53 protein-coding genes and 1 other RNA gene (2 of these 54 cut by a window edge) are annotated in these 57,671 nt (G+C 67.9%); 41 read left to right on the forward strand and 13 right to left on the reverse strand.

Annotated features, from left to right (window positions below; genetic code table 11):
- The 11 genes from DBV35_RS05995 to DBV35_RS06045 form a co-directional block, all read left to right on the forward strand.
- Positions 1–1,072 carry the 3' portion of a glutamate-5-semialdehyde dehydrogenase gene (locus DBV35_RS05995; RefSeq protein WP_108659289.1) on the forward strand. Its footprint begins 212 nt before the window's first position, so 1,072 of the gene's 1,284 nt are visible here — the last part of the coding sequence; its start codon lies beyond the left edge, outside the window; the stop codon is at positions 1,070–1,072.
- Positions 1,069–1,716, forward strand: coding sequence for a nicotinate-nucleotide adenylyltransferase (locus DBV35_RS06000; RefSeq protein WP_245943852.1), 648 nt, complete (start codon positions 1,069–1,071; stop codon positions 1,714–1,716). Before DBV35_RS05995 ends, DBV35_RS06000 begins: the two co-directional genes overlap by 4 nt.
- A gap of 110 nt (positions 1,717–1,826) precedes the next feature.
- Positions 1,827–2,228: a ribosome silencing factor gene (rsfS, locus tag DBV35_RS06005; RefSeq protein ID WP_108659290.1), complete on the forward strand. Its 402-nt coding sequence runs from the start codon at positions 1,827–1,829 to the stop codon at positions 2,226–2,228.
- Positions 2,186–2,695 carry a 23S rRNA (pseudouridine(1915)-N(3))-methyltransferase RlmH gene (locus tag DBV35_RS06010; RefSeq protein ID WP_205648482.1) on the forward strand — a complete coding sequence of 170 codons (510 nt, stop codon included), beginning with the start codon at positions 2,186–2,188 and terminating at the stop codon, positions 2,693–2,695. Before rsfS ends, DBV35_RS06010 begins: the two co-directional genes overlap by 43 nt.
- 44 nt (positions 2,696–2,739) lie before the next feature.
- Positions 2,740–4,008, forward strand: a complete 1,269-nt coding sequence (locus tag DBV35_RS06015) for a murein hydrolase activator EnvC family protein (RefSeq protein WP_157961595.1) — start codon at positions 2,740–2,742, stop codon at positions 4,006–4,008.
- The gene (locus DBV35_RS06020; protein WP_108659292.1) at positions 4,005–5,345 is read left to right on the forward strand and encodes a S41 family peptidase; all 1,341 of its coding nucleotides are present in this window, start codon (positions 4,005–4,007) and stop codon (positions 5,343–5,345) included. The genes DBV35_RS06015 and DBV35_RS06020 overlap by 4 nt, the downstream gene beginning before the upstream one ends.
- Before the next feature lie 290 nt (positions 5,346–5,635).
- A complete protein-coding gene (locus tag DBV35_RS06025) occupies positions 5,636–6,001 on the forward strand; it encodes a DUF423 domain-containing protein (RefSeq protein WP_108659293.1) in 366 nt (121 codons plus the stop codon).
- A gap of 1,248 nt (positions 6,002–7,249) precedes the next feature.
- Positions 7,250–7,720: a helix-turn-helix domain-containing protein gene (locus DBV35_RS06030; RefSeq protein ID WP_245943853.1), complete on the forward strand. Its 471-nt coding sequence runs from the start codon at positions 7,250–7,252 to the stop codon at positions 7,718–7,720.
- 174 nt (positions 7,721–7,894) lie between these two features.
- The gene (gene fumC / locus DBV35_RS06035) at positions 7,895–9,283 is read left to right on the forward strand and encodes a class II fumarate hydratase (protein ID WP_108659294.1); all 1,389 of its coding nucleotides are present in this window, start codon (positions 7,895–7,897) and stop codon (positions 9,281–9,283) included.
- Between the two features lie 3 nt (positions 9,284–9,286).
- Positions 9,287–9,469 carry a DUF4169 family protein gene (locus DBV35_RS06040; RefSeq protein WP_108659295.1) on the forward strand — a complete coding sequence of 61 codons (183 nt, stop codon included), beginning with the start codon at positions 9,287–9,289 and terminating at the stop codon, positions 9,467–9,469.
- Entirely contained in the window at positions 9,429–9,677 is a 249-nt protein-coding gene (locus DBV35_RS06045) for a ribbon-helix-helix domain-containing protein (protein WP_108659296.1), read from the forward strand. The genes DBV35_RS06040 and DBV35_RS06045 overlap by 41 nt, the downstream gene beginning before the upstream one ends.
- An 83-nt stretch (positions 9,678–9,760) precedes the next feature.
- On the opposite strand, the gene DBV35_RS06050 is transcribed toward DBV35_RS06045, so the two are convergent.
- Positions 9,761–13,546 (reverse strand): AsmA family protein, encoded by a 3,786-nt coding sequence (locus DBV35_RS06050; RefSeq protein WP_108659297.1) that lies wholly within the window; start codon positions 13,544–13,546, stop codon positions 9,761–9,763.
- Positions 13,547–13,663: 117 nt separating this feature from the next.
- Positions 13,664–15,064, reverse strand: a complete 1,401-nt coding sequence (locus DBV35_RS30130; RefSeq protein ID WP_205648483.1) for an FAD-binding oxidoreductase — start codon at positions 15,062–15,064, stop codon at positions 13,664–13,666.
- An 84-nt stretch (positions 15,065–15,148) separates the two neighbouring features.
- On the opposite strand from DBV35_RS30130, the gene DBV35_RS30135 reads away from it, so the two are divergent.
- Positions 15,149–15,643, forward strand: a complete 495-nt coding sequence (locus tag DBV35_RS30135; RefSeq protein WP_157961598.1) for a thioesterase family protein — start codon at positions 15,149–15,151, stop codon at positions 15,641–15,643.
- On the forward strand, positions 15,643–17,427 hold the full coding sequence (locus DBV35_RS06060) for a chloride channel protein (protein ID WP_245943854.1): 1,785 nt from the start codon (positions 15,643–15,645) through the stop codon (positions 17,425–17,427). Before DBV35_RS30135 ends, DBV35_RS06060 begins: the two co-directional genes overlap by 1 nt.
- An 18-nt stretch (positions 17,428–17,445) precedes the next feature.
- On the opposite strand, the gene DBV35_RS06065 is transcribed toward DBV35_RS06060, so the two are convergent.
- On the reverse strand, positions 17,446–19,251 hold the full coding sequence (locus DBV35_RS06065; RefSeq protein ID WP_108659298.1) for an aminopeptidase P family protein: 1,806 nt from the start codon (positions 19,249–19,251) through the stop codon (positions 17,446–17,448).
- A 253-nt stretch (positions 19,252–19,504) separates the two neighbouring features.
- Between DBV35_RS06065 and DBV35_RS06070 the strand changes: the two genes are divergently transcribed.
- Positions 19,505–19,726, forward strand: a complete 222-nt coding sequence (locus DBV35_RS06070; RefSeq protein ID WP_108659299.1) for a hypothetical protein — start codon at positions 19,505–19,507, stop codon at positions 19,724–19,726.
- Between the two features lie 80 nt (positions 19,727–19,806).
- Here DBV35_RS06070 and DBV35_RS06075 read toward each other — a convergent pair whose 3' ends face one another.
- From DBV35_RS06075 to groES, 3 genes are all read right to left on the reverse strand, one after another.
- Entirely contained in the window at positions 19,807–20,736 is a 930-nt protein-coding gene (locus DBV35_RS06075) for a 50S ribosomal protein L11 methyltransferase (protein WP_108659300.1), read from the reverse strand.
- Between the two features lie 195 nt (positions 20,737–20,931).
- A complete protein-coding gene (gene groL, locus DBV35_RS06080) occupies positions 20,932–22,575 on the reverse strand; it encodes a chaperonin GroEL (protein ID WP_108659301.1) in 1,644 nt (547 codons plus the stop codon).
- Positions 22,576–22,619: 44 nt separating this feature from the next.
- On the reverse strand, positions 22,620–22,928 hold the full coding sequence (gene groES, locus DBV35_RS06085; RefSeq protein ID WP_108659302.1) for a co-chaperone GroES: 309 nt from the start codon (positions 22,926–22,928) through the stop codon (positions 22,620–22,622).
- Positions 22,929–23,349: 421 nt separating this feature from the next.
- Between groES and DBV35_RS06090 the strand changes: the two genes are divergently transcribed.
- Complete coding sequence (locus DBV35_RS06090; RefSeq protein ID WP_108659303.1) at positions 23,350–23,562, forward strand: ParD-like family protein; 213 nt, start codon at positions 23,350–23,352, stop codon at positions 23,560–23,562.
- The gene (gene map, locus DBV35_RS06095) at positions 23,559–24,398 is read left to right on the forward strand and encodes a type I methionyl aminopeptidase (RefSeq protein ID WP_108659304.1); all 840 of its coding nucleotides are present in this window, start codon (positions 23,559–23,561) and stop codon (positions 24,396–24,398) included. Before DBV35_RS06090 ends, map (DBV35_RS06095) begins: the two co-directional genes overlap by 4 nt.
- A 32-nt stretch (positions 24,399–24,430) precedes the next feature.
- Here the strand turns inward: map (DBV35_RS06095) and DBV35_RS06100 are convergent, their stop codons facing one another.
- The 3 genes from DBV35_RS06100 to ssrA form a co-directional block, all read right to left on the reverse strand.
- Positions 24,431–25,279 carry an MBL fold metallo-hydrolase gene (locus DBV35_RS06100; RefSeq protein WP_108659305.1) on the reverse strand — a complete coding sequence of 283 codons (849 nt, stop codon included), beginning with the start codon at positions 25,277–25,279 and terminating at the stop codon, positions 24,431–24,433.
- Positions 25,280–25,510: 231 nt separating this feature from the next.
- The gene (locus DBV35_RS06105; protein WP_108660583.1) at positions 25,511–26,047 is read right to left on the reverse strand and encodes an SspB family protein; all 537 of its coding nucleotides are present in this window, start codon (positions 26,045–26,047) and stop codon (positions 25,511–25,513) included.
- A gap of 251 nt (positions 26,048–26,298) precedes the next feature.
- Positions 26,299–26,655, reverse strand: a transfer-messenger RNA (tmRNA) gene (gene ssrA / locus DBV35_RS06110).
- Between the two features lie 387 nt (positions 26,656–27,042).
- Between ssrA and DBV35_RS06120 the strand changes: the two genes are divergently transcribed.
- From DBV35_RS06120 to DBV35_RS06160, 9 genes are all read left to right on the forward strand, one after another.
- Positions 27,043–27,834, forward strand: a complete 792-nt coding sequence (locus DBV35_RS06120; protein WP_108659306.1) for a thymidylate synthase — start codon at positions 27,043–27,045, stop codon at positions 27,832–27,834.
- 7 nt (positions 27,835–27,841) lie between these two features.
- Positions 27,842–28,330: a dihydrofolate reductase gene (locus tag DBV35_RS06125; protein ID WP_108659307.1), complete on the forward strand. Its 489-nt coding sequence runs from the start codon at positions 27,842–27,844 to the stop codon at positions 28,328–28,330.
- Positions 28,331–28,473: 143 nt separating this feature from the next.
- Entirely contained in the window at positions 28,474–29,673 is a 1,200-nt protein-coding gene (hflK, locus tag DBV35_RS06130; RefSeq protein ID WP_108660584.1) for an FtsH protease activity modulator HflK, read from the forward strand.
- On the forward strand, positions 29,673–31,043 hold the full coding sequence (hflC, locus tag DBV35_RS31380) for a protease modulator HflC (protein WP_170134881.1): 1,371 nt from the start codon (positions 29,673–29,675) through the stop codon (positions 31,041–31,043). Before hflK ends, hflC begins: the two co-directional genes overlap by 1 nt.
- Positions 31,040–31,228: a DUF2065 domain-containing protein gene (locus tag DBV35_RS06140; protein ID WP_108659308.1), complete on the forward strand. Its 189-nt coding sequence runs from the start codon at positions 31,040–31,042 to the stop codon at positions 31,226–31,228. Before hflC ends, DBV35_RS06140 begins: the two co-directional genes overlap by 4 nt.
- Positions 31,229–31,249: 21 nt before the next feature.
- Complete coding sequence (locus tag DBV35_RS06145; RefSeq protein ID WP_108660585.1) at positions 31,250–32,758, forward strand: Do family serine endopeptidase; 1,509 nt, start codon at positions 31,250–31,252, stop codon at positions 32,756–32,758.
- A gap of 112 nt (positions 32,759–32,870) precedes the next feature.
- Positions 32,871–33,347 (forward strand): hypothetical protein, encoded by a 477-nt coding sequence (locus DBV35_RS06150; RefSeq protein ID WP_157961599.1) that lies wholly within the window; start codon positions 32,871–32,873, stop codon positions 33,345–33,347.
- Between the two features lie 14 nt (positions 33,348–33,361).
- Positions 33,362–33,796: a secondary thiamine-phosphate synthase enzyme YjbQ gene (locus DBV35_RS06155; RefSeq protein ID WP_245943855.1), complete on the forward strand. Its 435-nt coding sequence runs from the start codon at positions 33,362–33,364 to the stop codon at positions 33,794–33,796.
- Positions 33,797–34,055: 259 nt separating this feature from the next.
- On the forward strand, positions 34,056–34,280 hold the full coding sequence (locus tag DBV35_RS06160; protein WP_170134882.1) for a hypothetical protein: 225 nt from the start codon (positions 34,056–34,058) through the stop codon (positions 34,278–34,280).
- Positions 34,281–36,549: 2,269 nt separating this feature from the next.
- Here the strand turns inward: DBV35_RS06160 and radC are convergent.
- From radC to sfsA, 3 genes are all read right to left on the reverse strand, one after another.
- Positions 36,550–37,317, reverse strand: coding sequence for a RadC family protein (gene radC, locus DBV35_RS30970; RefSeq protein WP_425428461.1), 768 nt, complete (start codon positions 37,315–37,317; stop codon positions 36,550–36,552).
- A gap of 1,574 nt (positions 37,318–38,891) precedes the next feature.
- On the reverse strand, positions 38,892–39,704 hold the full coding sequence (gene map, locus DBV35_RS06170) for a type I methionyl aminopeptidase (RefSeq protein ID WP_108659313.1): 813 nt from the start codon (positions 39,702–39,704) through the stop codon (positions 38,892–38,894).
- 23 nt (positions 39,705–39,727) lie between these two features.
- Positions 39,728–40,495, reverse strand: coding sequence for a DNA/RNA nuclease SfsA (gene sfsA, locus DBV35_RS06175; RefSeq protein WP_108659314.1), 768 nt, complete (start codon positions 40,493–40,495; stop codon positions 39,728–39,730).
- Positions 40,496–40,774: 279 nt separating this feature from the next.
- Between sfsA and DBV35_RS06180 the strand changes: the two genes are divergently transcribed.
- A complete protein-coding gene (locus DBV35_RS06180; protein WP_108659315.1) occupies positions 40,775–41,917 on the forward strand; it encodes a helix-turn-helix transcriptional regulator in 1,143 nt (380 codons plus the stop codon).
- A 147-nt stretch (positions 41,918–42,064) separates the two neighbouring features.
- Here DBV35_RS06180 and rpsB read toward each other — a convergent pair whose 3' ends face one another.
- Entirely contained in the window at positions 42,065–42,919 is an 855-nt protein-coding gene (gene rpsB / locus DBV35_RS06185; RefSeq protein WP_108659316.1) for a 30S ribosomal protein S2, read from the reverse strand.
- Positions 42,920–43,196: 277 nt separating this feature from the next.
- On the opposite strand from rpsB, the gene can reads away from it, so the two are divergent.
- The 15 genes from can to lpxA all read left to right on the forward strand — a co-directional run.
- Complete coding sequence (gene can, locus DBV35_RS06190; protein WP_108659317.1) at positions 43,197–43,799, forward strand: carbonate dehydratase; 603 nt, start codon at positions 43,197–43,199, stop codon at positions 43,797–43,799.
- A 12-nt stretch (positions 43,800–43,811) separates the two neighbouring features.
- Entirely contained in the window at positions 43,812–44,825 is a 1,014-nt protein-coding gene (locus DBV35_RS06195; RefSeq protein ID WP_108659318.1) for a bestrophin family protein, read from the forward strand.
- A 229-nt stretch (positions 44,826–45,054) separates the two neighbouring features.
- Positions 45,055–45,432 (forward strand): hypothetical protein, encoded by a 378-nt coding sequence (locus tag DBV35_RS06200; protein WP_157961600.1) that lies wholly within the window; start codon positions 45,055–45,057, stop codon positions 45,430–45,432.
- A gap of 252 nt (positions 45,433–45,684) precedes the next feature.
- Positions 45,685–46,296, forward strand: coding sequence for a carbonic anhydrase (locus tag DBV35_RS06205; protein ID WP_108659320.1), 612 nt, complete (start codon positions 45,685–45,687; stop codon positions 46,294–46,296).
- Between the two features lie 242 nt (positions 46,297–46,538).
- Positions 46,539–47,462: a translation elongation factor Ts gene (gene tsf, locus DBV35_RS06210; RefSeq protein WP_108659321.1), complete on the forward strand. Its 924-nt coding sequence runs from the start codon at positions 46,539–46,541 to the stop codon at positions 47,460–47,462.
- A gap of 5 nt (positions 47,463–47,467) precedes the next feature.
- A complete protein-coding gene (gene pyrH / locus DBV35_RS06215) occupies positions 47,468–48,202 on the forward strand; it encodes a UMP kinase (RefSeq protein ID WP_281262218.1) in 735 nt (244 codons plus the stop codon).
- Between the two features lie 236 nt (positions 48,203–48,438).
- Positions 48,439–48,993, forward strand: a complete 555-nt coding sequence (gene frr / locus DBV35_RS06220) for a ribosome recycling factor (RefSeq protein WP_108659322.1) — start codon at positions 48,439–48,441, stop codon at positions 48,991–48,993.
- Positions 48,994–49,034: 41 nt separating this feature from the next.
- Positions 49,035–49,775: an isoprenyl transferase gene (locus tag DBV35_RS06225; RefSeq protein ID WP_205648625.1), complete on the forward strand. Its 741-nt coding sequence runs from the start codon at positions 49,035–49,037 to the stop codon at positions 49,773–49,775.
- Positions 49,772–50,719 (forward strand): phosphatidate cytidylyltransferase, encoded by a 948-nt coding sequence (locus DBV35_RS06230; RefSeq protein WP_108659324.1) that lies wholly within the window; start codon positions 49,772–49,774, stop codon positions 50,717–50,719. Before DBV35_RS06225 ends, DBV35_RS06230 begins: the two co-directional genes overlap by 4 nt.
- Positions 50,716–51,876 carry a 1-deoxy-D-xylulose-5-phosphate reductoisomerase gene (gene dxr / locus DBV35_RS06235; protein ID WP_108659325.1) on the forward strand — a complete coding sequence of 387 codons (1,161 nt, stop codon included), beginning with the start codon at positions 50,716–50,718 and terminating at the stop codon, positions 51,874–51,876. The genes DBV35_RS06230 and dxr overlap by 4 nt, the downstream gene beginning before the upstream one ends.
- A gap of 109 nt (positions 51,877–51,985) precedes the next feature.
- Positions 51,986–53,119, forward strand: a complete 1,134-nt coding sequence (gene rseP, locus DBV35_RS06240) for an RIP metalloprotease RseP (protein ID WP_108659326.1) — start codon at positions 51,986–51,988, stop codon at positions 53,117–53,119.
- Positions 53,120–53,391: 272 nt separating this feature from the next.
- Positions 53,392–55,617, forward strand: coding sequence for an outer membrane protein assembly factor BamA (bamA, locus tag DBV35_RS06245; protein ID WP_245943857.1), 2,226 nt, complete (start codon positions 53,392–53,394; stop codon positions 55,615–55,617).
- 182 nt (positions 55,618–55,799) lie between these two features.
- Positions 55,800–56,867, forward strand: coding sequence for a UDP-3-O-(3-hydroxymyristoyl)glucosamine N-acyltransferase (lpxD, locus tag DBV35_RS06250; RefSeq protein WP_108659328.1), 1,068 nt, complete (start codon positions 55,800–55,802; stop codon positions 56,865–56,867).
- A 70-nt stretch (positions 56,868–56,937) separates the two neighbouring features.
- A complete protein-coding gene (fabZ, locus tag DBV35_RS06255; RefSeq protein WP_108660587.1) occupies positions 56,938–57,399 on the forward strand; it encodes a 3-hydroxyacyl-ACP dehydratase FabZ in 462 nt (153 codons plus the stop codon).
- 10 nt (positions 57,400–57,409) lie between these two features.
- Positions 57,410–57,671, forward strand: the start of a protein-coding gene (gene lpxA / locus DBV35_RS06260) for an acyl-ACP--UDP-N-acetylglucosamine O-acyltransferase (RefSeq protein WP_108659329.1). It continues 575 nt past the right edge of the window; 262 of the gene's 837 nt are visible here — the first part of the coding sequence; its start codon is at positions 57,410–57,412; the stop codon falls past the right edge of the window.

The raw sequence follows: 57,671 nt of genomic DNA on the forward strand, positions 1-57,671 counted from the left end.
GCCGGGCAGCGCCTTCTATGACCGCGCCAGGCTCGATGCCGACCGGCTCGAAGGGGTCGCCGCCGCGGTCGAGGCCGTCGCCGCGCTTCCCGACCCCGTCGGCCGGGTGCTCGCCTCGTGGGAGCGGCCGAACGGCCTCCTCATCGAGCGCGTCGCGACACCGCTCGGCGTCATCGGCGTCATCTATGAGAGCCGGCCCAACGTCACCGCCGACGCCTCCTCGCTCGCGCTGATGTCCGGGAACGCGATCATCCTGCGCTCCGGGTCCGACACGGCCCGCACCGCGACCGCGATCGCCGACGCGCTGCGCCAAGGGCTCGCAAGCGTGGACCTCCCGGTCGACGCGATCCAGCTCGTCCCGACCCAGGACCGGGGCGCGGTGGGCGCGATGCTCGCCGGCGCCTCGGGCGGGATCGACGTGATCGTCCCGCGCGGCGGGCGCAGCCTGGTGGAGCGGGTGGAGAAGGAGGCGCGCGTGCCGGTCTTCGCGCACCTCGAAGGGCTCTGCCACGTCTATGTCGACCGCCACGCCGACCGGGCGATGGCCGTCGCGGTGGTGCTGAACGCCAAGATGCGGCGCACCGGGATCTGCGGCGCGGCCGAGACGCTCCTCATCGACGCGGCGATCGCCGACAGCCACCTCCCGGCCATCGCGACCGCGCTCGCGGATGCGGGCTGCGAATTGCGCGGCGACGCGGAGGCGCGGGTGATCACCCCGATGCATCCGGCGACCGAGACCGACTTCGCCACCGAATATCTCGCGCCGATCCTCTCGGTCGCGGTGGTGGACGGGATCGAGGGCGCGCTCGACCATATCGCGCGCTACTCCTCGCATCACACCGAGGCGATCGTCACCAATGACGAGCCGACCGCGATGCGCTTCCTCGACGAGGTGGATTCGGCCATCGTGCTCCACAACGCCTCGACACAGTTCGCCGATGGCGGCGAGTTCGGCATGGGCGCCGAGATCGGCATCGCGACGGGCCGCTTCCACGCACGCGGACCCGTGGGGCTCGAGCAGCTCACGACGTTCAAATATTGCGTGCACGGACAAGGTCAGACACGGCCGTGAACGATTGCCATCCGGGCGCCTTCCCGCGCTTCGTCCTTGACCCCAGCGATCTGCGCGTGCCCCCGGCCGCGCCTGGCCAGTCGATCGCGCTCTTCGGCGGCTCCTTCAACCCGCCGCACAGCGGGCACCGCAATGTCGCGCTCGCGGGCCTCACGCGGCTCGGCGTCGACCAGGTCTGGTGGATGGTCACGCCCGGCAATCCGCTGAAGGCGAACGACAATCTCGCCCCCTTGGCGGAGCGGATCGCCGCGACGCGGCGCTTCGCCGACCATCCGCGCATGGTCGTCACCGCCTGCGAGGCGACGATCGGCACGCGCTACACGGCCGACGCCATCGCGTACCTCAAGCGCCGCTATCCGGCGGTCCACTTCATCTGGCTGATGGGGGCCGACAACCTCGCCCAGCTGAACCGCTGGCTGAAATGGCGCGACATCGTGCGCCAGGTGCCCGTCGCGGTGGTCGACCGGCCGGGCGCCTCGCCCTCGGTCCTCGCCGCTCCCGCGCCGTCCGCCTACGCGTACGCGCGCATTCCTGAGTCACGTGCGCGGGCGCTGGCCCGCGCAAAGCCGCCGGCATGGGTCTATCTCCATGTCCCCCTCGACCCCAATTCATCGACGCTTTTACGGGCGAAAAGTGCGCATTGATGCGCCAAGTCTTGAAAGCGACATGGACAGGAACTTATCTTTTTGATTAGGCGGCCTCCGATTCGACGGGGTTCGCCTGAGCGCAGTCTATGAAAGGAACCCGCGCACACATGGCATTGACGTCCGATGGGACGGTTCAGACGTCTCACAGTGAGGTGAACGGCGACGACGCCGTGCCCCTCGCCGTCGTCCTCGAAAGCCTCGAAGATTCAAAGGCGGAGGACATCGTCGCCATTGATGTGACCGGCAAGACGCCGATCGCCGACCATATGGTGGTCGCCTCGGGCCGATCGCACCGCCACGTGGGCTCTATCGCAGAACACCTGTTGCGTGACCTGAAATCCGGCGGAGCCAAATCCGTGCGGGTCGAGGGCCTCAATAGCTGCGATTGGGTCCTCATCGACACCGGGGACGTGATTATCCACGTCTTTCGGCCGGAAGTCCGCTCCTTCTACAATCTGGAGAAGATGTGGCAGATGGAAAGCTCCTCCCACGTGGAGCTCGTCGTCTGAACATCCTCGTCCTTGCCGTCGGCAAGGCGTCGAAGGGGCCGGAACGTGAGCTGTGCGCGCGCTATCTGGAGCGCGCGTCGAAATCCGGCCGGCCGATCGGCCTCTCTTCCGTCGAGGTGAGGGAGCTGCCGGACGCGCAAGGGCCGACGCGCGCCGCCATCGAGGGGGAGCGGATCCTCGGCCAGCGACCGGCCGGGCGTCTCGTCGCCCTCGACGAGACGGGTGCGGGCTGGTCGAGCATGGCGTTCGCCGACCGCCTCCAGGGATGGCTCGACCGGGGCGAGCCGACGATCACGTTCGCGATCGGCGGTGCCGACGGGCTGTCGGACCCGGTGCGGGCTGCGGCAGATCATCTCGTCTCGCTCGGCGCGATCACCTTGCCCCATCTCCTCGCGCGCGCCATCCTGCTGGAGCAGATCTACCGGGCTGTGACGATCCGTCTCGGTCATCCGTACCATCGTGCCTGACCGGTTTGTGGGCTGAAGCGATGCGGGCCATCCGGCGCCATTCCTTGTGCGGAGCTTTCCTCGCCGCGACGGCGGTCGCGGCGTCGATGCCGGCCGTCGCCCAGACCGCTCCCGCGGTCCCGGCCGCGCAGGCGGCGGGCGAGAGCGAGGCGAGCGCCATCGCGCGCGAGCGCCAGCAGCTTCTGAACCGGCTCGACCGGCTGCGCGAGCAGACGAGCGCGACCGAGGCGCGGGCGAAGTCGCTGGGCGATGCGCTCGTCGACCTTGCCGGCGACGAGGCGAAGCTGCGCCAGCGCCAGGAGGAGGTCGGGGGCCGCGTCGCGACGCTCGAGCAGCGGATCGCGGGGGAGGAGGAGGCGCTCGAGGCGCTGACCGACCGCCAGGCCTCGATCCGCCATGAGCTCGCGCAGAAGCGGGCCGAGCTCGCGACCATTCTGATGGCCCTCCAGCGCATCGGACGGCGCCCGCCCCCGGCTCTTTTCGGCGACACGGGCGGGCCGATCCCCACGGTGCGCGGGGCGATTTTGCTGAACGAGGTGCTGCCCTCGCTTGACGCCGACGCGCGCGCCCTCGCCGAGACGCTTTCGGAGGCGGCGCGCCTTGCCGACGATGAGCGCGACCGCTGGGCGGAGCTGCGCCGCGACCTCTCGACCGTCGAGGAGGAGCGCCAGCGTCTCGTCGAGCTCGGCGAGGAGCTGGAGCGGCGCCGCGCGATCTCTCTTTATGAGCGCGACCGGGCCGCCGCGGACCTCACGCGGCTTGCCGAGGAGGAGGGGAGCGTGTCCGGGCTCCTCGCCCGCCTCACGGAGGAGGGGGCGCCCAAAAGCGCGCCACCGCGCGAGGGCTTCTCGACCCGGCGGGGGAGTCTCGCGACCCCTGTTGCGGGACGAATCGTTTCCCGATATGGCGAACCAACCCAGAGCGGAGCGCTGTCGGAGGGCGTCACGATCGCCGCGCTCCCGCAGTCCACAGTTTTCTCGCCGATGCCGGCGACTGTGCTCTTTTCTTCACCATTTCGTGGCTACGGCCACGTCTTGATCATGGACGCTGGGGACGGCTACCATATGGTGTTGGCAGGGCTGGAAGAAGCAGCGGTCGCACCAGGAGACCTCGTCGAAACGGGGGCTCCCGTCGGGCGAATGGGGCGATCGAGCCGCCGGTCAACAATTGCGTCGGCCGGTGCCAAGGGGTCGGCACTTCTTCAAGCAAGACCCGCACTATATGTTGAGTTGCGCAAAGACGGCTCGGCGATCGATAGTCACGGCTGGTGGCGCGAAGAGACGGCAGTCGAAGTTGGAAGGACAGGTGGATGATCCGTCGGATTGGTTTGGTGTTGACCGGCGCGGCGTTTGGTGCGGCCACGGTGATCGCTTTCGCAGACCCGGGCGCATTGCTTCCGATGAGTGCGAACGCGGCCTCATCGTCGGACACCTATCGCCAGTTGAACCTCTTTGGCGATGTGTTCGAGCGAGTGAAGGGCGACTATGTCGAGGCGCCTGATGAGAAAGACCTGATCGCGAACGCGATCAATGGGATGCTGTCCTCGCTCGACCCGCACTCGAGCTACATGCCCCCCGATGATTTCCGCGACATGCAGGTGCAGACGCGCGGCGAATTCGGCGGCCTCGGCATCGAGGTCACGATGGAGGGCGAATATATCAAGGTCGTGACCCCGATCGACGACACCCCGGCCTTCGAGGCGGGTGTGCTCGCGGGCGACCTCATCACCCACCTCGATGGCGAGGAGGTCGCCGGCCTCTCGCTGGCCGAGGCGGTCGAGAAGATGCGCGGCCCGGTGAACACCGACATCGTGATCACCGTCCAGCGCGAAGGCTCCACCGAGCCGATCGACATCACGATCACCCGCGACATCGTCCGCATCCAGTCGGTGAAGTGGGAAGAGATCGGCGACGATGTCGGCTACATCCGCATCTCGCAGTTCAACGAGCGCACGTTCGACGGCCTGCGCAAGGCGCTCCGCGAAATCCAGAACGACATCAGCGAAGATGCCGTGAAGGGCTACGTGGTCGACCTGCGCAACAATCCGGGCGGCCTGCTCGATCAGGCGATCTCGGTGTCCGACGCCTTCCTCGACCGTGGCGAGATCGTCTCGACCCGCGGGCGTGAAGAAGCCGAGACGCAGCGCTACAGCGCCCGCGCCGGCGACCTCACGAACGGCAAGCCGGTCATCGTGCTGATCAATGGCGGCTCGGCCTCCGCGTCGGAGATCGTTGCGGGTGCTCTGCAGGATCACCGCCGCGCGACCATTGTCGGCACCCAGTCCTTCGGCAAGGGCTCCGTGCAGACGATCATCCCGCTCGGCTCCAACGGCGCCATCCGCCTCACGACCGCGCGCTACTACACCCCTGCAGGCCGCTCGATCCAGGCCAAGGGCATCGACCCGGACGTCGAAGTCGCACAGCCGCTGCCGGAAGAGCTCCGCGGCAAGGTCGAAGCGCGCGGCGAGGCTTCGCTCCGCGGCCACCTCTCCTCCGAGGATGGGGCCGAGGGCGAGCGGGCCGGCTCCTTCGCCTACGTCCCGCGCGAGCGTGACCAGGACGAGCAGCTCCAGTACGCCCTCGAGCTGCTGCGCGGCATCAAGGTCAACAAGGTGTTCCCGCCGGACCCGAGCGCTGGCGTGCCGAACTGATCCCGCTGGCCGCGCCCCGATGATGTCGGGGCCGGCTCACGCGGCGACACGAAAGAAGGTGGGCCTGGCGCCCACCTTTTTTTGTGCCCGCCATCTGCGTGCCCGCCGCAAGCGTGGGGGGCGGGAAATCGCAATTGTGGCGTTGTCCCCACGTTCCTCTACCGCGAATCGCCGCTTCGGCGGACAATGCGCACGGATCTTGCTACGCCGGACGGCAAGTGGGCGCGAGGGATACGTCCCATGGCTCGGTGCCGGCGTCGGATGAGGCTCTAAAAAGACGAGGTTACTCAATGCGGGTTGTGGTGGTCGGAGCGCTGTATGGCGCCATTGCTGTGGGATTGGGCGCTGTCGGATCGCACGTCCTCGACGGGGCCGTGCCCGTTGAGAGCAACGAGCTGCTGAGGACGGCGGTCTTCTATACGGCGATCCACGCGGCCGTGATGGTCGCGATGGGCGCGCTGAAATCCCATGTTCTGCCGATCCTTCTGGGGGCGGCCTCCTGGGCCTTCGGTCTCGGCGTCTTCCTCTTCTCCGGGTCGCTCTTCGCGATGACCCTCGGCGCGGCGCCGGAGCTCGCCTACGTGACACCGGTGGGCGGGGGCCTCCTCATCATCGGTTGGCTCCTGCTCGCCGTGGCGGCGGCCCGCCGCATCTGACACGCCGCGCGGCGTCCGCGTCGCACGAGGCGAACGCGCAACGAGAGCGCCCGCGGGTTCCGCGTGGCGCTCTTTTCGTGTCCGGGGCGCGGTCGGGATCCTGCCGAGGTGCCCGCGAGAAGTTGTAAAAGTTTCGCGGTTCGCGCGTAGTATTGCCGGCAACAAGTCTTACAACTTTGTTCGGATGAACATCGGTTGCCGAGATCTTCCGCGAAAGTGCTGCAGAAAAGCGCGATAGGCCGCTCTCAGACGCGCTGAGGCGTCAATTTATTGGATTTTTGCATATCTGTGATGCAACGTGTGCATGCGCGCGACACACGGCGTGACTTTGCCGCGTTGCGGCATCGCGTCATCGGACATGGGGCTGGAGATGGTGCCGCAGGGGAGGATTGAACTCCCGACCTCACCCTTCTTACCACCTCGGCTTTCGCCGCCGCGCCGGCTGGCGCGTTCGTGGTCTGGACTATCCCTTCGTCCGCTCCCGAAGGAGGGGGGACGCCGCCCGTCTAGTCTCTACACCGTCCCGCGTGGCGGGCTTGGCTCGGGATTGGCAACGGCCGGAGCCGGAAGCTTTCCCCGAATTTGGGCGGTTTGCACCCCACGGTTTCCCGCGGGGGAGGCAATCTTCGTTACCAAGGGTGCGCTCTACCACTGAGCTACTGCGGCAACGCGAGGGGGCATAGCATCGCTTTTCCCGTCCGTCCACATTCTTTCGGGATGAGTTTGGCGCTGTGGAGAACTTAGCCTGCGCCTTTTGGTAGCTGGGGGTAGCGTTCCCAGGCGAATGGGGGCATATCACTAAGCGCACAAACGTTCGCGTTGTGCGATCCCGTGCCTTATGATCGGATGACGGCCGGTCGCATTTTTGGCCTGGGATGAACGTGTGTGCGGTGCACGCATCGGCTCGGCGCTGCGGAAAAATGCGGACCAATGTCGCATTTGCGTTGCGCAACTACGACGTGGAGTTTAATTGCATATACCAAATAGAACACATTTGGTATGACGGAGCCCTTGTTGGGATGCGGGTGTTCGAGGCGCAAAACGGCTTTGGTTTGTTTCGGCAGCCTGAGTCGGTTAACTCGACATTGTGCGCACCCAATGCCAAAGTAACGCTTGGTTGCTTTAATTGGCTTCGATAGAATCTGCGATGAGTTCGTGTGTGCGAGAGTGAATCCGTCACATCCAATTCCTTCGAACTTTCTGTTCGACGAAAGAGGTTCGAGATGGAGCCAGTGAGGATAATCGAGAATGACCAACACGTCGACTGAGCGGAACACTATGCCGGAGTCGCGACCCGAAAACGTACCGAACCAGCGCTCTGCCAACTCGGTTGACAGTCATGTTGGATCCCGCGTTCGCCTGCGGCGGCTTGAACTTGGACTAAGTCAAGAAAAGCTCGCCGATCAACTCGGAATTACATTTCAACAAGTTCAAAAGTACGAGCGCGGAACGAACCGCATCGGTGCCAGCCGGCTGCACCAGATCGCTCTCGTGCTCCAGGCGCCGATCACCTACTTCTTCGAAGGCGCGTCGGACACCGCGCTGCCGCGCAACAGCGATGCCTCCCCGCTCGCCCAGGCGCTCAGCGATCCGGCGACCGTCCGCCTCGTGCGGGCCTTCGCCAATATCGGTGACCCGCACCTGAAGCAGAAGGCGATCGGCATCATCGAGGCGATCGCCGAGACGGCCGCGAGCACGCGCCCCGACGAGACCGCGTAAATCGGTCTCCCCCTGCTGCGCCCCCGCGCGTCGGTCGCAAGACCGCCGCACCGGGGTGCTGCGCGCATCACAGCGCGCGCACTCGGCACGATTGGCCGAACTTTGTGCCCGAAAGGCGTTGGAAGGGCCCGCGGTTCACTGCTATCTGGCGCGTGAGACACACGAGGCCCGCGGATGAGCACGAGAACCGAAACCGACTCCTTTGGACCGCTCGAGGTCCCCAATGAGCGCTATTGGGGCGCGCAGACGGCCCGGAGCCTGATCAACTTCAAGATCGGCACCGACAAGATGCCGCCGGCGATGATCCGGGCCCTCGGCGTGGTCAAGAAGGCCGCCGCGCTCACCAACAAGGAACTCGGCAATCTCGAGCCGAAGCTCGCCGAGGCGATCTCCGGCGCGGCCGACAAGGTCATCTCCGGCGAGATGGACGACAACTTCCCGCTCGTCATCTACCAGACCGGCTCCGGCACCCAGTCCAACATGAACGCCAACGAGGTCATCTCGAACCTCGCGATCGAGGCGCTCGGCGGCACGATCGGCTCCAAGGACCCGATCCACCCGAACGACCACGTCAACCGCTCCCAGTCTTCCAACGACACCTTCCCGACGGCGATGCACATCGCGGCGGTGGAGGAGGTGACGCACAGCCTGCTGCCGGCGCTGAAGCACCTGCGCGAGGCGATGGACGCGAAGGGCAAGTCCTTCGCCGGCATCATCAAGATCGGCCGCACCCACACCCAGGACGCGACGCCGCTGACGCTGGAGCAGGAATTCTCCGGCTATGTCGCCCAGCTCGACTATGCGATCGAGCAGGTCGAGGGCTCGATCGCCGGGCTCCTCCCGCTCGCGCAGGGCGGCACCGCCGTCGGCACCGGCCTCAACGCCAAGCCGGGCTTTGCCGAGGCGTTCGCCGCGAAGGTCGCCGAGATCACCGGGCTCCCCTTCGTCACCGCGCCGAACAAGTTCGCCGCGCTCGCCGCCCACGACGCGCTCGTCGCCGCGCACGGCACGCTGAACACGGCCGCGACCGCGCTCTTCAAGATCGCGAACGACATTCGCCTGCTCGCCTCCGGGCCGCGCTCGGGCCTTGCCGAGATCTCGCTGCCGGAGAACGAGCCGGGTTCCTCGATCATGCCGGGCAAGGTGAACCCCACCCAGTGCGAGGCGATGACGATGGTCTCCTGCCGCGTGTTCGGCAACCAGACCACCATCACCGTCGCCGGCAGCCAGGGCCACTTCGAGCTCAACGTCTACAAGCCGGTGATGATCGACGCGTTCCTGCAGTCGGTGCGCCTCCTCGCCGACAGCGCGATGAGCTTCGCCGACCATTGCGTCGTCGGCATCGAGGCGAACCGCGAGCGGATCCAGGACCTGATGGAGCGCTCGCTGATGCTCGTGACCGCGCTCGCGCCCGAGATCGGCTACGACAATGCCACCAAGATCGCCAAGCTCGCCCACAAGAACGGGACGACGCTGCGCGAAGAGGCCGTCGGCGGCGGCTTCGTGACCGAGGAGACCTTCGACCGAGTCGTGCGGCCCGAGCTGATGATCGGGCCTAAGTGACGGATGGGTCCTGTCATCAATCTGCGCCGCGTGCGAAAAGAGCGTCAGCGGGACGCCGAAAAGGCGACCGCTGCGCAGAACCGCGCCAAGTTCGGACGCCCCCGCCATGAGAAGGAGCGCGACGACGCCAACGCCTCGAACGCCGATGCCAAACTCGAAGCGCACCGCATCGACCGGCCTGAGTAAACGCTCGGTCGTCCTGCATGGTCATGCGACGAGCGTTGCTCTGGAGCCTGCCTTCTGGGAGGCGCTGCAGCGCTGGGCCGGGGACGAGGGGCTGTCGACGGCGGCGCTGATCGCGTCCATCGACCGGCGGCGCGAGGGCGGCTCGCTCGCCTCCGCGCTGCGCGTCGCGGTGCTGCGCTGGGCGTTCACGGCGACGCCGAAAGAATAGCGCGCCACACCCGTCGCCTCTCGGCGGCAGGGTCGATACCAGCAAGGATGCGGATGATGAGGGGCCCACGGGCCCCTTTTTCGTCAGTTCGCGGGCGCGGGCTCAAGGTCGCGCGGCAGGACGCGGAAGGGCTGCGGCCGCAGCGGGCTCGCGCCAGAGGCGGCGGAGGCCGCCGAGGAGACGCCCTCGCGGCGGCGCAACTCGTCCGAGACGCGCTCTCGCGTGCCGCGCCTCGCCTCGTAGGCGCTCGCGGTATCTGACAGCTCGCCGAGGAGGGATTCGATCTCGTCGCCGGCCGGATCGTCGAGCGCGGCGCCGCGCTGCGGGTCGGCCGGCGCTGCCTCCGTCGGCGTGGATTGGAGGCGGAAGGGCTCCTGCGGCCCGCTCGCGCCCGGCGTCGCGCCCGGCGTCGCGGCCGGGGCCGCGGCATCGGCTGGGGCCGGGGCCTCGGCCGGCGGCGTGCCGGGGAGGGAGGCGTCGCGTGCGTCTGCCTCGGCGGCGAGCTCCTGGTTCTGCTCTTCCACCGCCTGCACCTGCTGCTCCAGGGCGCGCAGGCTGAGCCACGTGGCGAGCGAGGCGACGTCCACGCTGCGCGCCGGGCTCTCCATTGGCCCCGCGATCCGCACCCCGATCCGCGCCGCGTCCGGCGCATCGGAGCGGACGGCGAGCGCGAAGGCGCTGGCGAGGTCCCAGGTGCCGAGATCGAAGGAGGCGTCGGCGAGCGCGACGGCGCTCTCGCGGTCGAGCGCGAAATCCTTCAGGCGCACCGTTCCGCCATTGATGTCGAACGCGCCCGTGAGCGTGCCGAAGGTGAGGTCGGAAGCGTCGAGATGGGCGATCACCTCGGCCGGCGTCACCGCCTCGCCTGCGTCCGCCGGGAGCGGGAAGGGGGCGGGGTTGAGGCCGATGAAGCGCCCGTCCGCGACCGACAGCGTCCCGTCGCCGGAGAGGCCTGCGACGAGGCCCGCGACCGAGTGGCCCGTCGCCGCCGCCTCGGCCGAGAGGTCGAGCCGCCCCGTCGCGACAGGCCGCCCGTCCCGCTGCCACACGAGGTTCGCCAGCGAAACGCCGTCGAGCGCGAGGCGGCCCGCGAGCGAGGCGCTCAGCGCGTCGCGGGTGAGGGAGACGCCGCCGGACGCCGCGCCGCCGCCGATGGTGCCGCTGAGCTCGTCGATCGCGAGACGGTCCGGCGCGAGGGCGAGGTCGAACCGGGCGTCCTGGAGTGTCGTCGCGCCGATCGTCATCCGGTTCGCGGTGATCGCGACCGAGACCGGCACGTCCGGAAGGGTGGCGGGCCCGAACGCCGCGGTCGGCCAGGGCGTGTCGGGGCTGGCGGCGAACGCGTCCGGTCCGAGGATGAGGCCGGCGAGGGCGAGGAGGTTCACAGTGTCGGTCGAGAGGGCCCCGCCGATGCCGTCCGAAGCGGCCGTGAGGCGGCCGGAGACGCGCACCCCGTCGACGCTCGCGCGAATGTCGTCGAGGGCGAGGCCGGCGTCCGCGTCGGTGCCGAGACGGCCCGAGAGGCGCACCGGCCCCACGTCCGGGAGCGCGCGGCCGAGGAGCGTGCCGACGGCCGGAAGGCGCGCGGCGGAGGATTCGAGCCGCCCTTCCCAGCGCAGCGCCCCGTCGAAGCGGGCCGTGCCGTCGAGCCCCACATGCGCGCCGGCGGCGGCGAGCGAGGCGTCGATGTCGATCCCGGAGACCGCCTCGCCGGAGGCGGTGAAGCGGAACTCGCCGGGGGAGGGCTGGTCGAGGTCGGCCGCGGGCAGCCCGACCTGGCGCATCAGCGCGGCGGCATCGGGGTTGCTCGCGGTGATCTCCAGCGAGAGCGGCCGCGTCAGCCACTCGCCCTCGAACGGAACGCCGCTCGCCGCGACGGAAAGCTGCGTGCCGCCGAGCGCGCCCGAGAGGCTGAGGGAGAGGTCCTGCCGCCGCTCGCCCGGCCGGCCGACGAGCGAGAAGCGCACGTCCCCCGGCGCGAGGGCGGGGACGATCGCGGCGAGGCGCCGGGCGGTCTCGCTCGCCGGGAAGACCTCGGCAAGGCCCGCCGCCAGCGCGTTCCCGTCGGAGAGGAGGAGCGTCCCGTCGATCGCACCGACGGGCGCGCCGGTGAGGTCGGAGATGGTGCCGGAGGCGAACACCTCGGCGCCCGCGATGTCGTCGGCGACGAAGGCGTCGATGGTGAGCGTTCCGTCGCGATAATCGGCGTCGATATTGAGGGCTGAGCCCTCGATCGAGCCGAGCCGCAGCCGATCCACCGCGAGGTCGAGGAGGAGGTCGGTGCCGCCCTGGGTGGAGAGATCCGCGAGCGCGAGGATCTGCGCGCCGGAGACGACGTCGGTGAGGTTGAGGAGCGGGGCCGAGAGCGAGACGTCGATGACGGAGGGCGTCGCGGCGTCCGGCGAGGGGTGATATTGGGCGCGCCCGTTCGCGGTGCTGTCTCCGACGCGCACGCTGAGGCGCTGCGCGATCATGCCGCCGCCCGAGACGTCGATGTCGGTCTCGACGAGGATCGGCGCGATGAGGCCGGCCGCCGACGCCTCGCCGGTCCACCACCGCACGAGGCTCGCGGGCTGCGCCGCGCGCATCCGGAGCGACCCCTGATAGGTCCCGTCGCGGACGACGCCGTTGGTGTCGATGAGCGCCTCGCCCGGCAGCAGCGCCTCCGCCCGCTCGATGGTGAGCCCGTTGAGCCCGGTGCGCGCCTCGACCGACACGTCGCGCACGAGCGCGCCCCCCGCGACGATCGCGCCGATATCGAGCTGCGCCGAGACGGGGAGGCCGCCGCCCGAGACGGCGGAGAGGCCGGAAAAGGCCGGGCCGAGATGGGCGAGGAGGCGGGCGACGGCCTCGCGCGGCGGGGCCTGGGGCGCGGTGCCCGCGCTCGCGGCCGGGTCGGCCGGCGTCGCGCCCGCCGATCCGGCGAGGGTTCGGTCGATCCGGTCGAGGTCGATCTGGCGCGATTCCAGCGTGACCCAGAGCGGCTCGTTCTGCGTCAGATTGTATTCGGCGCGGCCGGAGAGTTCGAGCGGGGAGTCGGCGGGGCCGTAGCTGAGCTGGGCGCGCGCGAGCGCCACGCGGGCCGGGTCGAGCATCAGGTCGCCGCCGATCGACCAGGCGAGAGGGCCCGATCCGGTCAGCGTCAGGCGTCCGGCGAGGGAGGGTGCGGCGGGAGCGGGCGAGAGCGTCGCGTCCAGCGCCACGCTCGCGCCGAGCGCGGGGAGGGCGGCGCGCGCCGAGATCGGCATCGCTCCGCTCGCGTCCATCGCGCCGCCGGCGATGCGGAATTCCTGCGCGCCGCCGCCCGCGGTGATCGTGCCGTTCACGGTGAAGGGTCCGCGGAGCGAGCGCGCGTTGCCGGTGAGGCTCACATTCTCCAGCGTGCGCGTGGTGCCGGAGCGCGCGTCGCGCAGGACGAGGCGCGTGTCCGTCACCGCGACCTCTTCGACCTTCGTGTCGCTGGCGTCGAAGAGCGAGCCGAAGCGGCGCTCGCGGGTGATGTCCGGCAGCTCCAGCCCGCCATCATGATTGACGCGGACATAGACGGTCGGCTGGTCGAGCTGGAGCGTGCGGATGCTGAGCTGGCCGCTGAAGAGGGGGGCGAGGTCGACGTCGAACTCGACCCGCGCCGCCTCCATCAGCGGCGCGTCCGCATCGCCGAGGCGCACGTTGGTGAGGCGCAGATGCGGTCGGGGCAGAAGGCGCACGTCCGCCTCGCCCTCGATCGCGACGTCGGTGCCGAGCACGCGCTCCGCGTTCGCCTCGATCGTTGCCCGGTAGAGCGTCCAGTCAACGAAATAGGGACCGACCAGCGCCGCCGTGAGAGCCAGAACGAGGGCAGTCCCAATCGTGATGACGATCCAATTCACGCCGCTTCCCTATACTCGATGCACCATCGCGTGGGGCAGGATCAGCACGTCGCGCGCTCTATGCTCCCCCGTACCCCTTTCGGTTGGCAACCGGCCGGAATGACGCGTCACACTGGATCAGAAGATCTTGCCCGGATTGAGGATGTCGTGCGGATCGAGCGTCGTCTTGATGGCGCGCATCACGTCGACCGTTCCGCCGAGCTCCCGGCGTAGATATTTCATCTTGCCCTGGCCTACCCCGTGCTCGCCGGTGCAGGTGCCGTCCATGCGCACGGCGCGCTCGGCGAGCCGTTCCATGTAGGTCGCCGCCCGCGCCCGCTCGTCCGCATTGTCGTTGTCGACGAGGAGGAGGGTGTGGAAGTTGCCGTCCCCCACATGGCCGACGATCGGCGCGATGAGGTTGAGCTCTTCAAGGTCGGCCCGCGTCTCCTCGACACACTCGGAGAGGCGCGAGATCGGCACGCACACGTCGGTGGAGATGCCGGCGGCGCCGGGGCGCAGGCCGAGCGAGGCCCAGTAGGCGTCGTGGCGTGCCTGCCAGAGCTTGGAGCGGTCCTCGGCGCGGGTCGAGAACTCGAACGGGCCGCCGCCGAACTCCTCCGCGATCGCCGCCACGGCCTCCGACTGCTCCTCGACGCCGGCCTGCGAGCCGTGGAATTCGAGGAAGAGGGTCGGCTGCTCGGGCAGGGTCAGCTTGGAGTAGGCGTTGACGGCGCGGATCTGGAGCTCGTCGAGAAGCTCGATCCGCGCGACCGGGATACCGGACTGGATCGTCATGATGGTGGCGTTGCACGCGGCCTCGACGGTGGGGAAGGGGCAGACCGCGGCCGAGATCGCCTCCGGGATGCCGGAGAGCTTCAGCGTGATCTTGGTGATGAGGCCGAGCGTGCCCTCCGAGCCGATGAGGAGGCGCGTGATGTCGTAGCCGGCGGAGGATTTCTTCGCCCGGCTCGCGGTGCGGATCAGCTCACCGCTCGCGAGCACCGCCTCCAGCGAGATCACATTGTCGCGCATCGTGCCGTAGCGCACCGCGTTGGTGCCGGAGGCGCGGGTCGCCGCCATGCCGCCGATGGTCGCGTCCGCGCCCGGATCGATGGGGAAAAAGAGGCCGCGATCGCGCAGATATTCGTTGAGCTGCTTGCGCGTGACGCCGGGCTCGACGACGCAGGCGAGATCCTCCTCGAACACGTCGAGGATCCGGTTCATGCGCGAGAAGTCGATCGAGATGCCCCCCGCCGGCGCGTTCACATGGCCTTCCAGCGAGGTGCCGACCCCAAACGGGATGATCGGCACGCCATGCGTGCGGCAGATGTCGACGATGTCGACCACCTCCTCGGCCTTCTCGACGAAGACGACCGCGTCCGGCGCTTCGACCGGCAGCCAGGTGGTGGTGTGGCCATGCTGCCGGCGCATGGCGAGGCCCGTGTCGCAACGGTCGCCGAAACGCTGCTTGAGGATGGGCACTGCCAGCGCGATACCGTTGTCGTTGCGCGTGGGTTGTCTCAATGGCAGCGCCATTTTCCCGGTTCCATCGTTGTGAGGCTTTTGCAACACCCTAGCAAAATGCGCCATGATCACAACAGGATCGCAGGAAAGGGAGCCATGCTGAACACTTCCGGAGCCACCGCTCCGCTCGTCTGGTCCGAGCCGTATTCCATCGAGCTCGGCTGGTTGGACGCCAATGGCCATCTGAACATGGCCTACTATCATGTGATGTTCGATCGCACCGTGGACATCGCGCTCGAGATGATCGGGCTCGGCGATTCGTACCGCGACGCGCACAATGCGAGCGTCTTCAACGTCGAAACTCATGTGGTCTATCGCCGCGAGGTGCAGGCCCACGACCTCGTGCGGGTGAGCTTCCAGCTCCTCGGCCGGGACCAGAAGCGCCTCCACTGCTTCCAGACGATGATCGTGGACGGGGACGACGAGCTCGCCGCGACATCGGAGAGCCTGTTCGTCCACGTCGATCTCGACGAGCGCCGCTCGGCGGCGATCCCGGAAGCGGCGGCCGCGGCCGCCGATGCGATGATCGAGGCGCACAGGGCCGCGGGGGATCCCCCGATGGCGGGCCGGCGCATCTCTTCGCTCTCCTGATGGGCGAGGGCGGGGACGAGGCGTCGCAGGCCGGCAGCACGTCGCCATCGGGCGGCGCGGCCGGCGAGGCAGGCGCGCAGGAGAGCGGCCAGCCAAGCGACGCCGCGGGCGACGCGCCCGGAGAGGAGCGACGCCGCCTCGCCGCGGTCCTCGCCAAGATGGGGGACGGCCGCTCCTGGGTCCGCGACACCTATTCGCGGACGATGGAGAACATCCTCGCCTTCATCGCCAACCGCACCCCCGCCATGTGGCTGCTCGCGCTGATGATCGGCGCGGCGGTCGGGGCGGCGGCGGTCGTCTTCCGCCTCGGCATCGGGGCTGTCCAGTGGCTCTGGCTCGGCGAGATGAGCGAATACACGCTCGACGCCATCTCCGCGCAGCCCTGGTGGGTCATCGTCGCGGCGACGACGGTCGGCGGCGCGATCGTCGGCCTCTTCAACGCCTTGATCCTCGATGGGCGCCGCCCCGGCGCCGTCGCGGACGTGATCGAAGCCTCGGCGCGGGGCGGGCGCGGCGTCTCGGCGGTGAACGGCCTCTGGTCGGCCTGTGCGACCGTCATCTCGCTCGGCGCGGGCGCGTCGGCCGGCCGCGAAGGGCCGGTCGTCCATCTCGGCGCGACGCTCGCGGCCGGCCTCACGCGGATCGCGCAGCTCCCGCCCCAGTCGGGCCGGGTGATCCTCGCGTGCGGCGCGGCGAGCGCGATCTCCGCCTCGTTCAACGCGCCGATCGCGGGCGTCCTCTTCGCCCACGAGGTGATCCTGCGCCACTACGCCGTCAGCGCGTTCGTGCCGATCGTGATCGCCTCGGTGTCGGGGACGCTCGTCGCGCGGCTCCTCTTCATCGGCAACGTCGCTGCCTTCCAGATTCCGACCTACGCGATCGGCTCCTATTGGGAGATGCCGGCCTTCGCCCTTCTCGGCGTCGTCGCGGCGGGCGTCGCGGTCACCTTCCAGTTCGCCCTCATCGTGTTCGACCAGACGGCCCGCGCGATCATCATGCCGGCCTGGGCGCGGCCGATCATCGGCGGCCTCGTGGTGGGCGTGATCGGCGCCTTCGCGCCCGAGATCCTCGGCGTCGGCTACGAGGCGACCGACACCGCGCTCCATGGCGGCTTCCTGCTGTGGACGATGATGCTGCTCGTGGTGCTGAAGATCCTCGCGACGGCGGTCACGCTCGCCTCGCGCTTCGGCGGCGGGATCTTCTCACCCTCGCTCTATCTCGGTGCGATGACCGGCGGCTCGTTCGGCATCATCGCCGCGATGGCCTTCCCGGACCTGGCCTCCGACCACGGGCTCTACGCGATCCTCGGCATGGGCGCGGTCGCCTCGGCGCTCCTCGGCGCGCCGATCTCGACGACGGTCATCGTGTTCGAGCTGACGGGCGGCTACGCGCTGTCGATCGCGCTCCTCCTCACCGTCTCGATCGCGACCGGGCTGCACCTCGCCGTCCACGGCCGCTCCTTCTTCCACTATCAGCTCGAGACGCGCGGCGTCGTGCTCGCGAGCGGGCCGCACCGCTATTTCCTGAAGACGATCACCGTCGCGACCTTCATGACGCCCGCCGAGGAGCCGGAGACGCTGACGGAGGAGACCGACCGGCCGAAGATCCGCTCCAACGACACGCTGGAGACGGCGCTGCGCCACTTCAACGAGTCGGGCGCCGACTTGCTCTTGGTGGTGGACCCGCGCGACCGCGCGCTGGTGGTGGGCACGGTCAGCCACGTCCAGGCGCTGCGCGCCTACAACCGCCAGCTCGTCGAGACCAGCGAGGAGGAGCACCGCTGATCCGGGCGGCGCCGCGCCTCAGATCTCGGGCGCGATCGGCCGCGTGCGCGCTTCGAGCCAGGCCCGCTCCTTGGCGTTGAGGTCGCCGGAGAGGGCGCCCCGCACCCGCGCGTGATAGCAGTCGAGCCAGCCCGCCTCCTCCGGCGAGAGGATGTGCGGGGCGATGAGGCGCGTGTCGATCGGGGCGAGCGTCAGCGTCTCGAAGCGGTGCATCGGGATCTCGCCGCCCGGCGGGACGGACGGCTCGCGCACGAGGACGAGATTCTCGATCCGGATGCCGTAGGCGCCGGTGCGGTAGTAACCGGGCTCGTTCGAGATCACCATGCCCGCCGCGAGCGGCACGCGGCTGCGCTTGGAGATGCCCTGCGGCCCCTCGTGGACCGACAGATAGGCGCCAATGCCGTGCCCGGTGCCGTGCTTGAAGTCGAGCCCGGCGCGCCAGAGGGCGATGCGGGCGAGGGGGTCGAGCTCGGAGCCCATGGTCCCCTCGGGGAAGCGGGCGAGCGAGATCGCGATCATGCCCTTCAGGACGCGGGTGAACTGGATGCGGAAATCGTCCGTCGGGGTGCCGGCGCAGATGGTGCGCGTGACGTCCGTCGTCCCGTCCGGATATTGGGCGCCGGAATCGATGAGGATCGGCTCGTCCGCCGCGATCGTGCGGTTCGAGGCGGTGTCGACCCGGTAGTGGACGATCGCCCCGTTGGGGCCCGAGCCGGAGATGGTGTCGAACGAGATGTCCACGGCCCCGACCTCCCGGCGGAAGCCTTCGAGCGCCTCGACGAGGTCGATCTCGGTGCGGCCGGCCGCGTTCTCGTCCGCCCAGGCGAGGAAGCGGGTGAGGGCGAGCCCGTCGCGCCAGTGGGCGGCGCGCATCCCGGCGATCTCGGCCTCGTTCTTGATGGCCTTCGGGCGCAGCGTCGGATCGGTCGCGCTTTTCAGCTTGCCGTCCGTCTCGATCGCCGTCAGCGCCGCATCGGAGGTGCGCGCCGGGTCCGCCTCGACGGTGAGTCCCTTCGACAGCGCGGCGAGGGTCGCGAGATAGGAATCGGGCGCGACGAGCGTCGCGATCGGGGCGACGGCCTCGGCGACCGCGTCCGGCACCTTCTCGGGATCGACGAAGACGGTGATCTTCCCCTCCCGCGGGATGAAGGCGCGGGAGAGGACGAGGGGCGTGTGGGCGACGTCGGCCCCGCGCCAGTTGAGGAGCCAGCTCACCGCGTCGCTCGCCGCGACGAGGACGGCGTCGCCCTTCATCGCGTCGCGGATGGTGGCGATCTTCTCCTCCGGCGTCCTGCCGGCGAGCGGCAGCGGATGGGCCGTCACCGCGCCGCGCGGGGGGAGGGGGCGGTCGGTCCAGATCTCGTCCACCGGGTTGCGCTCGAGGCGCACGAGGGTGAGGTCCTTCGCGCGCGCGGCGAGCCCCTCAAGGTCGGACCGGCTGTGGAGCTTCGGGTCGACGCCGAGGCGGATTCCCGCGAGATGCTCTTTCATCCAGGCGCGCACGTCGTCCGGCTCGCTGAGCCGGGCGTAGACGTCGCCCGGAACCTGCGTCTCGGCCTGGAGGGTGTAGCGCCCGTCCGTCAGGAACAGCGCCTTGTCCTTCAGGATGATCGCCCGGCCCGCCGAGCCGGTGAACCCGCAGATATAGGCGAGCCGCTCATCCGAGGCCGGGAGATACTCGGATTGATATTCATCCTCATGGGGGACGACGAACCCGTCCACGCCGAGCGCATCGAACAGATGGCGCAGGCGCGCCACTCGCTCACGCAATTCGTCGGCGGCGACGGAGGGGGAGGCGAAGGTCTGAAATGGCATGGCTGACATTTGCCTGAAGGTGGACGCTCGGCAAGCCAAAGATCACCGCGAGCCCCCGCGCAAGCCATTCGGGCAGGCAAACCGAGCTTGTCATTTGATGGGCATCAGATGCCCACTTTTGTTGCGTTGCAATATGCGGAGGCAGCCATGCAGTGAGGTGCGTTGTGGGAGCGGTCCCAATCGTTAGGTATGGCTCATCCCCGCTGCGGACCGAACCTGACCCAAGGGTTGCTGCGGCGCACAAATCTGGAGTTACGCTGCAATGTCGACTGTTACCGCTCGCGACTACGTCCTCACCGGCTCCGACAAGGAGCGTGGTTTCTTCAGCCGTCTCGGCGCTGGCATCGTTGCCTCGCGCAAGCGTCAGGCTGACCGCGCCGTCGCCGCTTATCTTCTCAGCCTCGACGACGAGACCCTCGCCCGTCTCGGTTATGACCGCGCCGAAGTCGAGCGCCGTCAGCCGGCCGGCTATCCCTTCTACTAAGTCCCTGTTCTGACGGGGATAATACCGGGTTCGATCAGCCGCCCTGCGGGGCGGCTGATGACCGGGACCCCGCGGAAAGCCTAGTCTTCCGTGACGAACGGAGTGCGCAAGCTCTCCGCCTGCAGGCCCCGCATCGCTGTGACGGGGCTCGCCCGACGCTCCAGGATGAGCGTCACCCAATCCTCGATCAGCACCCGCCCGACGAGGCGGAAACCGCGATTGAGATAGGCCGCACGCACGCGACGCGCGTCCGTGGTGCGCAACCCCGACAGGATCAGATTGCGACGCGCCGAGGCCGCGAGCCGCGGCGCCATCGCGATCAACGGACGGGCGAGAATGTTCGCCACGACCGTGTCCGCTTCGGCGAACGGTCCCGCCGCCACGACGACGCGAATCGGCAGACGGCAGCGGTTCGCCTCGACATTCCTCTGCGCGACGCGCACCGCGATGGGGTCGATATCGCCGGCCTTGACCGCGCTGGCGCCCAGGCGATCCGCGGCGATCGCGAGAACGCCGGACCCCGTCCCCACATCCATCATCGATCCGAGCGGGCCGCGATTGGCGACCCGTTCGAGCGCGATCAGGCAGCCCTTGGTCGAGGCGTGGTGCGCCGTTCCGAAGGCGCGGCCGGCGTCGATCTCGATGCGCCAGCGCGAGGGCGGCAGCTTCGCGCTGTCATGCGAGCCGTAGATGACGAATCGCCCGGCATCGACCGGGTGCAGCTGGCGCTGGCTCTCGGCCACCCAGTCGCGCTCGGCGAGCGAATCGAACTCGAAGGGGGGCAGATCCGGCAAAAGCGACCTTGCCGCCTCGAGAAAGCGGGTTTGCGCGGATTCGTCAGCCTCCTGAAACAGCACATCAATTAACCAGGGGCCGTCTTGCTCGGAGCGGTAGACGGAGACGATCGGCTCCCCTTCGTCGACGAGCGCGTCGAGCGTCGTGAGCGCCGCGAGCGCGGGCTTCTGGAAGGCGTCTCCGACGCCGAGGGTGCAGAAGGCTCGGGTGACCATGGGTGCGTGCTGGACCTGGGAGTGGGGGGTGTCGGCGCGCCTGCGCCGGGCGCTGTGATTTAGAGGAGAAGGCGATCCGGCCTCAAGCCCGATTGCCTTTTTGCTACTCCTGCGGCCCCCAGCGCGGGGCCGAAACGAAATGAGCCGCGCACAAGGCGCGGCTCACTCCAATCCGATGGGAGAGGTCGGATGGACTTAGAAGTCCATGCCGCCCATGCCGCCCATGCCGCCACCCGGCATCGCGGGAGCCGAGTCCTTCTTCGGCGCCTCGGCAACCATGGCCTCGGTCGTCACGAGAAGGGAAGCGATCGACGCGGCGTCCTGGAGGGCGTGACGCACGACCTTGGTCGGGTCGATGATGCCCTTCTGGATCATGTCGCCATATTCCTCGTTCTGCGCGTCGAAGCCGAAGTCGGCCGTCGCGTTCTCGAGGATCTTACCGACCACGATCGAGCCTTCGACACCGGCGTTCTCAACGATCTGACGAACCGGAGCCTCGAGCGCGCGCAGGACGGTCTTGATGCCGGCCTGGACGTCAGCGTTGTCGGAGGAGAGCTTGGAGACGGCCGCCTTGGCGCGGAGCAGAGCCACACCGCCGCCCGGGACGATGCCCTCTTCCACCGCAGCGCGGGTGGCGTTGAGCGCGTCGTCGACGCGGTCCTTCTTCTCCTTCACTTCGACTTCCGTCGCGCCGCCGACGCGGATCACCGCGACGCCGCCAGCGAGCTTCGCCAGACGCTCCTGGAGCTTCTCGCGATCGTAGTCGGAGGTGGTCTCTTCGATCTGCTGCTTGATCTGAGCGACGCGGCCCTTGATGTCCTCGGCTTCACCGGCGCCGTCGACGATCGTGGTCTCGTCCTTGTTGATCGTGACCTTCTTGGCGCGGCCAAGCATGTCGATCGACACGGACTCGAGCTTGATGCCGAGGTCTTCGGAGATGACCTGGCCGGCGGTCAGGATCGCGATGTCCTGCAGCATGGCCTTGCGGCGGTCGCCGAAGCCCGGCGCCTTCACGGCCGCGACCTTCAGGCCACCGCGGAGCTTGTTGACGACGAGCGTGGCCAGAGCCTCGCCTTCGACGTCCTCGGCGATGATGAGGAGCGGACGGCTGGACTGAACGACAGCCTCGAGGATCGGAAGCATCGCCTGGAGGTTGGAGAGCTTCTTCTCGAAGATGAGAATGTAGGGATCGTCGAGCTCGACGGTCATCTTCTCGGCGTTCGTCACGAAGTACGGCGAGATGTAGCCGCGATCGAACTGCATGCCCTCGACGACTTCGAGTTCGGTCTCGAGCGACTTGGCCTCTTCGACGGTGATGACACCCTCGTTGCCGACCTTCTGCATGGCGTCGGCGATCATCTGGCCGACTTCCTTGTCGCCGTTGGCGGAGATGGTGCCAACCTGCGCGACCTCATCGGAGGTCGAGATCTTGCGCGAACGGGCGGTCAGATCCTTGATGGCCTCGATCACGGCGAGGTCGATGCCGCGCTTCAGGTCCATCGGGTTCATGCCGGCGGCAACCGCCTTGGCGCCTTCGCGGACGATCGCCTGGGCGAGAACGGTCGCGGAGGTCGTGCCGTCACCGGCGAGATCGTTGGTCTTCGAGGCGACCTCGCGGACCATCTGGGCGCCCATGTTCTCGAACTTGTCCTCAAGCTCGATTTCCTTGGCCACCGTCACACCGTCCTTCGTGATGCGCGGAGCACCGAAGGACTTCTCGATCACGACGTTGCGACCCTTCGGGCCGAGCGTCACCTTGACGGCGTTGGCGAGGATGTCGACACCGCGGAGCATCTTGTCGCGCGCGTCAGACGAAAACTTGACTTCTTTGGCTGCCATCGTTGGCTCCTAAAACTAAGCTTTTTCGGGTACGTGCGCGAAACTTACGCGGCCGTCGCGGGGACGCCTTCGACCACGCCCATGATGTCGCTCTCCTTCATGATGAGGAGGTCTTCACCATCGAGCTTGACTTCGGTGCCGGACCACTTGCCGAAAAGGACGCGGTCGCCAGCCTTGACGTCGAGCGGCGTGACCTGGCCCTGCTCATTGCGGGCGCCCGGACCGACGGCGACAACTTCGCCTTCCTGCGGCTTTTCCTTGGCGGTGTCGGGAATGATGATGCCGCCCTTGGTCTTCTCTTCGGACTCAATGCGGCGCACGACGACGCGGTCGTGCAACGGACGGAATTTCATGTCTGTCCTCGTAAGGTCATCGTCGATCTGAGCCTGCTAGCACTCGCAAGTGGGGAGTGCTAACGGTTGAGGCGGAGATAGGCGGGTCGGTTTTGAGTGTCAACGGCACCGGCCGGAACTTTCCGTCGATTTCGCCGTTAGAGGGCCCGCCTCTGACGCCCCGTAGATAGGCGTAGCGGTCCCCGTTGGCGGACGACCGAATGCCGCACGGGAGGGGCGACCCGCCGCGCCGCCAGCGATACGGCGCGTTTTGGCGCACGCCCCGTCGAAAACGAGCGGCGCCCGGCCGACGACCTAACAGACTTTTCGCGCCGGCGCGATGCCTCGTTCGCGCTGTTCAATTCTTGCCGCCGTCGTCGACGCGCTTGGCACGCGCATATACGAAGCATATACGGTCCATACGCATTGTATGGAGGCCCGGATGGGCATTGTGAGCATCGACGACGATCTGCACGACCAGTTGCGCCGCGCGAGCAAGGTGTCCTGCCGCTCGATCAACGCGCAGGCCGCCTACTGGATCAAGGTCGGGATGCTGTGCGAGACCAACCCCTCGCTGAGCTTCGCCGAGATCATCGCGCGCGAGTTCAGCGACGCCGGCGTTGCCGCGCGCCCGCTCGCCGCCAACGAGGCATGACGAAGACGCCGCAGGAGCTGGCGCTGATGGCGCAGTCCGGCCGCCTGCTCGGATCCGTCTTCGGCCTTCTCGACGAGACCCCGCTCGTCGGCCTGTCGACGCTCGCCGTCAACGACATGGTCGAGCGCTTCATCGTCGACGACTTGAAGGCCCGTCCCGCCAGCAAGGGCCAGTACGGTTACGCGTTCGCGCTGAATTCCTCGGTGAACGACGTCGTGTGCCACGGCATCCCGTCCGAGACGGCCGTGCTGCGGGACGGGGACATCGTCAATTTCGACATCACGCTGGAGAAGGACGGCTACATCGCCGATTCCAGCAAGACCTACCTCGTCGGCAATGTGCAGCCCGCCGCGGCGCGTCTCGTCAACGTGACCTATGAGGCGCTGTGGATGGGGATCCGCGCGGTTCGTCCTGGCGCCCGGCTCGGCGATATCGGATGGGCGATCGAGCGCCACGCCAAGCGCAACGGCTATTCGGTGGTGCGCGAATATTGCGGCCACGGCATCGGGCGCGAGATGCACGAGGAGCCGCAGATCGTCCATTTCGGGCGGCCGGGCACGGGGATGCGGCTGCGCGAAGGGATGGTCTTCACCATCGAGCCGATGCTCAACCGCGGCCGGCGGAACGTGCGCACGGAGGCTGACGGGTGGACCGTCGTCACGCGCGACGGCTCGCTCTCGGCCCAGTTCGAGCACACCGTCGCCGTCACCGAGACGGGCGTCTCCGTCCTCACCCTGCGCCCCGGCGAGAACGCGATGGGGCCGGGCGGGGTACGGCGGACGGCGGAGCAGGGGGCCGGAATCGGCGCTCCCGCGATCGGCGAGGCGTCGGCCTAGACGTTGGCTGCCGATCGCGTTGGTGACGCGATCTAGAAGGCGACCTCGCGCGGCATGACGACGAGGGTCGGCATTTCCGGCAGCGTGTTGAGGGAGACGGTGAGGGTATCCTCGCCGAGCATCATGATGTCGAGCCCGGCCGCGCGCGTCTCGGTGACGAACTGGGCGAGGGTGTACTGGGTGAACCAATGCATCGGGATGACGATGGAGGTGCGCAGGCGCTCGACCACGGTCATCATGCCGGCATGGTTCATCGTGTAGGTGCCGTCGATCGGGACGAACACCACGTCGAGCCGGCCGATCTCGGCGATCTGCGCGTCGGACAGCATCTGGTGCAGGTGGCCGAGATGGCCGATGCAGAGGCCCGCCGTCTCGAAGATGAAGATCGAGTTGCCGCTCTCCTCGACCATCCCGTAGCTGCGGATGTCGGTCGCGACGTTGCGGATCAGCACGTCGCCGACGGTGAGGAAGTGCTCCGCCTTGCCGCCCTCCGGGTTCCAGCCGCGCAGGACGTTCGCAATGTCGGGGGAGGGGTAGTTCGTGTAGTGGCTCGAATGGGCGTGGTTCATCGTCACCACGTCCGGCGTCCCGCCCGAGCCGGCATTGCCGTTATAGTCCGTCGCGATGACGGTCCCGTCCGGCGCGGTGATGCGGAAGGTGGAGTGGCCGACATAGCGGATCGTCACCGCGTAGGCGTCGCTCGCCTGGACCGGGGTGAACGAGGCGCGGATGAAGGTCGCCTCGGGGATCGCGTTGGCGATGGCCTGGCAGTTGGAGGCCATCTGCGCCGCGGCGGGCGCCGCTCCCATGGCAAGTGATGCGGCGGCGAGAAGAAGCAGCCAAGCCCGTCCGGTGAACCCACGTCGCCGATCGCCGGCCATACGCTTCTCCCATGGTTCGCGCCAACCAGGGGACGACGATACCGCCGCTTCGCGATTTGTCGCTTCACAAAGGCTGGAAGTGCGCTGCCCAGGAGTGAGGCAACCGCCGATTTCGCCAGATTTCCCGGCAGGACCCGGCCACAGCGGGGTCTTGCATCGAGACGTTGTGTCGCTGGCGGGACGGTGTGCGTCCGCGGGCGGGGAGGGCGCGGCCGCGTGGGCCGCGGCCTGTCAGGGCTTCTTGCGGAACGCGTCGAGGGAGACGACCTCGGCCCCTTCCGGGCGCGGCTCGTCGTCCTTCTCCGGCTCGGCGCCGTCGGTGGCCTCGTCCGCCTCGTCCTCGGCGCGGATGGGGAGGGCCGGCACGGCCCCCTGGTCGCCGGCGAGGTCGACCGGTGTCGACTGGGCGTTGTTCGCCGGGTCGAATTGCAGGCCGAACTGGACGGACGGGTCGAAGAAGCCCTTCACCGCGGCGAAGGGGACGAGGAGCCGCTCCGGCACGCCGCCGAAGGAGAGGCCGACCTCGAAGCCATGCTCGGAGACCGCGAGGTCCCAGAACTGATGCTGCAGGACGATGGTCATCTCCTGCGGGTGCTGCTGGCGCAGGCGCGAGGACATGCGCACGCCGGGCGCGGTCGTGTCGAACGCGACATAGAAATGATGTTCGCCCGGTAGGCCCCCATCGGCCACTTCGCGCATCACCTTGCGGACCACGCCGCGCAGCGCATCCTGGACCAAAACGTCGTAACGGATGAGGTCGTCTGCCACCATCAGCCTCCAATGCCCCGCCGGATTTAGCGCGTCGGGCGTGCCAATCCAATGCGGTATTGACGCTTCTCGATCCGGAGTTTGCCGCAGAGCACCCAAAACGGGCGGCCCGAGCCGCGACTGCCGGCCCGAAAATCAGCTTTCATGCGATCGGGCTGCAGGTCGCGTACCAATGTGGACAGTCGCGCGCGATTTCGCCAGCGCCAGGATGAGGCGGTGCGACGGACGGTATTGGGGGAATGGGAGAGAGAAGCGGAGGCTTCTGTTGCCAGGTGCCTCCCAACCCCGCCTCCTACTTGCGGTAGGAGGACTTAATTCGAGGTGTCACGCCGCATTACGCAGCGAGACGAGCCTCAGCATAGTTGTCATTCGCAACTACAAGTTTGGTCCGATAACGGTGGTACCATGCCGAGCGAAAGAAGAGCCTTTACACCCTCGTCGATCCTATTTCGCCCCCGCCGAAACCCCACGTGAGCCGTGGGATTTGGGTGGAGGCGCCGGGTACCGCCCCCGGGTCCGAATGGCTTATTACGCAATCCGTTTATCGCCGTAGCCAACCGTCGCTGGCACTGCGGAATATAGGAGGCTTTGCCCCTCGCGTGAAGGGGATGCTTGCATCGCGCCGCCTTTTGCGTGCCCCGAAAAGAATTTCGGTGACAGGTGTGTCCTTCGCATTTCGGGACCCCGCGCATGCGCGTATGTCTCCCTGGATAAGGTTTGCAGGTGATTTCCGGGGTGGCGAGGTTTCTGACGCGGACGGATGGGATCGTGCTGGCGCTCGCGCTGGCCGCCGCCTTCGTGCCGAACACCGCGGACGCCGCGCGCTGCACGGACTATCGCTCGTGTCGCGAGGCGGTGGTGGCCTGGTGCGCCGGCCGCCATCCGGGGCCGACCGCGACGATGACGGTATCCCCTGCGAGAATGTCTGCCGCTCGCGCGCCCAGGTCGTGGCGATCATGCGTGAGATCGGCTGCAACAGATGACGGGAGGCACCGATGAAGGCCTATCATGAACTGCTGCGCCGCATCCTCGACGAAGGCGTGCGCCAAGCCGACCGGACCGGTGTCGGGACGCTGTCCGTGTTCGGCCATCAGACGCGCTACAATCTCGCCGACGGCCTGCCGGTGGTCACGACCAAGCGCGTCCACCTCAAGTCGGTGATCGCCGAGCTCCTGTGGTTCATCGCCGGCGAGACCAACGCGCGCAGCCTCAACGCCCGCGGCGCCACCATCTGGGACGAGTGGGCCGATGCCGACGGCGAGCTCGGCCCGATCTATGGCCGCCAGTGGCGCGCCTGGCCGACCGAGAACGGCCCCGTCGACCAGCTCGCCCGCGTGGTGGAGGCGATCAAGAGCGACCCCGCCTCGCGGCGGCACATCGTCTCGGCCTGGAATGTCAGCGACCTCGACAAGATGGCGCTGCCGCCCTGCCATCTCCTCTTCCAGTTCCACGTCGCCGCCGGCCGCCTCTCGTGCCAGGTCTATCAGCGCTCGGCCGACGCCTTCCTCGGCGTGCCCTTCAACATCGCCTCCTACGCGATCATGACGCACATGATCGCCCACGCGACCGGGCTCGAGGCGGGCGACCTCGTCCACACGCTCGGCGACGCGCACCTCTATCTCAACCACCTGGAGCAGGCCGAGCTGCAGCTCTCACGCGAGCCGCGACCGCTTCCCCGCCTCGTCCTCGACGGCGCGCCGCGCGACCTTTTCGCGATCACCGCCGAGGATATCCGGATCGAGGGCTACGACCCGCATCCGGCGATCAAGGCGCCCGTCGCCGTCTGAGGCCGCGATGGGCGAGATTCCGGTCACCATCCTCGCCGCGGTGGCCGAGAACGGCGTGATCGGCCGCGGGCTCGACCTGCCGTGGCGCCTGTCGAGTGATCTGAAGCGCTTCAAGGCGCGCACGCTCGGCAACACGATCGTGATCGGCCGGCGCACCCACGAATCGATCGGCAAGGCCCTGCCGGGACGACGGACCATCGTCGTGTCGAGCCGCCCGGTGGAGGGGATGGAGGTCGCGCCGAGCCTCGCAGCGGCGCTCGCGATGGCCGACACGCCCGTTTTCCTCGCCGGCGGGGCGCGCATCTATCGCGACGGAATGGCGCGCGCCGACCGGATCGAGATCACCCGCGTCCACGCCCGGCCCGACGGCGATATCTACTTCCCGCCCATCGACGAGGCCTTCGCGAAGGTCGCCGAGGAGGCGGGGGTGCAAGGTGAGCGGGACGAATATCCCTTCACTTTCGAGACTTATGCTCGCACCCAACGCGCCAGTTGATTGAAAGGCGTCCGACCTCCAGCCTATAAGGCGAGTTCGCGTGGCGCGTTTCGCCGCGTTTGCGCGACAACCGCGGATGATTATCTGCGGACGAAACCGGTTTGATCACCGGCACCATCATCGAAGCGGCAAGGGGAGCGGGGATGCCCTGGAACAACCAGTCGGGCGGCAAGGGCGGTGGGCCCTGGGGCGGTGGAGACGGCCCATGGGGCAACAATAACGGTCCCAATCGTCCGAATCCGTGGGGCAATAACGGACCCCAGCGCGGGCAGGATCCTCAAGGGTCCCCCGATCTCGAAGAATTGCTGCGTCGCAGCCAGGACAAGCTGAAGCGCGTCTTCCCGAAGAAGGGTGGCGGCGGGGGCAGTGGCGGCAGCGGCGGCCCCTCGCTCGGGGGCATCGGCGGACGCGGCATCGCGCTCGCACTCGTGGCCGTCGGCATTCTCTACGGCCTGACGGGCTTCTACCGCGTCGGTCCCGGCGAACTCGGCGTCGAGCTGGTGCTCGGCCGCTATCAGGGCACCACGCAGCCCGGCCTCAACTACAATTGGCCCTACCCGTTCGGTGAGGTCTACACGCCCGACGTCCTGCGCATCCGGGAAGTGAACATCGGCTCGCGCGGCGAGGGCCGTGGCGGCGACGTGCCGGAGGAGAGCCTGATGCTGACGGGCGATGAGAACATCGTCGACGTCGACTTCAAGGTGCAGTGGCGCATCTCCGACCCGGCGAACTTCCTCTTCAACATCGAGGATCCGGAAGGGACCGTGAAGCAGGTCGCCGAGAGCGCGATGCGCGAAGTCGTCGGCCGCCGCAACATCCAGCCGATCCTGACCCAGGAGCGCCAGCAGGTCGAACAGGACGTGCAGACGCTGATGCAGGCGACGCTGAACGATTACGGCGCCGGCGTGCAGGTGAGCCAGGTGCAGATGCAGAAGGTGGACCCGCCGCTCGAGGTCATCGACGCCTTCCGCGACGTGCAGGCCGCCCGCGCCGACCAGGAGCGCTTCCAGAACGAGGCCGACGCCTACGCCAACGAAGTGGTGCCGCAGGCCCGCGGTCAGGCGGCGCAGATCGTCGAAGCGGCGAACGCCTATCGCGATCAGGTCGTCGCCGAGGCGACCGGTCAGGCCGACCGCTTCCTCTCGGTCTTCGAGGAGTATCGCAAGGCGCCGGACGTCACGCGCCAGCGTATGTATCTCGAGACGATGGAGCGCGTTCTCGCCGGCACCGACAAGGTGATCATCGACCAGACCTCCGCCGGCTCGTCCGGTGTCGTCCCCTACCTGCCCCTGGACCGGCTTGACCGGGCCCAGACGCAGCCGACCGCCCAGGGAGCCCGCTGATGCGCGCCGGCCTCATCGCCATCGTCGTGATCATCGCCATCGTGGTGGTGGTCGCGCTCAACTCGCTCTTCATCGTCAACCCGACGCAGCAGGCCCTCGTCCTGCAGTTCGGTCAGGTGCGCCAGGCGATCCAGGAGCCGGGCCTCAACTTCAAGATTCCGCTCGTCCAGGAGGTCCGCTTCCTCGACCGGCGCAATCTCGACCTCAACGTCCCGGCGCAGGAAATCATCGCCGCCGACCAGAAGCGCCTCGTGGTGGACGCGTTCATGCGCTACCGCGTCGGCGATCCGGTCCGCTTCTATCAGACCGTGAACAATGTCCGCGAAGGCGCCTCGCGTCTGTCGACCTTCGTTCAGGCCTCGCTGCGCGCCGTCCTCGCCGACGCGACCTTCGAGGACATCGTGCGCGACAACCGCTCGGCGCTGATGCAGCGCATCCGGGCTGACGTCGCCAACCGCGCCGCCGATATCGGCGTCGAGGTGGTCGACGTGCGGCTGCGCCGCGCGGACCTGCCGGAGGCCAACTCCGAGGCGATCTATCGCCGGATGCAGACCGAGCGTCAGCAGGAAGCGCGCGAGATCCGCGCCCGCGGTCAGGAAGCGGCCCAGCGCGTTCGCGCCGCCGCCGACCGCACGGCGACGGTGCTGCGCGCCGAAGCCCAGCGCGAGGCCGAGCAGATCCGCGGTACGGGTGACGCCCAGCGAAGCGCGATCTTCGCGAACGCCTACACCCAGGACGAGCAGTTCTTCGCCTTCTATCGCGCGATGCAGGCCTACGAGGAATCGCTCCGCTCGCAGGACACGCGCCTCGTGCTGTCGCCGGATTCGGAGTTCTTCCGCTACTTCGCGAACCCGTTCGGCGTCGACCCGATGTCGGGCGCTCCGGCCGCGGCCCCGGCCCCGGCCGCCCTGCCGGCGGGTGAGGACGCCGCCCCGGCCGAGACCGACGAGCAGGCGGCCCTCGAGGCCCCTGCGCCCACCGAGGCTGCGGCCGACGCCGCCGCGCTCGCGACCGACGGTACAATCGCAGCCGAGGTCGAGGACTCCGCCGAGAGCGACGCGGCCGTCGCCGAGGCGGACGCCGCGGTCGAAGCCGAGCAGGAGGAGGCGGCCGCCGCCGCCGCCCCGGCCGAGACGCCCGCCGCGCCGGACGGTAACGCGGACGTGACCACGCCGGCCGACACCGCCGCGCCCGCGACGGACACCGCCGCCGCGACCGGCGGCGACGATGTGGCGCAGAGCGCCGGATCGCCTGAAAGCACGGCGGAAACCGCGACGAACGGCGATACGGACACCTCCGAAGCGCCGGCCGTCGAGGAAAACCAGGCGGGTTCCGTGACGATCGTGAGGCCCGGCCAGACGACCCAGTGAGCGATCTCGGAGCTGCCTTGGGGCTGGTGCTCGTCATCGAGGGCGCGCTCTACGCTCTGGCGCCCGAGACGATGCGTGCCATGATGAGGCAAGTCCTCGCGACCCCGACCGACACGTTGCGCAAGGCTGGGCTCGGCGCTGCGGTGGTCGGGGTAGGGCTGGTTTGGTTGGTACGCGCTGCCTGACGCAGCGCAGTGGAGGACCTGATGACCGCGATCCCCCGCCACCTCGGTGCCGTCGTCGCCGGCGCTCTACTGGCGTTCACCCCCGCTGTCGGGACGCTCGCCCCGACACAATCGCTCGCCCAGGAGACGGGCCCCCGCTCTGTCGCCGATCTCGCGGAAGGGCTCCTCGGCTCGGTCGTGAACATCTCGACCTCGCAGCGCGTCGAAGCGGACCGGCCCGCCGTTCCGACCCCGCCGGAAGGCGGCACGCCCGAGGGCGACACCCCCTTCCAGGAATTCTTCGACGATTTCTTCGAGCGTGACGAAGGCGCGCCCGATCCCCGCCGCGTCCAGTCGCTGGGGTCCGGCTTCGTCATCTCCGCCGACGGCGTCGTCATCACCAACAACCACGTCATCAAGGACGCCGACGAGGTCACGGTGAATTTCGCCGACGGGCGGCAATATCCGGCCGAGATCGTCGGCCACGACCCGAAGACCGACCTCGCGGTCCTGAAGATCACGCCGGACGAGCCGCTCGAGCCCTTGAAATTCGCCCCCTCGGCGCGTCTTCGCGTCGGCGACTGGGTGATGGCGATCGGCAATCCGTTCGGCCTCGGCGGCACGGTCACGGTCGGCATCATCTCGGCCCGGAACCGCAACCTCCAGTCCGGCCCCTATGACGACTTCATCCAGACCGACGCCGCGATCAACCGCGGCAACTCGGGCGGTCCGTTGTTCGACATGGAAGGCAACGTGATCGGCATCAACACGGCGATCATCTCGCCGAGCGGCGGCTCCATCGGCATCGGCTTCGCGATCCCATCCGAGATCGCGACCTCGGTCATCGGCCAGCTCATGGAGTATGGCGAGACGCGGCGCGGTTGGCTCGGCGTGCGCATTCAGCAGGTCACCGAAGACGTCGCCGAGAGCCTCGGCATGGACAGCGCCCACGGCGCGATGATCGCGGGCGTGACGGAAGACGGTCCGGCCGCCAAGGGCGGCATCAAGGCCGGCGACGTGGTCGTCCGCTTCGACGGGCGCGAAGTACCCTCGATGCGCGAGCTGCCGCGCATCGTCGCCGAGACGCCGATCGGCAAGCACGTGGACGTCGTCGTCGTGCGCGAGGGGTCTGAGGTCACCGTCGCGGTCGATCTCGGCCAGCTCGAGGAGGTCGAGGCGCGCGCCGCCGCGGCCCCCATCGAAGTGCCGGTCGAAGGCGAGGGCGAGACCGCGACGGCCAGCGTTCCGACCAAGACCGTGTTCGGCATGGAGCTCGCGATGCTCGACGATGCGCGGCGCGAGGCCTTCGATATCGGGGCGGACGTCAACGGCGTCATCGTCGTGACGGTCGAGGACGACAGCATCGCCGCGGAGAAGCGCGTGACGGCCGGGGACGTGATCCTCGAGGTCGGCCAGCGCGTCGTGACGACGCCGCAGGAGGTGCTCGACCAGATCGAGGTGCTGCGCAGCGAGAGCCGCAAGACGGCGCTCCTCACGCTGTCGAACAAGGATGGCGAGCTCCGCTTCACCGCCCTTCGCATCGAGGACTGATTCCGGCCTTCGCCGCGCGTCACGGCCGATGCGGGATGGCGGCGCCGTGAGCGCCGCCGCGCCGGGCCCCGCCTCCATGGCGGCGCGCCGGCGCCCAATGTTGGAGGACAGGATGATCATGCGAAGCCTCGCCGCGGCAGCGGTGTTGTCGCTCGCCCTCACGTCCGGCGCGTTCGCGCAGCCGGCCGAGGGGCGTTTCCAGATCGAGCCCGTGGAGGGCGGCGTCCTGCGGCTCGACCGCGCCACCGGCGGGGTCGAGTTCTGCGCCGAGGGCACCAGCGCGTGGACGTGCGAGATCGTGGTCGCCGCCTCCACCGCGCGCGCCGACGGGGCGGACGGCTCGCTTGCCGCAGAGAACGCGGCGCTGAAGGCACGCGTCACCGCGCTCGAGAAGCGCCTCGCGATGATCGGCGCGCTCGTCGAGGGGGCCGAGGTGGAAGGGGAGGCCGCCGCCGAAGCGCGCGCCTCGAGCGACCTCCTCCAGTCGCGCGCCCGGCGCGGGATCGACGAGGCGGTGGAGGTCACCGGTTATGCCGTCCGCCGCTTCCGCGACCTCTACAACGTCCTCACCGACGACGAGGTCGAGTGATCCGACGGGAGACCTTGAGCGAGGCTGCCGTCACCCGCGTGGTGCATGGCCGCCTCACTCTCAGGACAGGCGGGCCGGCCTTCCACGACCTCACCCCGGCGCTCCGCGCCTGGCTCGGCGACATCGGGGCGGGGAGCGGCGCGGTCTGCGCGTTCGTCGCCCACACCACCGCCTCGCTCTGCGTCCAGGAGAATGCCGACGACGACGTCCAGCGCGATCTCTTGACGAGCCTTGCCCGCCTCGCCCCCGAAAACGCGCCCTACCGCCACCATTTCGAGGGGCCGGACGACATGCCCGGCCACATCAAGGCGATGCTGAGCGACACGTCGGTGATGCTGCCGGTGGAGGGGGGCGCGCCGCGCCTCGGCACATGGCAGGCGCTCTACCTGGTGGAGCACCGAACCGGTGCCCGCGAGCGCGCCGTGCACCTCACATATCCGGGCGATTGACCCGCGTAAATTGACAACGAGGCAATTGAAGATTGTGTCGAAGGAAGAATGTCGAAGAGCGTCAATATAGAGAAATCCATTCGAAATCGGCATGAGATCGAGGGAAATCCTGAATTAGGTCCAAAATCCCGCCTGATCCCGCCTCAAAGCCGCCTTAATTTCGAAAGTTGTAATGCTTATGCATGAAAATCTTTAAAGTTGCGGGCCGTTCACGAACGATGTTATCATGGGTTGTAAGGCGGAGATATGCTATTTTCGATTGGATCCTGAAGTGGACTTAGTGGCGATGCTAGAGAACGATGGCGACTGCAAAGACTGGCTACCGGACGACCTGATCGGCTCTGTGATCGACGGCGATATCGAGATCGATCGCGAGTTGGAAGCGGCAATCGAGTATAAGATCGCAAGCTGCGGCATCGCCGGTGTCGAGCGAATTATCGATTTCGTGAATATCGCCCTGCGCCGCCACCTCGACGCGGTGTAACCCCCGCGGTCGGGTGGCCGGACCACGACGAGCCCGCCGCCGACCCGAGTAGGCCGCCCCGTCAAGGGCGCTCTGGCCCGCAAAGCCCAAACTGCACCTGAGCCGGCCATCCGCGCGAGATCCGACGCGCCGGGACCCGAACGTCTATTGCCCACCACCGGGCCCTCCAACGTTGCGGAGGGGAGATCGGTGGTGAACAGAACCCGGCAGCCCATACCACAGCCATGTGCTTGATTCCGAGGGCGCATCCGGATGAGCCTTGTGCGAAGCCACCCGGCCGTCTCGACGCCGCCCCGAAGTGGGTCCCGCAGCAAAACTGTGCGTCGATCGCGCGCCCGCGCACGGCCCACTGCCGAATGGCTCGCCGCGGTGTCCTCTCCACGATGTGGTGTCCTCTCCACGATCGGTGGCGGGTTCCCGCCCTTGCGCGCACATTGATGCCGGCGAGGGCGCTTGGGCGCGAGGAGAGAGGCGCCTTGGCACGTGCCGCTTCTCAACGAGTGCTCGGCAAAGCCGCTGCGAGGGGCCGTCAAAGCGAGACCGTCACCGCGAAAAATGTGCAGGATCGCCGCGCGCGAAGAGAGGGCGGCCCGCCTTGCTCCCGTCGTGCAACGGGAGACACACAGGCCGAGCGGGCCACACCTCCGCCGCACCTCCTGCTGCGACGTCCGCGATCACGTCATCGCGGCGGCTGTGCGAGACATGCTCGCCCTGGCGGCCAACGGTTCTCCCAATCCCCCACAGCATCACCCACGCGTCAGCACCGCGCTCACCGGATGCGCGCGGTGAAGCAGACCTCGGACGAGGGGCAACCGCGTTGTCGACGCATGCCGCGAGTGGTCCGCCATGGCGGGCATCGCGTTGAGGAAGACGAGACGCTGGCAGACGAAGGCAAGAAGCATGATCCTGGGAGCCTCGCTTTTCGCGCATCCGGTTGCGCGAGGCGACGAGGATGAGAATGCATCGCGAGGCGGTGAGGGCTGCAATGGGGAGCGCCTCGCAACCGCGGCGAGATCCCCCGATGCAGCGAGCGCCCCCGCCCACGTCACCTCTGGTGTATGCGACGCGACGCCTGCGAATCCTCCGATGCGGCACCTGTCGAGCAGGCCGGGTTCTGGAAACCCGCCGAGAAGGGGGGACGCCTCCTGGAACCCCGCCATCGTCTCTCGCGCATCGGACACGCCATCATCGGCGCGAGGGCCCATCATCGGTTCCCACTCAAACGCGGCGGGTCGGCCTGCACCGGAGACCGACGTCATCGCGTCGCCTGTCCTCCTTCTCGGCACCACACCGCAGCGCACCCAGCTCCACGCGCGGTCGTCTGGATCCAGCGTGAGAGCCACCGTCTGAAGGGCCAATGCAAGGCCGGCCTCATCGCCGTGACAGCCCCGAAGAGGGAGGCCTGAACACGAGGGCGGATCGGACGGCGAACGGCGCGACCGCCGAGCGTCCTTCTCGGCACCACACCGCGATCCAGGGTGAGAACGACCGTCTGAAGGGCCAACGCAAGGCCGGCCTCATCGCCGTGACAGCCCCGAAGAGGGAGGCCTGAACACGAGGGCGGATCGGACGACGGCCAGCGCGACGGCCGAAAGTCCTTCTCGGCACCACACTGCGATCCAGGGTGAGAGCGGCCGTCTGAAGGACCAATGCAAGGCCGGCCTCATCGCCACGACAGTCCCGAAGAGGGAGGCCTGAACACGAGGCTGGATCGGACGACGATCGGCGCGACCGCCGAACGTCCTTCTCGGCACCACACCGCGATCCAGGGTGAGAGCGACCGTCTGAAGGGCCAACGCAAGGCCGGCCTCATCGCCGTGACAGCCCCGAAGAGGGAGGCCTGAACACGAGGGTGGATCGGACGACGAACGGCGCGACCGCCGAAAGTCCTTCTCGGCACCACACCGCGATCCAGGGTGAGAGCCTCCGCCTGAAAGGCCAACGCAAGGCCGGCCTCATCGCCACGACAGCCGCGAAGAGGGGGGGCTGAACACGAGGGTGGATCGGACGACGGCCGGCGCGACGGCCGAAAGTCCTTCTCGGCACCACACCGCGATCCAGGGTGAGAGCGGCCGTCTGAAGGGCCAACGCAAGGCCGGCCTCATCGGCCACGACCGCCCCGAAAGAGGGAGGCCTGAACACGAGGGGGGATCGGATGACGATCGGCGCGACCGCCGAAAGTGGGCCAGATTTGGATCGCCGTTGACAATTCCCCGCACGGCGCAAGGCCCCGTCAGCCCCACCGCGCACTCACCCGTCATCATCCCCCTTACATCAGCCCCTCCGCGCGCAGTGAGGTGAAGCGGTCGCCGCCGATGATGAGGTGGTCGTGGACGGTGATGCCGACGGGGGCGAGCGCGTCGACGATCGTCTTCGTCATCTTGATGTCGGCGCGGGAGGGGGTCGGGTCGCCCGAGGGGTGGTTGTGGACGAGGACGATCGCGGAGGCGCCGAGCTCGATCGCACGCTTCAGGACCTCGCGCGGATAGACCGGTGTGTGGTCGACCGTGCCGACTTGCGCCCGCTCACTCGCCAGCACGCCGTTGCGCTTGTCGAGGAAGAGAATGTGGAACTCCTCCCGCTCGGCGAGCCGCAACTGGGTGCGATAATAGTCGACCACCGCCTCGGTCGAGCCGATCGTGATCTTCTTCTCGAGCGCCGCGCGGGCGAAACGCTCCGCCGCGACGCGGATCATCCTGAAATCGTGGACGACCTTGTCGCCGACGCCGTCGATCTGGCGCAGCCGCATCGCCGGCGCCGCGAGGGCCGCGGCGAACGAGCCGAAATCCTTCATCATCGCCCGCGCGATCGGCTTCGTGTCGCGCCGCGGGAGCGAGCGGAAGAGGAGGAGCTCCAGGAGCTCATAGTCGGGGAGGGCCTCACCCCGGTCGAACCGTGCCCGCAGCCGGTCGCGATGGCCCGCCGCGACATTCTCCGTCGGGCCGGCGCGGGGGGCGGCGGCGACCGTGCGATTTGGGAGCGCGGGCGGCCCGTTGCCACGAGGGGTATCCGCTCGCCGCTCGGTGGCCCCGGCGATCCCGGCGGGGGTGGAGGCGGGGGCAGGGGCCGTCAGCACGGCCGATGCCTCGACCCGCTCTGCCGCGAGGCCTGCGGCGCCCTCGAAGAGGGCAAGCTGCCCGGGAGCCGCCTCTGCGGCGCGGTTCGGGATGAGATCATCCAGCGCTGTCCGACGGTCCCGTGCGGCGGGCGCCGCGGCCGTTCGCCGGCCGGTCTGCGGTTTGCCGCGCTTCGCACCGACGCTCTCCGCTTCGCCGGGCGGAACGGCGGCCGTCTCCCTCCGCGGCGCGACGGCCGGCGTGTCGTCGCCCGGACCGCGTTCCGCGATGGCCTGCCGGAGCAGGTTCAGGATGAAGCTGTCATCGTCCAAGTTGCTGGTTCCGCTGGCCGACGCCCGGCTGATGACCGGGCCCGCACTTCCCGTATACATGTTTTGGTTGTGAGGAGCAATCTAAAGATGTATACGGGGTGTGAAAGTCTCGCAGAGGAGGTTGGCGGTGAGGGTGATTTCCACGGACCGGGCCGGCCGGAAGGCGCCGCGCCGCCCGCGCGGCCTTTCAGGCCCGGTCATCCCTGCTGACACCTGGTTCGAGGCGAGTGACAGCCCTCACCGCCACGCCATCCTCTTCGGCCCGACGGCCGCGCCGGGGACAGGCCCCCGCTTCCCTCGCGGCCCAACCTGAGGCGGGCGGATGGCGGAACGCCGCGACGCGACCGGTCGGGGCGTTGGACCGAGCAGAGGCGATTGGCCCGGTGGCGGGGTGGGCCCGTTGGCGGACTGTGAATTGCTCGATTGTTTTCCGGACTTGGTCCGGCCAGCTGCGGTGGCATTTTATTGGCCCATCGCGACGGGCGTACAGCGCTGCGATCCCGCTCGAGCCTATGCCCTGCCGGAACAAGGCGTCACCGCTCTCCACGGGGCAACATCGAGGGCGAGGCGGTCGACTTGGTGCTGAGGGCTGACACCGTCATTGCAGCCCAATCTCCGCCCGGATCTTCGTGCACGCGGTTCTTCATGAGATCGCACCGCCTTGCGCGCTGAACATCGACCTCCGCCAATCGACAAGCGGTCCGGGGCGGCCCATCCGAGGCCCGAGCCCCGAGCCCCGCGAAAATCCGGCGCCTGAGCGTGACGACATGGATGGGAGGGCGGTCGACATCGTGTTGCCGTTTACGATCGTGGCCTTGGCCCGCCTTCGGCTCAGACCCTCATCGACACGGAACGTTTTGGGCGCAGGGCGGTGCGATCTCAGGACGACCCGCGTGGATGACGATCCGGGCGGAGACGCTAGAACCGCTCTTGCTACAGATCGCGGTCGTTCCACTCCGATCAGCGATCGCAGCAGGCATCGCCTGTCCCCGCATCGGGCGGAAGTCGGCAGCCTCTTCGCGAGTCACCCCGTGCGGTGAGGCGGTCCACATTGCGTTTCGGTCTGGCACAGTCGCCGCGGACCGTTCTCGGCGCAGACCTTGGGGATGCCGGTCGCAATGGGCCCGCCCCCGCCAGGAGGGTCGATCGCCATCGGTACGGATCGATCAGCGGTCTGCAAGAGGCCGCTCCGGCCACCCGCCCGGCCAAAACCCGCAGCGCCCTTAGCGTGACACCATGTACGGCGAGGCCGTGAAAATCTCGCACCCGTCCTCCGTCACGCCCACGGAGTGCTCGTACTGGGCGGAGAGGGAGCGGTCTCGGGTAACGGCGGTCCAGCCGTCGGAGAGGACTTTGACGTGGGGGCGGCCGATGTTCACCATCGGCTCGATCGTGAAGATCATGCCGGGCTGCAGGCGCACCCCGTCGCCGGGGCGGCCATAGTGGAGGATGTTCGGCATGTCGTGGAAGAGAAGGCCGACGCCGTGGCCGCAGAACTCGCGCACGACGGAGCAGCGCTCGCCCTCGACATAGGTCTGGATCGCGGCGCCGATGTCGCCCGTCGTGTTGCCCGGCTTCACCTGGGCGACGCCGATTTCGAGCGCCTTCAAGGTCACGTTGAGGAGGCGGTCGGCGGCGCGGCGCACCTCGCCCACGCGATACATGCGGCTCGAATCCCCGTGCCATCCGTCGAGGATGTAGGTGACGTCCACGTTGACGATGTCGCCGTCCTTCAGCGCCTTGTGCGCCGGGATCCCGTGGCACACGACATGGTTCACCGACGTGCAGCTCGCCTTGCGATAGCCGCGATAGAACAGCGTCGCCGGCACGACATTGTGCCGCTCGGCGAACTGGAGGACGTGATCGTCGATCTCCTGCGTCGTGATGCCGGGGACGATCATGTCCTCCAGCTCGTCGAGACAGGCCGCGGCGAGGCCGCCCGCCGCCCGCATGCCGGCAAATCCTTCGGGGCCGTAGAGGCGCACCTGACCGGTGTTGCGCGCGGGTGCCGCGTCCGCGTCGATGAATTCAATCATGGGGGATCCACCGCACTCTGTACCTATCCTATGTCGTGGAAATTGCCGCCCGTGACAAGGCGTCGGTGCGCAAAGGGCCGATCCTCGGACAAGTCGAGGATCGGGACGAGGCCGTCGGCGCTGATCCCGTCCGGCCCGACTCGGCAGCGCAGCGCCGCCATGTCGACCCCCGCCGCGACGGCCCGGTCGAACGCCGCGCCATAAGCGGGGTCGATGTGGCGGGCGAGCGCGAGCGCGTCCACATCGTGCCGCTGGATGAGGAAGACCATGAGCGCGCGCTCGCCCGCCGAGACGACTTCGGCGAGCGCGTCGAGGTGCTTCGCGCCGCGCGCCGTCACGCAGTCCGGGAAGGCGGCGAGGCCCGGCGCCTCGCAAAGGTGCACGTTCTTGATCTCGACGAAGGTGCGCGTTCCGTCCTCGGCGGTCACGAGGAGGTCGATCCGCTCCGCCTTCCCGTAGCGCACTTCGGGTCGCACGAGGCCAATGGGGAAGGGGGGCGCGTGGGCGCGGGCGAGGGCGGCGGCGATCCGGTTCGGGTTCTGCGTGTTGACGCCGACCCAGACCCCGTCCGCCTCGACGGCCTCCAGCGTGTGGGCGTAGCGCCGCTTCGGGTTGTCGGAGAGGGAAAGGAGGACGCGGGCGCCCGGCCGGTCGACCCCCGTCATCGCCCCGGTGTTCGGGCAGTGCGCGGTGATGGCGCGGCCGTCCGCGAGCACGGTCTCGAGCATGAAGCGCTTCACGCGCCGGACCCAGACGCCTTCGACGAGCGGACCGAAAGGAAGTGTCACCATCGGGGGAGTTTGCCGCCGCGCCGATCGGCGGGAAAGCGCCAAGATCGCGCATTCGCCTGCGACGCAAAGGATTTACTCACCGGGAATTGCTGCAATAGCCGTTGTCGTCGCATTTGGGAAATGGAGCGCCGATCACAGCGCCGGGTTGATAAGTCCAGACCATTCAAATCCTTAGGTTCAACTGTCGGCAAAACGCGTTCAGGCCAGATCGCCCGCCTCATTCATTCATACCTTTCTTGTTTGTTTCGTTGTGTTACTGTTCGCATATGAGTGGATATCGTGGATCTTGACGCGGAAGCGCAGGCGATCGCCGCCGAAGCCTTTCGCGCGGTGCTCGATCCTTCGGCCTGGAGCGCCGTCGCGGACCGTCTCGCGCGCATGTGCGAGGGGCCGGCGATCGTCTCCATGCGCGTCTTCGGGGCGGACGGCTCGCACGAGCGGATCGTGGGGCTCACCGGCGTCGACGAGACCGCGCTCGGCGCCTATCTCAGCCACTATTCGGCGATCAACCCCTACAATGCCCTCGTCACCTCCGCGCCCGACAACCGCATCACCTATGACGATGCGCTGATCGATCGGGGGATCGTGCGCCGCTCGGCCTTCTACAATGAGTGGCGCCATCCGATCGTGCCGGGGGGCGGGGGCCTCCTCCTCAATGTGGCGCGCAATGCGCAGAGCGTGCTGGCGCTCGCCTTCGATCTCGACGACCGGGGCATGGAGATCGCGCCGAAGCGGATCGAGCCGCTACTCGCCCGCCTCAGCGCGTCGCTGTGGCAGGCGACGGAGCTTGCCCAGCGCGTCGTCACCGAGAGCGCCTCGGGGGCGATCGGGGCGGTGATCGGCACGATGTCGGTGGGGGCGATCGCGATCGACCGGCTCGGCCACGTCGTCAACGCCAACGACGCGGCGGAGGCGCTCTTCGGCCGCGGCTTCCTCTATCTCGACCGCACGCGCCGCGTGCACGGCAAGACGCCCTTCGCCGAATCGATGCTCCAATATCTTCTGTCGGAGGCGCTCGGGGCGCGGCCGCGCACAGCGACGATCCGCCTGCGCGACTATGGAGCCGACGGGGACATCTTCCTCACCGCGGTGCCGATGGTCCCGGAAAAGCCGTTCGCGCGCGCCTGGGCGCTGTTGCCGGACGACGATGCGCCGTCCGCGATCGTCTATCTCGCGACGGAGCGGCAGCGGGAGATCGACGTTACGCGCCGCCTCGTCGTGCTCTTCGACCTCTCCTCGGTGGAGGCGGGCCTCGCCTACGCGATCTATCGCGGGATGAAGCGGGAGGATGCGGCCGCGCGCCTCGGCCTCTCCCATTTCGAGGCCGCCGTCGCGCTGGAGACGGCGATGCGCAAGATGGACGTCACGCGCTATCGCGACCTCGCGCGGCGCGTCGGCCACCTGTCGCGGATGGCCGGGTAGGCGTCCCGGAAGGAGGAGGGGACCCGGACACGGCGCTCCGAAAAGAAGAAAGGCGCCCCGGAGGGCGCCTTCAGGAGGAGCGCAGCGGCTGGAGCCGCCGCGTCATGGGGTGCCGTCTCAGCCGCGAGGCCGGGGCACCCGAAGGGATCAGGCGCGGGCCTGGTCGCCGTCGACGTCGCCGGCGGCCGGCTGCATCAGGTCTTCGACCGACGCGCCTTCGCCGGTCTCGGCGGTTTCCGCGGTCTCGCCTTCGTCCTCAAGCGCGGTCTCGATCGGGGCCTCGGACTCGCCGATATCGTAGCCGGAATCGCCCTGCGAGCGGAGCAGGCCGTCGAGCGCGGCGCGGGAGATGAGGTCGCAATAAAGGGTGATCGCGCGGGCCGCGTCGTCGTTGCCCGGCACCGGGAAGGTGATGCCTTCCGGATCGCAATTCGTGTCGAGGATCGCGACGATGGGGATGCCGAGGCGACGGGCCTCCTGCACCGCGATCGACTCGCGGTTGGTGTCGATCACGAACACGATGTCCGGCACGCCGCCCATCGACTTGATGCCGCCGAGGTTGCGCTCGAGCTTCTCACGCTCGCGGTCGAGGTTGAGACGCTCCTTCTTGGTGAGGCCGTGGGCCTCGCCCTCCATCATGTCCTCGAGATTGTTGAGGCGGCGGATGGAGTTGGAGATCGTCTTCCAGTTGGTGAGCATGCCGCCGAGCCAGCGGGAGTTCACATAATACTGGGCGCACTCGGTCGCGGACTGGGCGACGGCCTCCTGGGCCTGACGCTTGGTGCCGACGATGAGGAGACGGCCACCCTTGGCGACGGTGTCGGACACCGCCTTCAGCGCCTGGTGGAGAAGGGGAACGGTCTGCGCGAGGTCCAGGATGTGGACGTTGTTGCGCGCGCCGAAGATGTATTCTTCCATCTTCGGGTTCCAGCGGTGCGTCTGGTGACCGAAGTGGACGCCAGCTTCCAGCAGCTGACGCATGGTGAAATCGGGAAGTGCCATTGTACTGTACCTGTCCGGTTGATCCTCCGCGAGCCTTGCCCCGTTCGGGGCACCGGAAGTCCGTCGCTCGCGTGTGAGATGGGCGGGCATATACGTCAGCCGCGCACGATGCGCAACCGCTGGTGTCCGCGCCACTATCCACAGGTCCCGCGGCCGCGGCCCGCTGCCCACAAGTCATGTCGGACTTATGAATTGCGCGGGACCGATGCGGCCGATAACCTCCATGTTGCGGCGCAGGAATTCATTTGCGCTGGAACTGTATGAGCCGACACGCCCAATGAGCCAGATCGACCGTCTCTTCCAACGCAACAAATACTGGTCCGACCATATAAAGGAAATAAATCCGGATTATTTCGAGCGCTTGTCCCAGCAACAAGCGCCGGCTTATCTCTGGATCGGTTGTGCCGACAGTCGCGTTCCCGCCAACCAGATCATCGATCTGCCGCCGGGAGAAGTGTTCGTTCACCGCAACATCGCCAACGTGGTGGTGCCGTCGGACCTCAACTGCCTCTCGGTGATGCAATACGCCGTCGAGGTGCTGAAGGTCAGGCACATTCTCCTATGCGGACACTTCGGCTGTGGCGGCATCCGGGCCGCATTGTCGGACGAAGACCATGGCCTCATCGACAACTGGCTGAACCACATCCGTCTTGTGCGCCGCCTCTATGCCGCGGAACTCGACGCGCTGTCCGAGGACGAGCAGGTCGACCGGCTGTGCGAGCTCAACGTCATCGAGCAGGTCCGCAACGTGACGAGCACGACCATCGTGCGCAACGCCTGGAAGCGGGGCCAGCCGCTCAGCGTCCACGGTGTCGTCTACGGGCTGAAGGACGGGATCCTGCGCGAACTCATCACCCGGGACGGCAGCACGGACGCGTAGGGGGCTCGCCGCGTGTACGTTCGCGAGGGGATCAACCCCCGTCACATCTTCCGCGATTCGTGGGCGGTCATCGTCGTCTCGGCGCTGTGGGCCTCGCTCGTCGTGGTGCTCTACGAGATCCTCGGCGCGCGATTCATCGGCATCCCGATCGCGCCGGTGACGACGGTCGGCATCGTCGTCTCGCTCTATCTCGGCTTCAAGAGCAACTCCGCCTACAATCGCTGGTGGGAGGCGCGGAAAATCTGGGGCTCGATCGTCAATGACAGCCGGGTCTGGGCGAACCATTCGCTGACCCTCGTCACCGCCGACCGCGAGGCGCAGCGCACGCTGATCTACCGCCATCTCGCCTGGGTGAACGCGCTCGCCTTCCAGCTGCGCAAGAATTCACGCCTGAAGCCGGCCGCAAAGCAGCACATCTTCGACCGGCGCCTCGAGGATATCAGCGCCTTCGACACGGCGACGCGCGAGTGCTACCGCCGCTACCTCTCGCCGGAGGAGGCGGAGGATCTGACGCGCTACGCCAATCCGGCCGTCCACATCATCCGCAAGCAGGGCGCGCACCTCCAGGCGCTCCTGCGCGAAGGCGCGCTCGACAACAACCGCATCGTCCAGATGGCCGAGGTCCTCGGCCGCTTCTATGACAGCCAGGGCGCCTGCGAGCGCATCAAGAACGCGCCCTTTCCGCGCCAGATCACCCATTTCGGGCTGATCTTCACCTACCTCTTCATGGCGATGATGCCGCTCGCGCTGGTGGACACGTTCGCGCGCACCGTTGTCGGCCGCGAGTGGACGATCGTCACGGCGCACGAATACATGTTCACGATGGTGCCCTTCAGCGTGTTGATCTCATGGCTCTTCTTCATCGTGGAGAAGGTCAGCGAGAGCTGCGAGGACCCGTTCGAGTGGGGCACCACCGACGTGCCGATCTCGGCGCTGACGCGCACGATCGAGATCGACCTCCTCCAGATGCTCGACGAGCCGAATGTCCCCCAGCAGCTCCAGCCGGTGAACGGCGTCCTCTATTAGGGCCGGACTTGCGCCTTGCGGCCGTCCACCGGGTCGCAGCGGGCGAGGGCCGTCACCCCACCGGCTCCCCCACCGACGTCTGCCGCGCCGCGACGGTTGGTTACTGGAAATTTAGTAGAGAGCCCAAGGCCATGCCGACTTTTTGGCTCGCCTGCCGGTCGCCCTGTCGCTACCCTGCGCGCATGAGCCGAACGGTGGATGCCGGTAGAGGCCAATCCGGGTGGCAAGCATGTCTGGTGGTTTCGATAACGCCGTGGCGACGTTCAATCATCTCGGCGCCGGCGGGGACCGCCTGGGCGACGACGCGTCGACCGGCGCAGTCCGGCGCGGCATTCCCTCCTGGTTCGGGACGGACGACCCGATCCGCGGCGACGGCGACAGGGCGCACGCGGGCGGCTGGTCCGACTTCGACGACTTCGGCGCATGCAACGATCTTGGGGTCTCGCCCGTCGACGACGCTGCGACCTGGAGGATCATCTCCGGATACCAGGCGCCGTCCCAGATCGTAGAATATATCCTGGAAGGCTACGCGTTCGACGACAGCGCCTTCATCTCGCCCTGGCGCTCTCTGAGCGAGGAAATCTACAGCCATCTCACGTTCTGCTAGGCTCACGCCTGACCGCCCGGACCGTCAGTCGCTGGAAATGCGGTCCGGAGCCTGGCGCGGCGCTGGCCGGCGGCATGGGCGAGGGGCTGCAGGGCAGCGTTGCGGGGGCGCGGCGCCGCGCCCGATTGAATGGCCCCGCCGCCCGTTCTACCTAAATTCGACCATCACACATGCGCGCGCCACAGCTTCGCCTCCCGCGAAGACGTGCTCGCATCCCCACAGCCGGCCCCCGCGGCCCGAGGTTCTTCCAGAATGTGCCAGATCGACGAAATTTTTGAGCGCAACCGGAAATGGGCCGACCGCATCAAGGAAGTGACGCCGGACTATTTCCTGAACCTCTCGCAGCAGCAGGCGCCGGACTATCTCTGGATCGGCTGCTCCGACAGCCGCGTCCCGGCCAACCAGATCATGGACCTGCCGCCGGGCGAGGTTTTCGTCCACCGCAACATCGCGAACGTGATCGTGCCGTCCGACCTCAACATGCTGTCGGTGCTGCAGTTCGCGGTGGAGGTGCTGCAGGTGAAGCACATCCTCATCACCGGCCACTATGGCTGCGGCGGCGTGCGCGCCTCGCTGTCGGACGAGGATCACGGCCTCATCGACAACTGGCTGAACCATCTGCGCCTCGTCCACCGCCTCCACAGGGAGGAGATGGCCGGGCTCGACGGGGAGGAGGCGGTCGACCGGCTGTGCGAGCTCAACGTCATCGAGCAGGTGCGCAACATCACCAACACGACGATCGTGAGGAACGCGTGGGCGCGCGGGCAGGCGCTCAGCATCCACGGCTGCGTCTATGGGCTGAAGGACGGGATCCTGCGCGAGCTCGTCACCCATGAGGACGTGATGAGCGATCAGCGCCGCTGAGGCGCGCGCGCCCGGCCGCAGGATCGGCGGCCTTCGGGCGGGAAACCCAGGATTGCGCGACACAAAGGTTTAAATTCGTCGCGTCTTCCCATATGTGAGCCCAAAGCCTCCGCACCTCGATGCGGCGCCCGGCCGCACGCCTGGCGTCGCAAAGTGCTGCGCGGGGCTCGACATGGGCCGCTCAATCGACGAAGAGAGGGCGGCTTTCTAGCGACATTCCAAGCACCCGGGACAACACGACAATGACGATTACGGCGCAGCAGGTAAAGGCGCTCCGCGAGAAAACCGGCGTCGGCATGATGGACTGCAAGACGGCGCTGAACGAGACGGGCGGCGACATGGAAGCAGCCGTCGATTGGCTGCGCAAGAAGGGCCTGTCGAAGGCCGCCAAGAAGGCGGATCGCATCGCGGCCGAAGGGCTGATCGGTGCCGTCGACAATGGCACCAGCGCAGCCCTCGTCGAGGTCAACTCCGAGACCGACTTCGTCGCCCGCAACGACACCTTCCAGGCGCTCGTGACGAAGATCGCCAAGGAAGCGCTCGGCACGGCCGGCGACGTCGACGCGCTGAAGGCGAAGCCGTTCCCCGGCACCGGCCGCACCGTCGGCGAGGAAGTCACCGAGTCCGTCGCGACGATCGGCGAGAATCTCTCGCTGCGCCGCACCGCGGAGCTGAGCGTCGATGAGGGCGCGGTGGCGACCTACATCCACAACGCCGTGGCGCCGAATCTCGGCAAGCTCGGCGTTCTCGTGGCGCTGAAGTCGGCCGGCGACGCGGCGAAGCTCACCGAGCTCGGCCGCAAGATCGCGATGCACGTCGCCGCGGTGAACCCGCTGGCGCTCAATGTCGACGCGCTGCCGGCCGAGGCCGTGGAGCGTGAGCGCGCGGTCTACGCCGATCAGGCGCGCGCGTCCGGCAAGCCGGAGCAGATCATCGAGAAGATGGTCGAGGGTCGCATGCGCAAGTTCTACGAGGAGGTCGTCCTCCTGAAGCAGAGCTTCGTCGTGAACCCGGACCTGACGATCGAGCAGGCGATCAAGGACGCCGAGAGCGATGTCGGCGCGCCGATCACCATGACCGGCTTCGTGCGCTTCGCCCTCGGTGAGGGGATCGAGCGCGAGGAGAGTGACTTCGCGGCGGAAGTCGCGGCCGCGGCCGGCGTCTGAGCGCCGTGGCGCAATCGCAAGCCAAGCCGGCGTCCGAGTGGCGCCGGCTTCTGATCAAGGTGTCGGGCGAGGCGCTGATGGGGGATGGCTCCCACGGCATCTCGCAGCCGACGCTGCAGCGCATCTGCGGTGAGGTTGTCGAAGTCGTGCGGCAGGGCCGGGAAGTCGGCCTCGTCATCGGCGGCGGCAACTTCCTGCGCGGCGCGAACAACGCGCTTACCGCCGTGGACCGCGTCGCGGGCGACCAGATGGGCATGCTCGCGACCGTCATGAACGCGGTCGCCGTCGCCGCCCAGCTGCGCGCGCTCGGGACCGAGGCCGTCATCCTGTCGGCGATCGACGTGCCGATCATCTGCGATCGCTTCACCCACCGCGGTGCGCTGAAGCACATGTCGGAGGGGCGCGTCATCCTGTTCGCCGCCGGCACCGGCCATCCCTTCTTCACGACGGACACCGCGGCTGCGCTGCGCGCCGTCGAGATGGGCTGCGATGCCCTCCTGAAGGGGACGCAGGTCGATGGCGTCTACACCGCCGACCCCAACCGCGACCCGACCGCCACGCGCTACGACACGCTCACCCACCAGGAAGCGCTGTCGAAGAATCTCGGCGTGATGGACGCGGCGGCCATCGCGCTCGCGCGCGACAATGGTCTGCCCATCGTCGTCTTCTCCATCCAGGAGGTCGGCGCTCTCCCGCGTGTCGCGCGCGGCGAGGGGGTTTGCACGGTCGTCTGCGACTGAGGCCCGCGATCGGCCGCGAAGGCCGATCGCTTCGGCGCCTCCGACGCGCCAGGGTGCGGCGCTCGCGCAATGCGCGGACGCCCGCCTCGCTCGCCCGGACGGGCCGGCGCCGGGCCGCCGAGCCGGCCCCCATCCACGATGGCGACAACTCCCACATTGCCCGATGCCGCTCCCTCTTGATACGAAGGCGGCCAGTTCGGGTGACCCGATAAGAACGATGCGGAAGGAAGACGGAAATGGACGCGGTTGATCTTGATGACCTTACGCGGCGGATGGATGGCGCGATCCAGGTTCTGAAGCACGAACTGTCCGGCCTGCGCACCGGCCGCGCCAGCGCGTCGATGCTGGAACCGATCACCGTCAACGCCTACGGCGCGACGATGCCGCTGAACCAGGTGGCGACCGTCTCCGTTCCCGAGGCGCGGCTCATTTCCGTGCAAGTGTGGGACCGGTCCATGGCGCAGGCCGTGGAGAAGGCGATCCGCGAGTCGAGCCTCGGCCTCAACCCGGTCGTCGAAGGCCAGCTCATGCGCATCCCCATCCCCGAGCTGAACGCCGAGCGGCGCCAGGAGCTCGTGAAGGTGGCGCATAAATATGCCGAGGCCGCCCGCGTCGCCGTCCGTCACGTCCGCCGCGACGGGATGGAAGAGGTGAAGAAGGCCGAAAAAGATGGACTGGGACAGGACGAAATGCGCGCCTTGTCTGATAGAGTGCAGAAATTGACGGACCAGAAGGTCGCCGAGATCGACCAAGTCGTGGCCGCCAAAGAGCAAGAGATTTCGCAGATCTGACAGTGAGCCATGACCCCCTCGCGTCCGAGCCGATCGCGGTTCTGAAGCGCGCTGAGCCTCCCGCGGGTCTGCCTCGGCACGTTGCCATCATCATGGATGGCAACGGGCGGTGGGCCGGCCAGCGCGGGATGCCGCGGACCTATGGTCATCACAGAGGCGTCGAGTCGGTGCGCCGCATCGTGCGGCACGCGGGCGAGCGCTCCATCGAGACGCTGACCCTCTTCGCCTTCTCGCGCGAGAATTGGGGCCGCCCGCCCTCCGAGGTGAGTGAACTCATGTCGATCCTGCGGCGTTTCATCCGCAGTGATCTCGATGAGCTCGTCAGGGCAGGTGTGAATGTGCGCGTGATCGGTGAACGTCACAGTCTCGAAGCGGACCTCCTCCACGTGATCGAGGACGCCGAGACGCGTACGGCCGCCAATTCGCGCCTGCGTCTCGTCCTCGCCTTCAATTATGGCGGGCGGGACGAGATCGTGCGCGCGACGCAGCGCATCGCCGCGGCCGTCGCCGCCGGCGAGCTGTCCCCGTCCGACATCGACGAGACGCGCTTCTCCCAATATCTCGACACCGCGGGCTGGGCCGATCCCGACCTCGTGATCCGCACCAGCGGCGAGCAGCGGGTGTCGAACTTCCTCCTGTGGCAGTCGGCCTACGCCGAATATGTCTTTCCGTCGGTCCTGTGGCCCGATTTCGACGAAGGGGCGTTCGACAAGGCGCTCGCCGAATATGCCACGCGCGAACGGCGCTTCGGCACCGTCGCGGAACCGATCGCGAAGCCATGATTCCCCGCCGCCGCTCCGTCAAAGCGACGGCCAACGCGAACGAGTCCGTCCCGCGCCGCCCGCCATCGCGCATTCGCGAGCGGGTGAAGCGGCTGCGCGAGCGCTTCGTCTTCCAGCGGGAGCTGCGCCTGCGCCTCATCTCGGCGGTGGTGCTGATCCCTGTGGTGATCCTGTGCACCTGGTTCGACGAGGTGACGTTCGCCGCCCTCGTCCTCCTCGCCGGCCTCCTCGTCATGTTCGAGTGGTTCCGCATGATCGGGGCGGGGCGGCTGAAGCTCCTCACCGGCGTCGGCTATGCGGGGATCGCGGCCGTATCGGTCGCCGCGCTCGTCGGCTCCGTGCTCGTCTCTGCGGCGACGCTCGCGGCCGCGACGCTCGCCGCGATGGCCGTCGCCTCGCGCCACCGCTTCGATATCGCCGTTCGCTGGGTGATGATCGGCATGATCTATACCGGCATCGCCGTGATCGCGCCGATCGAGCTCCGGAAGGGCGATGACGGGTTCGGCGCGGTCGTGTTCGTGCTCCTCATTGCCTGGGCGACCGACATCTTCGCCTTCTTCGTCGGCCGCAAGATCGGGGGGCCGCGCCTGTGGCGGCGCGTGTCGCCGAGCAAGACCTGGTCGGGCGCGATCGGCGGTCTCGTCGCAGGCGTCATTTTCGGCGCGATCGTCGCCGCCTTCCTCAACGTCCCGCTGGGGCTTGCGACCATCCTCGCCTCGGCCCTCATCGCCGTCGCGGCGGAGGGGGGCGATCTTCTGGAATCGGCCGCCAAGCGGCGCTTCGCCGTGAAGGATGCGGGGACGCTGATCCCCGGCCATGGCGGCGTGATGGACCGCGTCGACGGGGTCATCGCCGCCGTCCTCGTCACCGTCCTCCTCGGCAGCAGCGTCTCGGGCGAAATGCCGGCGAGCGGCCTTCTCGCCCTCCTCGGACGACCTCTGTGACACGCGTCATCCTCCTCGGCGCGACGGGGTCGGTCGGTACCTCCGCGCTCGAGGCGATCGAGGCCGGGCCGTTCCAGCTCGTCGGCGTCGCCGCCAACCGCGACGTCGAGGCGCTCGCTGCGATCGCGGAGCGGCACCGTCCGGAGATGACCGTCGTGTGCGACCCGGACGCCGGGATCGAGCTCGCGCGCCGCCTTTCGCCGCTCGGCCTTGCGACCGACGCCGGGGCGGATGCGCTGGTGGCGCTCGCCGCGATGGAGGCCGACCGAATCATCATCGCCATTCCGGGCTTCGCCGCGCTGCGGCCGGCGCTCGCGGCGGTGGAGGCGGGGCGAATCATCTGCCTTGCCAACAAGGAATGCCTCGTCGCGGCCGGCGACATCGTGATGGCGCGGGCGCGCGCGACCGGGGCGACCGTTCTGCCGGTGGATTCCGAGCACAACGCGATCTTCCAGGTGTTCGAGCCGCAGTCCGAGGCCGCGATCACCCGCATCGTCCTCACCGCGTCCGGCGGCCCCTTCCGCACCGCACCGCACGAGGCGATGGCCCGCGCGACGCCCCGCGAGGCGCTGAAGCACCCGAACTGGTCGATGGGCGCGAAGATCACGATCGATTCGGCGACGATGATGAACAAGGGCCTCGAGGTGATCGAGGCGCACCACCTCTTCCCCGTCGGGCCGGATCGGATCGGCGTCGTCGTCCACCCGCAATCGATCGTTCACGGGATGGTCGCCTATGCGGACGGGTCGTGCCTCGCGCACCTCTCCAACCCGTCGATGGTGACGCCCATCGCCCACTGCCTCCATTATCCGAAGCGGGGGGCGGCGCCCGTCGACCCGCTCGACCTCGTGGCTTGCGGCACGCTGACCTTCGAGGCGCCGGACGAGACGCGCTTTCCGGCGCTCCGCCTCACCCGCGAGGCGCTCCTCTCGGGCGGCGTCGCGACCAATGCGCTGAATGCGGCGAACGAGGTCGCGGTCGCGGCGTTCCTGGAAGAACGGATCGGTTTCCTCGACATTGCGCGGACCGTGGAGGAAACATTGTCGGCCATCGCCGGGATGCGGCTCGATGTCGGCACGCTGGCGGCGGTGGAAGACACGGATCGCGAGGCGCGACGCCTTGCGCAGTTGGCAACGGCGGCTCCGGCCACGACCTGAGACCTTTGCGGCCGGAACGTGGTGGACGGATTGCCGTCCCATCCACATGTGACGACATACGCCCCGTCGAATCTGCGACGGTCGGCGCGACAGAACAATAGGTTGTGCGATGGAATGGATTTCGGGTCTTGCGACGAACGCGGTCGGCTACATCGTGCCGTTCCTGTTCGTGCTGGGCATCATCATCTTCATCCACGAGATGGGGCACTTTCTCGTGGCGCGGTGGTGTGGTGTCGCCGTCGATGCCTTCTCCATCGGGTTCGGTCCCGAGATTTTCGGCAAGGTCGACAGGCACGGCACGCGCTGGCGCCTCTCGGCGATCCCGCTCGGCGGCTATGTCAAGTTCGCCGGCGACGAGAACGCGGCGAGCGTCCCCGACCGTGAGGCCATCGCGCAGATGAGCGAGGCGGAGCGGCGGTCGAGCTTCTATCTGAAGCCGCTCTGGCAGCGCGCGGCGATCGTCGCGGCGGGGCCGTTCGCGAACTTCCTCCTCGCCATCGCGATCTTCGCCATCTTCTTCATGGTGGACGGCCGGCCGATGGCCGACGCGGTCGTCTCGTCCGTCGAGCCGGAGAGCCCGGCGGCGGCTGCCGGGTTCGAGCCCGGCGACGTCATCCTGTCGATCGACGGGAGCACGGTGCGGGATTTCTCCGTCGTCCAGCGCCGCGTCGCGAGCGCGGCGGGGGTTCCCCTCCAGTTCACCGTCGACCGTGGCGGCGACATCGTCCAGCTCACCGCGACGCCCGAAATGCGGGAGATGACCGACCCGTTCGGCAATCCCTACTCGTCCGGCGTCCTCGGCGTGCGGCGCGAGGTCGGCGCGGAGGGGATCCCGCGCGAGACGCTGGGGCCCATCCAGGCGGTCGTCGCCGGGGTGGGGGAGACCTGGTACATCACGACGCGGACCGTCGAGGTGGTCGCCGGGATCATCACCGGCACCCAGTCGGCGAGCCAGCTCGGCGGGCCGATCCGCGTCGCGCAGGTCTCCGGCGAGGTCGCGGGGCTCGGAATCGCGGCCCTCTTCAGCCTCGCGGCGATGCTCTCGGTCTCGATCGGGCTCATCAACCTTCTGCCCATCCCCATGCTCGATGGCGGACACTTGCTTTTCTATGCAATCGAGGGGGTGAGGGGGCGTCCACTGTCGGAGCGCGCGCAGGACGTGGGGTTCCGGATCGGCCTCGCCCTGGTCCTGCTGTTAATGGGTTTTGCGACCTTTAATGATATTGTTCACCTTACGTCTTAGTAAGGCGTTGCTCTGGAGCAACGGTCGGCTCCCAAAGAGGCGCGAATCCGGGCTTAGCGCCTTGTTCTGACAGGCTGGGACGAGCATAGCTGTCGTGGGTCACCAACGCTTTTGGTGGCTCACGTTGAAAGCGAGGCACCGTCCCGACCATGTTCCTTTGTCCGGGCCCCATGATGCGTAATCTTCTCAGAGCGCTCGCGCTCGTTGCCCTGTTGGGCACGTGCGTCGTCACCGTCGTTGCGCCGGCTTATGCCGCTGTCGCCAGTCGCATCGTGGTTGAAGGCAATGAGCGGGTCGATGCCGACACCGTCCGCGCCTACGTCACGATCAAACCTGGGGTCAGTTATGGCCCACGCGAAGTCAGCGAAAGCATCGAGACGCTTTACGCAACGGGATTGTTCGAGGACGTCTCGGTCACCCAGCAGGGCGGAACGCTCGTCGTGCGGGTCCGGGAAAACTCGGTCATCAACCTCGTCTCTTTCGAGGGCAACCGCCGCGTCTCCGATGAAATCCTCGAAGGCACCGTCGACAGCCGGTCGCGGGCCATCTACAGCCGCAGCCGCGTCCAGTCCGACGTGCAGCGGATCCTCGAGGTGTACCGCCGCCGCGGCAACTATCTCGCCACCGTCGAGCCGCAGATCATCGATCGCGGCCAGAACCGCGTCGACCTGATCTTCAACATCAGCGAAGGCAAGAAGACGACGGTCGACCGGATCACCTTCATCGGCAACCGCTCCTTCTCGGACGCGCGTCTGCGTGACGTGGTCCGCACGAAGGAGACCGGTCTCCTCGGCTTCCTGCGCACGACGGACACCTACGATCCGGACCGTCTGAACCAGGACCAGGAGCTGCTGAAGCGCTTCTATTTCGACCGCGGCTTCGCCGACTTCCGCATCCTGTCGGCGACGGCGGACTATGACCGCGAGCGCAACGCCTTCTTCATCACCTTCACCCTCGACGAGGGCGAGCAGTACGAGTTCGGTGAAGTGCGCGTCGACACGACGCTCGCCGACCTCGACCCTGCGCAGCTCCAGCGCCGCGTCGCCTCGCGGCCGGGCCGCCGCTACTCGGCCGAGGCCGTCGAGAAGTCGCTCGAGGACCTGACGCTTGCCGCGAACCGCCAGGGCTATCCCTTCGCCCAGGTGGTGCCGACCGGCGACCGCAACTTCGAGACCAACAAGATCGACGTCGTCTACCGTGTGGACCAGGGCACCCAGGCCTACATCGAGCGGATCGACATCATCGGCAACACGACGACGCGCGACTACGTCATCCGCCGCGAGTTCGACATCGCGGAAGGCGACGCCTACAACCGCGTCCTCCTCGACCGGGCCGAGCGCCGCCTGCGCGCCCTCGGCTTCTTCGAGAGCGTGCGGATCGCGACGACCCAGGGCTCCGAGCCCGACCGCGTGGTCGTGACGGTCTACGTCGTCGAGCAGGCGACCGGTAAGGTCTCCTTCGGTATCGGCTACTCGACCTCGGACGGCGTCATCGGCGATCTGTCGATCGAAGAGCGCAACTTCCTCGGTCGCGGCCAGTACGTGAAGGCGTCGATCGGTGGCGGCAAGAACACGCAGAATGCGGAGTTCTCCTTCACCGAGCCGTACCTCTTCGGCCGCCGGATCTCGGGTGGTTTCGACCTCTACACCCGCATCTCGGAAGACAGCGACACCCAGGCCTACGACATGACCGAGACCGGCGGTTCGCTGCGCCTCGGCCTGCCGATCACCGAAGAGACGTCGGTGCAGGTGTTCTACAACCTGTTCCAGCGCAGCGTGTCGGTGAGCCAGGCGGACTGCCGCGGGCCGAACCCGGAACTGCCGCGCGCCATCTGCGAATCGGACGGCGACCGTCTGACCTCGCTGCTCGGCACGTCGCTGATCTACAACTCGCTCGACGACCAGTACAATCCGAGCGAAGGCATCTACGCGAAGGCGACGGTCGAGTTCGCCGGTCTCGGTGGCGACACCTACTTCTGGCGCAACACGGCCCGTGCCCGCGCCTACAAGGAAGTGCTCCCCTCCTACGGCGTCGTCGGCATGCTCTCCCTCGAAGGCGGCTTGATGCAGGCCCTCAACGACGACCTGCGCATCCAGGACCAGTTCTTCGTGGGTGGCAGCAAGATCCGCGGCTTCAAGTCCTCCGGTATCGGTCCGCGCGACCGGGCCTCGGGCGACGCTCTCGGCGGCCGCTACTATGTGGTCGGCACGGCCGAAGCGACCTTCCCGATCCCGTTCCTGCCGCCTGAGGTGGGCCTCTCCGGCGCGGTCTTCGCCGACGCGGGCTCGCTCTGGGGCGTCGATCCGGACATCGTCTCGCGCAACGGCGGCAGCTCGACCATCGTGTCGAACGACTTCGACCTGCGTGCCTCGGGCGGTCTCGGCATCCTGTGGAAGTCGCCCTTCGGACCGATCCGCGCCGACTTCGCGGTTCCGTTCATCGAGAACGACGCCGACCAGACGCAGGTCTTCCGCCTCTCCGGCGGCACCCAGTTCTGATCGAACGCACCATCGCTTGAAGACGCCGCCGATTTCGGCGGCGTTTTCATTTTCGGGGCCCGCCGCGGCGGCGAAATCATGTGCCCCCGCGGCAACGCCGGCGAAAACCCGTACAGCCTTTGATTTTCATCAGCGGTAAAGCGCGCTAGACGCAAAAGGATTGGAGCCCTAGACGACGCCGAATGGATCGCGAGCCTATGACGAGCCCCTTCTTCTCGCCCGCAGAGCCCCATACGCTCGGCAGCATCGCCGACGCGGTCGGCGCCAAGATGGACGATGCCGCGCGTGACCGGATCATGTCCGACGTGATGCCGCTCGAAAGCGCCGAGCCGGACCATGTGAGCTTCCTGCGCGGGGCCAAGCACGTCGCCGCGCTGGAGGCGACCCGCGCCGGCGCCGTCTTCTGCCACCCCCGCTTCGCCTCGAGCGTGCCGGAGGGGACCGTCGCCCTCCTGACCCCGCACGCCGCGAACGCCTTCGGTCTCGCCGCCGGCCTCTTCCACCCCTCCGCGATGCGCCCGCGCCCGCTCACCGCCCGCCAGGGCGGCGAGATCGCCGCGACCGCCATCATCGAGGACCACGAGGGTCTCGAGGCGAACGTCATCGTCGAGGCCTATGCCGTCATCGCGCGCGGCGTGGAGATCGGGCGCGGCACCGTCATCGGCCCCAATGTCGTGATCGGCCCCAACTGCACGATCGGCCGCAACACGGTGATCGGCGCCAACACCACCATCCAGTGCGCCCATATCGGCGACCGCGTCATCATCCACCCTGGCGTGCGCATCGGGCAGGACGGGTTCGGCCTCGCCCGCACCCCGGACGGTTACCGCAAGGTTCCCCAGGTCGGCGCGGTGGTCATCCAGGACGATGTCGAGATCGGTTCCAACTCCACGATCGACCGCGGCTCGCGCCGCGATACGGTGATCGGGAAGGGCACGAAGATCGACAATCTCGTCCAGATCGGCCACAACGTCGTGATGGGATGCCACTGCGTGATCGCCGGCTGCACCGGGATCGCCGGATCGGTGACCATGGGCGATTATGTGACGATCGGCGGCCATGTCGGCCTGCGCGACGGGATCACGATCGGAAGTGGTGCATCAATCGCCGGGAAGGCTGCGGTTGGGGATGACATTCCGGCCGGAGCGAGTTACGCGGGATATCCGGCGGCCCCTGCCTTGTCATACTTGGCGGAGCGCCGGGCGATCACGCGCATGATCCGGCGCGATAGGGACGCTTCAAAATCTTAGACGCGCCACTTATGTTGGCGCCTGACCGTGAAATGGGACGGACGACGGCAAGATGGACGGAGGAAGCGGCCTGACCGAGGCGAAGATCACCGTGGAGAGCGCTGAGATCCGGGATATCCTGCGATACCTGCCTCACCGCTATCCGTTCCTGATGATTGATCGCGTCATCGACATCAACCGCGACAATTTCGGGATCGGGATCAAGAACGTCACGATCAACGAACCGCAGTTCCAGGGCCATTTCCCCTCGGAGCCGGTGATGCCGGGTGTCCTCCTCATCGAAGGCATGGCGCAGACCGCGGGCGTCCTGTGCGTCGTCGCGCAGGGCCAGGTCGAGGCGCCGAAGCTCGTCTACTTCATGACGATCGACAAGGCGAAGTTCCGCAAGCCGGTCGTCCCCGGCGACGTCGTCGCCTACCACATGACCAAAGAGCGCCAGCGCGGAAATATCTGGCGTTTCCATGGCGAGGCCATCGTGCGCGACCAGGTGGTCGCGCAAGCCGATGTCAGCGCCATGATCGTGCGGGATTGATGGAACGCTTGTGACCATACATCCGACGGCTATCGTCGCGTCGGGCGCCCGCCTCGGGGAGGGCGTCGCCCTCGGTCCGCACGCGGTTGTCGATGCGGACGTGACTCTCGGCGACGGCGTCGTGGTCGGCGCCAATGTCGTCATCACCGGCCACACCACGATCGGGGAGGGCACGCGCCTCTTCCCCGGCGTCGTCATCGGCGAACCACCGCAGGACCTCTCCTACAAGGGCGAGCCGACCGAGGTCGTGATCGGCGCGCGCAATGTCCTGC

This window comes from Acuticoccus kandeliae, assembly GCF_003073115.1.

Excerpts from the sequence above, each read along its gene's own strand:
- rsfS (WP_108659290.1), top strand. The coding sequence starts at position 1,827 with ATGGCATTGACGTCCGATGGGACGGTTCAGACGTCTCACAGTGAGGTG.
- DBV35_RS06020 (WP_108659292.1), top strand. The coding sequence starts at position 4,005 with ATGATCCGTCGGATTGGTTTGGTGTTGACCGGCGCGGCGTTTGGTGCG.
- DBV35_RS06025 (WP_108659293.1), top strand. The coding sequence starts at position 5,636 with ATGCGGGTTGTGGTGGTCGGAGCGCTGTATGGCGCCATTGCTGTGGGA.
- DBV35_RS06030 (WP_245943853.1), top strand. The coding sequence starts at position 7,250 with ATGACCAACACGTCGACTGAGCGGAACACTATGCCGGAGTCGCGACCC.
- fumC (WP_108659294.1), top strand. The coding sequence starts at position 7,895 with ATGAGCACGAGAACCGAAACCGACTCCTTTGGACCGCTCGAGGTCCCC.
- DBV35_RS06040 (WP_108659295.1), top strand. The coding sequence starts at position 9,287 with ATGGGTCCTGTCATCAATCTGCGCCGCGTGCGAAAAGAGCGTCAGCGG.
- DBV35_RS06045 (WP_108659296.1), top strand. The coding sequence starts at position 9,429 with ATGCCAAACTCGAAGCGCACCGCATCGACCGGCCTGAGTAAACGCTCG.
- DBV35_RS30130 (WP_205648483.1), bottom strand. The coding sequence starts at position 15,064 with ATGGCGCTGCCATTGAGACAACCCACGCGCAACGACAACGGTATCGCG.
- DBV35_RS30135 (WP_157961598.1), top strand. The coding sequence starts at position 15,149 with ATGCTGAACACTTCCGGAGCCACCGCTCCGCTCGTCTGGTCCGAGCCG.
- DBV35_RS06060 (WP_245943854.1), top strand. The coding sequence starts at position 15,643 with ATGGGCGAGGGCGGGGACGAGGCGTCGCAGGCCGGCAGCACGTCGCCA.
- DBV35_RS06065 (WP_108659298.1), bottom strand. The coding sequence starts at position 19,251 with ATGTCAGCCATGCCATTTCAGACCTTCGCCTCCCCCTCCGTCGCCGCC.
- DBV35_RS06070 (WP_108659299.1), top strand. The coding sequence starts at position 19,505 with ATGTCGACTGTTACCGCTCGCGACTACGTCCTCACCGGCTCCGACAAG.
- DBV35_RS06075 (WP_108659300.1), bottom strand. The coding sequence starts at position 20,736 with ATGGTCACCCGAGCCTTCTGCACCCTCGGCGTCGGAGACGCCTTCCAG.
- groL (WP_108659301.1), bottom strand. The coding sequence starts at position 22,575 with ATGGCAGCCAAAGAAGTCAAGTTTTCGTCTGACGCGCGCGACAAGATG.
- groES (WP_108659302.1), bottom strand. The coding sequence starts at position 22,928 with ATGAAATTCCGTCCGTTGCACGACCGCGTCGTCGTGCGCCGCATTGAG.
- DBV35_RS06090 (WP_108659303.1), top strand. The coding sequence starts at position 23,350 with ATGGGCATTGTGAGCATCGACGACGATCTGCACGACCAGTTGCGCCGC.
- map (WP_108659304.1), top strand. The coding sequence starts at position 23,559 with ATGACGAAGACGCCGCAGGAGCTGGCGCTGATGGCGCAGTCCGGCCGC.
- DBV35_RS06100 (WP_108659305.1), bottom strand. The coding sequence starts at position 25,279 with ATGGCCGGCGATCGGCGACGTGGGTTCACCGGACGGGCTTGGCTGCTT.
- DBV35_RS06120 (WP_108659306.1), top strand. The coding sequence starts at position 27,043 with ATGAAGGCCTATCATGAACTGCTGCGCCGCATCCTCGACGAAGGCGTG.
- DBV35_RS06125 (WP_108659307.1), top strand. The coding sequence starts at position 27,842 with ATGGGCGAGATTCCGGTCACCATCCTCGCCGCGGTGGCCGAGAACGGC.
- hflK (WP_108660584.1), top strand. The coding sequence starts at position 28,474 with ATGCCCTGGAACAACCAGTCGGGCGGCAAGGGCGGTGGGCCCTGGGGC.
- hflC (WP_170134881.1), top strand. The coding sequence starts at position 29,673 with ATGCGCGCCGGCCTCATCGCCATCGTCGTGATCATCGCCATCGTGGTG.
- DBV35_RS06145 (WP_108660585.1), top strand. The coding sequence starts at position 31,250 with ATGACCGCGATCCCCCGCCACCTCGGTGCCGTCGTCGCCGGCGCTCTA.
- DBV35_RS06150 (WP_157961599.1), top strand. The coding sequence starts at position 32,871 with ATGATCATGCGAAGCCTCGCCGCGGCAGCGGTGTTGTCGCTCGCCCTC.
- map (WP_108659313.1), bottom strand. The coding sequence starts at position 39,704 with ATGATTGAATTCATCGACGCGGACGCGGCACCCGCGCGCAACACCGGT.
- sfsA (WP_108659314.1), bottom strand. The coding sequence starts at position 40,495 with ATGGTGACACTTCCTTTCGGTCCGCTCGTCGAAGGCGTCTGGGTCCGG.
- rpsB (WP_108659316.1), bottom strand. The coding sequence starts at position 42,919 with ATGGCACTTCCCGATTTCACCATGCGTCAGCTGCTGGAAGCTGGCGTC.
- can (WP_108659317.1), top strand. The coding sequence starts at position 43,197 with ATGAGCCAGATCGACCGTCTCTTCCAACGCAACAAATACTGGTCCGAC.
- DBV35_RS06200 (WP_157961600.1), top strand. The coding sequence starts at position 45,055 with ATGTCTGGTGGTTTCGATAACGCCGTGGCGACGTTCAATCATCTCGGC.
- DBV35_RS06205 (WP_108659320.1), top strand. The coding sequence starts at position 45,685 with ATGTGCCAGATCGACGAAATTTTTGAGCGCAACCGGAAATGGGCCGAC.
- tsf (WP_108659321.1), top strand. The coding sequence starts at position 46,539 with ATGACGATTACGGCGCAGCAGGTAAAGGCGCTCCGCGAGAAAACCGGC.
- frr (WP_108659322.1), top strand. The coding sequence starts at position 48,439 with ATGGACGCGGTTGATCTTGATGACCTTACGCGGCGGATGGATGGCGCG.
- DBV35_RS06230 (WP_108659324.1), top strand. The coding sequence starts at position 49,772 with ATGATTCCCCGCCGCCGCTCCGTCAAAGCGACGGCCAACGCGAACGAG.
- rseP (WP_108659326.1), top strand. The coding sequence starts at position 51,986 with ATGGAATGGATTTCGGGTCTTGCGACGAACGCGGTCGGCTACATCGTG.
- lpxD (WP_108659328.1), top strand. The coding sequence starts at position 55,800 with ATGGATCGCGAGCCTATGACGAGCCCCTTCTTCTCGCCCGCAGAGCCC.